The sequence below is a fragment of the Microbacterium sp. NPDC076911 genome, assembly GCF_040687125.1.
Classification (GTDB): domain Bacteria; phylum Actinomycetota; class Actinomycetes; order Actinomycetales; family Microbacteriaceae; genus Microbacterium.
In genome coordinates this window covers 1-57671 of the sequence record NZ_JBFBMP010000001.1, presented here as the reverse complement: position 1 = coordinate 57671, position 57671 = coordinate 1, and the positions used below count along the sequence as shown (strand labels likewise).

General features: G+C 62.1%; 53 protein-coding genes and 1 tRNA gene (1 of these 54 running past the window's edge). 18 read left to right on the top strand and 36 right to left on the bottom strand.

What is annotated here, in order from left to right; all coding sequences use genetic code 11:
- Positions 1-833: the 5' portion of an FGGY-family carbohydrate kinase gene (locus tag AB0O81_RS00270; protein ID WP_363580071.1), read on the bottom strand. Its footprint begins 607 nt before the window's first position; the window shows 833 of its 1440 coding nt (coding positions 1-833); the start codon lies at positions 831-833; the stop codon falls past the left edge of the window.
- A 226-nt stretch (positions 834-1059) separates the two neighbouring features.
- Between AB0O81_RS00270 and gndA the strand changes: the two genes are divergently transcribed.
- The gene (gene gndA / locus AB0O81_RS00265; RefSeq protein WP_363580069.1) at positions 1060-2505 is read left to right on the top strand and encodes an NADP-dependent phosphogluconate dehydrogenase; all 1446 of its coding nucleotides are present in this window, start codon (positions 1060-1062) and stop codon (positions 2503-2505) included.
- 73 nt (positions 2506-2578) lie between these two features.
- On the opposite strand, the gene AB0O81_RS00260 is transcribed toward gndA, so the two are convergent.
- Both AB0O81_RS00260 and AB0O81_RS00255 read right to left on the bottom strand, forming a co-directional pair.
- On the bottom strand, positions 2579-3274 hold the full coding sequence (locus AB0O81_RS00260) for an ABC transporter ATP-binding protein (protein WP_363580842.1): 696 nt from the start codon (positions 3272-3274) through the stop codon (positions 2579-2581).
- A gap of 101 nt (positions 3275-3375) precedes the next feature.
- Entirely contained in the window at positions 3376-4854 is a 1479-nt protein-coding gene (locus tag AB0O81_RS00255; RefSeq protein ID WP_363580067.1) for an ABC transporter permease, read from the bottom strand.
- Positions 4855-5038: 184 nt separating this feature from the next.
- On the opposite strand from AB0O81_RS00255, the gene AB0O81_RS00250 reads away from it, so the two are divergent.
- Both AB0O81_RS00250 and AB0O81_RS00245 read left to right on the top strand, forming a co-directional pair.
- On the top strand, positions 5039-5770 hold the full coding sequence (locus AB0O81_RS00250) for a response regulator transcription factor (protein ID WP_363580065.1): 732 nt from the start codon (positions 5039-5041) through the stop codon (positions 5768-5770).
- On the top strand, positions 5767-7305 hold the full coding sequence (locus AB0O81_RS00245; RefSeq protein WP_363580064.1) for an ATP-binding protein: 1539 nt from the start codon (positions 5767-5769) through the stop codon (positions 7303-7305). The genes AB0O81_RS00250 and AB0O81_RS00245 overlap by 4 nt, the downstream gene beginning before the upstream one ends.
- On the opposite strand, the gene AB0O81_RS00240 is transcribed toward AB0O81_RS00245, so the two are convergent.
- From AB0O81_RS00240 to AB0O81_RS00210, 7 genes are all read right to left on the bottom strand, one after another.
- Entirely contained in the window at positions 7292-8845 is a 1554-nt protein-coding gene (locus AB0O81_RS00240) for a flavodoxin reductase (RefSeq protein WP_363580062.1), read from the bottom strand. The genes AB0O81_RS00245 and AB0O81_RS00240 overlap by 14 nt on opposite strands.
- Positions 8846-8847: 2 nt before the next feature.
- Complete coding sequence (locus tag AB0O81_RS00235; protein WP_363580060.1) at positions 8848-9396, bottom strand: MOSC domain-containing protein; 549 nt, start codon at positions 9394-9396, stop codon at positions 8848-8850.
- 9 nt (positions 9397-9405) lie between these two features.
- Positions 9406-10275, bottom strand: a complete 870-nt coding sequence (locus AB0O81_RS00230; RefSeq protein WP_363580058.1) for an FAD:protein FMN transferase — start codon at positions 10273-10275, stop codon at positions 9406-9408.
- 1 nt (position 10276) lies between these two features.
- The gene (locus AB0O81_RS00225) at positions 10277-10714 is read right to left on the bottom strand and encodes a hypothetical protein (RefSeq protein WP_363580056.1); all 438 of its coding nucleotides are present in this window, start codon (positions 10712-10714) and stop codon (positions 10277-10279) included.
- 86 nt (positions 10715-10800) lie between these two features.
- On the bottom strand, positions 10801-11838 hold the full coding sequence (locus tag AB0O81_RS00220) for a ribose-phosphate diphosphokinase (protein WP_363580054.1): 1038 nt from the start codon (positions 11836-11838) through the stop codon (positions 10801-10803).
- Positions 11810-13273, bottom strand: coding sequence for a bifunctional UDP-N-acetylglucosamine diphosphorylase/glucosamine-1-phosphate N-acetyltransferase GlmU (gene glmU, locus AB0O81_RS00215; RefSeq protein WP_363580052.1), 1464 nt, complete (start codon positions 13271-13273; stop codon positions 11810-11812). Before glmU ends, AB0O81_RS00220 begins: the two co-directional genes overlap by 29 nt.
- 1 nt (position 13274) lies before the next feature.
- Positions 13275-13346: transfer RNA gene (locus AB0O81_RS00210), tRNA-Gln, on the bottom strand.
- Positions 13347-13438: 92 nt separating this feature from the next.
- On the opposite strand from AB0O81_RS00210, the gene AB0O81_RS00205 reads away from it, so the two are divergent.
- The gene (locus tag AB0O81_RS00205) at positions 13439-13936 is read left to right on the top strand and encodes a MarR family transcriptional regulator (protein ID WP_363580050.1); all 498 of its coding nucleotides are present in this window, start codon (positions 13439-13441) and stop codon (positions 13934-13936) included.
- 31 nt (positions 13937-13967) lie between these two features.
- Here the strand turns inward: AB0O81_RS00205 and AB0O81_RS00200 are convergent, their stop codons facing one another.
- The 8 genes from AB0O81_RS00200 to rsmA all read right to left on the bottom strand — a co-directional run bounded on the left by AB0O81_RS00200 (position 13968) and on the right by rsmA (position 22016).
- Complete coding sequence (locus AB0O81_RS00200) at positions 13968-15761, bottom strand: ABC-F family ATP-binding cassette domain-containing protein (protein WP_363580048.1); 1794 nt, start codon at positions 15759-15761, stop codon at positions 13968-13970.
- Between the two features lie 84 nt (positions 15762-15845).
- A complete protein-coding gene (locus tag AB0O81_RS00195; protein ID WP_363580046.1) occupies positions 15846-16781 on the bottom strand; it encodes an ABC transporter substrate-binding protein in 936 nt (311 codons plus the stop codon).
- Positions 16778-17569, bottom strand: coding sequence for an ABC transporter permease (locus AB0O81_RS00190; protein WP_337338364.1), 792 nt, complete (start codon positions 17567-17569; stop codon positions 16778-16780). Before AB0O81_RS00190 ends, AB0O81_RS00195 begins: the two co-directional genes overlap by 4 nt.
- A complete protein-coding gene (locus AB0O81_RS00185) occupies positions 17566-18267 on the bottom strand; it encodes an ABC transporter permease (RefSeq protein WP_337338365.1) in 702 nt (233 codons plus the stop codon). The genes AB0O81_RS00190 and AB0O81_RS00185 overlap by 4 nt, the downstream gene beginning before the upstream one ends.
- The gene (locus tag AB0O81_RS00180) at positions 18264-19085 is read right to left on the bottom strand and encodes an ATP-binding cassette domain-containing protein (protein WP_363580043.1); all 822 of its coding nucleotides are present in this window, start codon (positions 19083-19085) and stop codon (positions 18264-18266) included. Before AB0O81_RS00180 ends, AB0O81_RS00185 begins: the two co-directional genes overlap by 4 nt.
- A gap of 78 nt (positions 19086-19163) precedes the next feature.
- Complete coding sequence (locus AB0O81_RS00175) at positions 19164-20096, bottom strand: 4-(cytidine 5'-diphospho)-2-C-methyl-D-erythritol kinase (protein WP_363580041.1); 933 nt, start codon at positions 20094-20096, stop codon at positions 19164-19166.
- Positions 20093-21160: an aldo/keto reductase gene (locus AB0O81_RS00170; protein ID WP_363580039.1), complete on the bottom strand. Its 1068-nt coding sequence runs from the start codon at positions 21158-21160 to the stop codon at positions 20093-20095. Before AB0O81_RS00170 ends, AB0O81_RS00175 begins: the two co-directional genes overlap by 4 nt.
- A gap of 4 nt (positions 21161-21164) precedes the next feature.
- Positions 21165-22016 carry a 16S rRNA (adenine(1518)-N(6)/adenine(1519)-N(6))-dimethyltransferase RsmA gene (gene rsmA / locus AB0O81_RS00165; protein ID WP_363580037.1) on the bottom strand — a complete coding sequence of 284 codons (852 nt, stop codon included), beginning with the start codon at positions 22014-22016 and terminating at the stop codon, positions 21165-21167.
- Between the two features lie 83 nt (positions 22017-22099).
- Here rsmA and AB0O81_RS00160 point away from each other — a divergent pair, with 83 nt between their 5' ends.
- Positions 22100-23542 (top strand): sugar porter family MFS transporter, encoded by a 1443-nt coding sequence (locus AB0O81_RS00160; protein WP_363580035.1) that lies wholly within the window; start codon positions 22100-22102, stop codon positions 23540-23542.
- Between the two features lie 56 nt (positions 23543-23598).
- Here AB0O81_RS00160 and AB0O81_RS00155 read toward each other — a convergent pair whose 3' ends face one another.
- The 3 genes from AB0O81_RS00155 to rsmI form a co-directional block, all read right to left on the bottom strand.
- On the bottom strand, positions 23599-24483 hold the full coding sequence (locus tag AB0O81_RS00155; RefSeq protein WP_363580033.1) for a TatD family hydrolase: 885 nt from the start codon (positions 24481-24483) through the stop codon (positions 23599-23601).
- Between the two features lie 11 nt (positions 24484-24494).
- Positions 24495-26066, bottom strand: coding sequence for a methionine--tRNA ligase (gene metG / locus AB0O81_RS00150; RefSeq protein ID WP_363580031.1), 1572 nt, complete (start codon positions 26064-26066; stop codon positions 24495-24497).
- A 71-nt stretch (positions 26067-26137) separates the two neighbouring features.
- Entirely contained in the window at positions 26138-26974 is an 837-nt protein-coding gene (gene rsmI / locus AB0O81_RS00145) for a 16S rRNA (cytidine(1402)-2'-O)-methyltransferase (protein WP_363580029.1), read from the bottom strand.
- Positions 26975-26997: 23 nt separating this feature from the next.
- On the opposite strand from rsmI, the gene AB0O81_RS00140 reads away from it, so the two are divergent.
- The gene (locus tag AB0O81_RS00140) at positions 26998-28605 is read left to right on the top strand and encodes a phospholipid carrier-dependent glycosyltransferase (protein ID WP_363580027.1); all 1608 of its coding nucleotides are present in this window, start codon (positions 26998-27000) and stop codon (positions 28603-28605) included.
- On the opposite strand, the gene AB0O81_RS00135 is transcribed toward AB0O81_RS00140, so the two are convergent.
- Entirely contained in the window at positions 28585-29160 is a 576-nt protein-coding gene (locus AB0O81_RS00135; protein WP_363580025.1) for an XRE family transcriptional regulator, read from the bottom strand. The two genes, AB0O81_RS00140 and AB0O81_RS00135, sit on opposite strands and share 21 nt — an antisense overlap.
- Positions 29161-29226: 66 nt before the next feature.
- Here AB0O81_RS00135 and AB0O81_RS00130 point away from each other — a divergent pair, with 66 nt between their 5' ends.
- Complete coding sequence (locus AB0O81_RS00130) at positions 29227-30801, top strand: bifunctional NAD(P)/FAD-dependent oxidoreductase/class I SAM-dependent methyltransferase (RefSeq protein WP_363580023.1); 1575 nt, start codon at positions 29227-29229, stop codon at positions 30799-30801.
- Here AB0O81_RS00130 and AB0O81_RS00125 read toward each other — a convergent pair.
- A complete protein-coding gene (locus tag AB0O81_RS00125) occupies positions 30798-31634 on the bottom strand; it encodes an aldo/keto reductase (RefSeq protein WP_363580021.1) in 837 nt (278 codons plus the stop codon). The two genes, AB0O81_RS00130 and AB0O81_RS00125, sit on opposite strands and share 4 nt — an antisense overlap.
- A 79-nt stretch (positions 31635-31713) precedes the next feature.
- Here AB0O81_RS00125 and hrpA point away from each other — a divergent pair, with 79 nt between their 5' ends.
- The 5 genes from hrpA to AB0O81_RS00100 all read left to right on the top strand — a co-directional run bounded on the left by hrpA (position 31714) and on the right by AB0O81_RS00100 (position 40110).
- Positions 31714-35637 (top strand): ATP-dependent RNA helicase HrpA, encoded by a 3924-nt coding sequence (gene hrpA / locus AB0O81_RS00120; protein ID WP_363580019.1) that lies wholly within the window; start codon positions 31714-31716, stop codon positions 35635-35637.
- A 28-nt stretch (positions 35638-35665) separates the two neighbouring features.
- Positions 35666-36607, top strand: a complete 942-nt coding sequence (locus AB0O81_RS00115; protein WP_363580017.1) for an NADP-dependent oxidoreductase — start codon at positions 35666-35668, stop codon at positions 36605-36607.
- Between the two features lie 93 nt (positions 36608-36700).
- Positions 36701-38017 carry a potassium transporter TrkG gene (locus AB0O81_RS00110; RefSeq protein ID WP_363580840.1) on the top strand — a complete coding sequence of 439 codons (1317 nt, stop codon included), beginning with the start codon at positions 36701-36703 and terminating at the stop codon, positions 38015-38017.
- Positions 38010-38708, top strand: coding sequence for a TrkA family potassium uptake protein (locus tag AB0O81_RS00105; protein WP_363580015.1), 699 nt, complete (start codon positions 38010-38012; stop codon positions 38706-38708). Before AB0O81_RS00110 ends, AB0O81_RS00105 begins: the two co-directional genes overlap by 8 nt.
- Before the next feature lie 64 nt (positions 38709-38772).
- Positions 38773-40110 carry a PLP-dependent transferase gene (locus AB0O81_RS00100; protein ID WP_363580013.1) on the top strand — a complete coding sequence of 446 codons (1338 nt, stop codon included), beginning with the start codon at positions 38773-38775 and terminating at the stop codon, positions 40108-40110.
- Between the two features lie 9 nt (positions 40111-40119).
- Here AB0O81_RS00100 and AB0O81_RS00095 read toward each other — a convergent pair whose 3' ends face one another.
- Positions 40120-41448 (bottom strand): M20/M25/M40 family metallo-hydrolase, encoded by a 1329-nt coding sequence (locus AB0O81_RS00095; protein WP_363580011.1) that lies wholly within the window; start codon positions 41446-41448, stop codon positions 40120-40122.
- Positions 41449-41518: 70 nt separating this feature from the next.
- Here AB0O81_RS00095 and AB0O81_RS00090 point away from each other — a divergent pair, with 70 nt between their 5' ends.
- Together AB0O81_RS00090 and AB0O81_RS00085 are read left to right on the top strand one after the other, a co-directional pair.
- On the top strand, positions 41519-42517 hold the full coding sequence (locus AB0O81_RS00090) for a Gfo/Idh/MocA family oxidoreductase (protein WP_363580009.1): 999 nt from the start codon (positions 41519-41521) through the stop codon (positions 42515-42517).
- On the top strand, positions 42517-43380 hold the full coding sequence (locus AB0O81_RS00085) for an NYN domain-containing protein (RefSeq protein ID WP_363580007.1): 864 nt from the start codon (positions 42517-42519) through the stop codon (positions 43378-43380). Before AB0O81_RS00090 ends, AB0O81_RS00085 begins: the two co-directional genes overlap by 1 nt.
- Here AB0O81_RS00085 and AB0O81_RS00080 read toward each other — a convergent pair.
- From AB0O81_RS00080 to AB0O81_RS00065, 4 genes are read right to left on the bottom strand one after another with little or no spacing between them, the layout of a single operon-like run.
- The gene (locus AB0O81_RS00080) at positions 43377-43775 is read right to left on the bottom strand and encodes a hypothetical protein (protein ID WP_363580838.1); all 399 of its coding nucleotides are present in this window, start codon (positions 43773-43775) and stop codon (positions 43377-43379) included. The two genes, AB0O81_RS00085 and AB0O81_RS00080, sit on opposite strands and share 4 nt — an antisense overlap.
- A 10-nt stretch (positions 43776-43785) precedes the next feature.
- Positions 43786-44619: a GntR family transcriptional regulator gene (locus tag AB0O81_RS00075; protein WP_363580005.1), complete on the bottom strand. Its 834-nt coding sequence runs from the start codon at positions 44617-44619 to the stop codon at positions 43786-43788.
- A 1-nt stretch (position 44620) separates the two neighbouring features.
- The gene (rbsD, locus tag AB0O81_RS00070; RefSeq protein ID WP_363580003.1) at positions 44621-45025 is read right to left on the bottom strand and encodes a D-ribose pyranase; all 405 of its coding nucleotides are present in this window, start codon (positions 45023-45025) and stop codon (positions 44621-44623) included.
- Positions 45022-45987, bottom strand: coding sequence for a ribokinase (locus AB0O81_RS00065; RefSeq protein WP_363580001.1), 966 nt, complete (start codon positions 45985-45987; stop codon positions 45022-45024). Before AB0O81_RS00065 ends, rbsD begins: the two co-directional genes overlap by 4 nt.
- 91 nt (positions 45988-46078) lie before the next feature.
- Here AB0O81_RS00065 and AB0O81_RS00060 point away from each other — a divergent pair, with 91 nt between their 5' ends.
- Complete coding sequence (locus tag AB0O81_RS00060; RefSeq protein ID WP_363579999.1) at positions 46079-46738, top strand: transaldolase family protein; 660 nt, start codon at positions 46079-46081, stop codon at positions 46736-46738.
- 53 nt (positions 46739-46791) lie between these two features.
- Here AB0O81_RS00060 and AB0O81_RS00055 read toward each other — a convergent pair whose 3' ends face one another.
- Positions 46792-47661: a sugar phosphate isomerase/epimerase gene (locus tag AB0O81_RS00055; protein ID WP_363579997.1), complete on the bottom strand. Its 870-nt coding sequence runs from the start codon at positions 47659-47661 to the stop codon at positions 46792-46794.
- A 210-nt stretch (positions 47662-47871) separates the two neighbouring features.
- On the opposite strand from AB0O81_RS00055, the gene AB0O81_RS00050 reads away from it, so the two are divergent.
- From AB0O81_RS00050 to AB0O81_RS00040, 3 genes are all read left to right on the top strand, one after another.
- Entirely contained in the window at positions 47872-49377 is a 1506-nt protein-coding gene (locus AB0O81_RS00050) for a sugar ABC transporter ATP-binding protein (protein ID WP_363579995.1), read from the top strand.
- Complete coding sequence (locus tag AB0O81_RS00045) at positions 49374-50405, top strand: ABC transporter permease (protein ID WP_363579993.1); 1032 nt, start codon at positions 49374-49376, stop codon at positions 50403-50405. Before AB0O81_RS00050 ends, AB0O81_RS00045 begins: the two co-directional genes overlap by 4 nt.
- 147 nt (positions 50406-50552) lie before the next feature.
- The gene (locus tag AB0O81_RS00040) at positions 50553-51545 is read left to right on the top strand and encodes an ABC transporter substrate-binding protein (protein ID WP_363579991.1); all 993 of its coding nucleotides are present in this window, start codon (positions 50553-50555) and stop codon (positions 51543-51545) included.
- Between the two features lie 93 nt (positions 51546-51638).
- On the opposite strand, the gene AB0O81_RS00035 is transcribed toward AB0O81_RS00040, so the two are convergent.
- The 7 genes from AB0O81_RS00035 to AB0O81_RS00005 all read right to left on the bottom strand — a co-directional run.
- On the bottom strand, positions 51639-52589 hold the full coding sequence (locus tag AB0O81_RS00035) for an aryldialkylphosphatase (protein ID WP_363579989.1): 951 nt from the start codon (positions 52587-52589) through the stop codon (positions 51639-51641).
- A gap of 28 nt (positions 52590-52617) precedes the next feature.
- Positions 52618-53547 carry a shikimate dehydrogenase gene (locus tag AB0O81_RS00030; RefSeq protein WP_363579987.1) on the bottom strand — a complete coding sequence of 310 codons (930 nt, stop codon included), beginning with the start codon at positions 53545-53547 and terminating at the stop codon, positions 52618-52620.
- Complete coding sequence (eda, locus tag AB0O81_RS00025; protein WP_363579985.1) at positions 53544-54218, bottom strand: bifunctional 4-hydroxy-2-oxoglutarate aldolase/2-dehydro-3-deoxy-phosphogluconate aldolase; 675 nt, start codon at positions 54216-54218, stop codon at positions 53544-53546. The genes AB0O81_RS00030 and eda overlap by 4 nt, the downstream gene beginning before the upstream one ends.
- 35 nt (positions 54219-54253) lie before the next feature.
- Positions 54254-55210, bottom strand: coding sequence for a phosphoglycerate dehydrogenase (locus AB0O81_RS00020; RefSeq protein WP_363579983.1), 957 nt, complete (start codon positions 55208-55210; stop codon positions 54254-54256).
- The gene (gene xylB, locus AB0O81_RS00015) at positions 55210-56700 is read right to left on the bottom strand and encodes a xylulokinase (protein ID WP_363579981.1); all 1491 of its coding nucleotides are present in this window, start codon (positions 56698-56700) and stop codon (positions 55210-55212) included. Before xylB ends, AB0O81_RS00020 begins: the two co-directional genes overlap by 1 nt.
- Positions 56701-56705: 5 nt before the next feature.
- Positions 56706-57284, bottom strand: coding sequence for a glucose-6-phosphate isomerase family protein (locus AB0O81_RS00010; RefSeq protein ID WP_363579979.1), 579 nt, complete (start codon positions 57282-57284; stop codon positions 56706-56708).
- Between the two features lie 192 nt (positions 57285-57476).
- A partial coding sequence (locus AB0O81_RS00005) for a hypothetical protein (RefSeq protein ID WP_363579977.1) occupies positions 57477-57671 on the bottom strand: 195 nt, incomplete at its 5' end.

The window sequence follows — 57671 nt, the reverse complement described above, 5'->3', positions numbered from 1 at the left end:
ATAGGCGAGCGGTACGACCAGGTACTGAGCGTGGGCGAAAAGGCAGGATGCCGCGAGGCAAGCCGCAACGCGCCGCTCGTGCCCATCGAAAATGTCATATCTCCTGGTTCGGTCGCGAGGTCGCCAACTTGACTGAGCCCACCGTCAGGCCCGGGAACAAGCACTGGCACACCAGCGCGAATGCCGAGCAGAGTGGCCGCCTCTGGCAGGAGGGGGGCCGTCTCGGTAGATGCTCGAAGCTCAGGCAGGAGCACGCGCTCAAGCCCGAAGCGAGCAATAACCTCATCGTCCCAGTCTGCGGTTGTGGCATTGAGCAATCCGGTACCAGAAGCGAGCGACGGACTCGTCCAGCACTCACCCGTCAACCGGGCGAACACGAGACTCGGCTGATCCATGGCGACAGCAGAAGCAAGGTCATGGCCTTGTTGCGCGAGATGCATGAGCTTGAACACGGGGTAGACCGCGTTCACCATGCAGCCCGTGCGCTCGTAGAACCACCAGGTAAGCTCCGCGTCGTCTCGCAACCCCGCGCAGAGATCCTGTGCGCCGGTGTACGGCCACTCCATTACGGGCGTGATGGCGTCGAACGCGGGTGTTTGCAAGGTGAGACCATGCCAGGTGCCGCTCAGCACGATCAGGTCAACGTCATGACCGTGAGCGCTTTCCCGCCCGAGCGCAAACAGCTGTGTGCAGATCGCATCGCCATCGCGAACGGCGGCGTCTGGTCCGTCGGTCTCAAAGCGCCGCGATCTGACAGCGATTTCGCCGCTGTCGGTGTCGAAGAGCATCGTCTTAGCAGACGTCGTGCTGGCTTCCAGCGCAAGGATGATCATGAGTGGCTGTCCATCGTCGGAGGGAGACGGCGACGACAACATCGTCCCGCATAGCCCCAATGATATGATCATTCAGCGGGAATCGTCTATCCCTATCCACGAAACCGACGAAGCACGCGCCGTCACACAACCTGCGAGGCGGAGCGGTCGCGCGCTACGCTGAAACCGCCGGCCCTGCCGCTTGCCACGCAGCGGTGCGAGAGCTCGGCTCTGACTGAGGAGAAAAATGAGCGGAACCGCCAATATCGGCGTTGTTGGACTCGCGGTAATGGGATCGAATCTCGCCCGCAACCTTGCAAGCCGCGAGGGCAACACGGTAGCGATCTATAACCGCAGCCATGAGAAGACCGAAACCCTTCTTGCTGAGCACCCCGAGGCGAAGTTTGTTCCCGCTTACTCGTACGACGAGTTCGCAGCCAGTCTGCAGCAGCCTCGCACTGCCATCATCATGGTCAAGGCTGGCGGCCCAACCGACGCCGTCATCAACGCTCTTGTTGAGGCTTTCGAACCCGGTGACATCATCGTCGACGGCGGCAACGCGCTCTTCACCGACACGATCCGTCGCGAGAAGGCGGTCCGCGAAACGGGAATCAACTTCGTCGGAGCTGGCATCTCGGGTGGTGAAGAAGGCGCTCTGCTGGGGCCGTCGATCATGCCTGGCGGTTCAGACGCATCGTGGGTGACCCTCGGACCGATCCTCAAGTCCATCGCCGCCGTTGCTGAAGGCGAGCCATGCGTTACGCACATCGGCCACGATGGCGCCGGCCACTTCGTCAAAATGGTGCACAACGGCATTGAGTATGCCGATATGCAACTCATCGCGGAAGCCTACGATTTGATCCGCCGTGCCACCGGAAAGTCGCCCGCCGAGATCGCCGATGTGTTCGCGGAATGGAACAAGGGCGAGCTTGAGAGCTACCTGATTGAGATTACGGCCGAGGTGCTGCGTCAGATGGATGCTGACACCGGCAAGCCCCTCGTCGATGTCATTCTCGACCAGGCTGGCGCCAAGGGCACCGGTGCATGGACGGTGCAGACTGCCCTCAACCTGGGAGTTCCGGTCTCAGGGATCGCCGAAGCCGTGTTTGCGCGCTCGCTATCCAGCCACCCCGAGCAGCGTTCGGTCTCGGGCGAACTGCCTGGGCCGAGCGAAGGCCTGTCAGTAGAAGATGCCGACACCTTCATCGAAGAGGTGCGCCTCGCGCTGTACGCCTCGAAGATCGTCGCTTACTCGCAGGGGTTCGACGAGATTCGCGCGGGAGCAGCCGAATACAACTGGACGATCGACCTCGGCGCCGTGTCCAAAATCTGGCGGGGCGGTTGCATCATCCGCGCGCAGTTCCTCAATCGCATCGCCGATGCGTATGCCGAAAGTCCCGAGCTACCAGTGCTCCTGACCGCTCCATACTTCGTCGATGCGCTCGGCCCAGCACAGACAGCGTGGCGGCACATCGTTGCCACGGCGGCTACCGCCGGCATCCCCGCGCCCGCATTCGCGTCCTCGCTGGCCTACTACGATGGCCTGCGCGCAGACCGTCTGCCCGCAGCGCTTGTCCAAGGTCAGCGCGACTTCTTCGGAGCGCACACCTACAAGCGAGTCGATAAAGAAGGCACCTTCCACACACTGTGGTCGGGCGACCGCAGCGAAATCGAGGCAGAAGACACTCACTAGCATCCGCTAGCGCGCCATCTGCAAAACGCGAGCCCCGGTCCATCCGGGGCTCGCGTTTTCGTGTACCAGCAGACTACTTGCGAGTGATGTCGCGCACGGTTCCTCGCTCAAGGCGCAGACGCCGCTTGGCGCGCTTGGCCACGGCAGAGTCGTGCGTGACGACAATGAGCGTCAGGCCCTCAGCGCAAAGCGCCTCAAGCACCACCAGAATCTCGTCTCGCATGCTCTCATCAAGGTTTCCCGTCGGCTCGTCCGCCAGCAGCACCTTTGGCCGCTTGACTATCGCACGGGCGATCGCCACGCGTTGCTGCTGGCCGCCCGACAACTCTCCGGGGAGATGATCAGCACGTTCGGCCAGACCTACGCGCGCAAGCGCTTCTTCGACACGCTGCGCGCGCTCCTGCTTGGGGACACCCAGCGGCTCGAGGGCCATATCGACGTTCTCGGCCGCGGTGAGAGTCGGAATCAGGTTGAATCCCTGAAACACGAACCCGATCTCGTGCGCGCGAACCGTAGTGAGTTGCGCGTTCGACGCTTTGGCTAGATCGGTATCGCCGAGCATCACCGAGCCCGCGCTGGGACGATCAAGCGCACCGAGCAGCTGAAGAAAGGTCGACTTGCCTCCCCCCGTCGGGCCCTGAATGGTGACAAAGTCACCCTGGGCAATCTCGAGGTCGATGCCAGCCAGCGCTTTCACAACGCGGTCTTTCTGACGGTATGTGCGCGTGACTCCAGCGAGCCGATAAAGCGCGGTAGGTGCAGCATCCATGCCCTGCTCTGCGTTGGGAGCGATAAGCGTCATCTCGGTGTCTCCTTCAGAAGGTGTGCCCTCAGGGCGGGTCGGGGCGATGTTGTCGGTATGCATAGTGGCTAGCCGACCGATCGCAGGGCTTCAGCTGGGCTCAAGCGTGCAGCTCGCCAGCCACCGAAGATGCCAGCCAAGCCACCACCCAGTACGGCGATTCCGACTGCCAGTGCGATAACCGTCGGCGAGAACGGCGCGTTGAGCACGATGTCGGTCGAAGTTTCGGCGACCGCTCCGAAGGTTTGGCCGCCCTGTGCTCCTGGACCTTCCGCCCCGCCGGGCAAAGTCGTAGCCGTTTCAGCCACTGAAATCGTCGGGGCAATGAGATTTATCGCGACGATGCCTGCGAGACCGATGACCAGACCTGCTGCTCCGCCGATCAGGCCCTGGACCACGGATTCTCCCGCGACCTGTCCTACGACTCGATTGTTTGACCATCCGATCGCCTTCAGCGTGCCGAACTCACGAGTGCGGCGTGACACGCCCGAGGTTGTAAAGAGCACGGCAAGCGCAAGTGCGACACCCAGAACGATGATCGACAGCCAGGTGCCGAGGTTCGTGATCAGAGTGGATGCTGACGAAAGCGACCCAGACACGGTGGCGGCAAGATCTGACTGCGAGCTCACAGTCGCGTCAGGAAGCTCTGCGGCGATTGACGCCTGCACCGCGTCAATGTCTCCTGCGTTGGTCGCCTGCACGTAGATCGTCGACACGACATCCTCGAGACCCGCGAGCGTCTGCGCGGTGTCAAGGGGAAGATAGACGTTGGCTGCAGTGTCTGCGTCGTTCGACGTCGACACAACGATTCCGACAACGTCAACTGCGTTGCCACCCACGTCGATGGTGTCGCCCAGGGCGATCTCGGCTGTGGTGGCGTACGTCGCGTCCACCAGAGCGACGAGTTGCTCAGAGTCAGCGGCATCGAGCGCGCGCCCTTGAGAGACTTCCATCGCAGAAAGCGGTCCCGCAGTCGTCGCGGTGGGGTCGACGCCGAGCACGGTGAACGAGTCGAGATCGAATGCGCTGCCGCCGGCTCCGTCTGGGCCGCCCTGGGGAGCCTGTCCTCCTGCACCCTCGCCTTCAGCCGCTTGCCCCTGGCTGGGGTCGACTTGCTCGGTCTCGGCGAAGTCGGGAAGCTCGCCCGAGAAGGTTGTGTTGGTCAGCGAAAGGGCACCTGATGCCGCAGCCACGCCATCCACTGCAGCCACCGTGTCGATTGTCGACGCATCGAGCGTGCCGCGAAGAAAGTCTGCCGCCAGCCGAGACTGGCTGAGCGCGGTCGTGCCGTCTGACGTCTCACCCTCCTCTGCACCGAACTCGAAGCGCTCTCCGCGCTCACCGGGCTCGGCACTTGCGCCTGTCACGGTGAGATCGGTGCCCACTCCGTATACCGATTCAAGAGCCTGCGCCTGAGCGTCTTTGACGCCTGCCGCGAGCGAATTCACGATGATGACAAGAGCAATCGCGATAGCGAGTCCTGCCGCAACGATGATCGTCTGTTTCTTTCGTCCGGCAAGTTCTCGCCGTAGGTACGTTCCGTACATCAAGTCTCCTCAAGACGAGTCCGATACCCGCCGATGAAACGACGCTAAAGACGCGGCTGATGTGAATTGCTAGAGAAAGATAAGAGTTCGCTATGACTTCCAAGACGCCTTCTTTGCCTCATTCACAGCTGACACAAATGCTGACGCATAGCAGGCTCATAGGAAACTGAGCACAATAGAACACATGACTACCCCGCAAGCTTCTCTCACCCGTCCAGATGGTTCAGCCCTGCGTGTGCTCGTGGTCGACGATGAGGCCATGCTCACTGACCTGCTGTCGATGGCGCTGCGCATGGAAGGGTGGGAGGTCAAGACCGCCAGCTCAGGTTTCGAAGCACTGCAGGTCGCCCGCGAGTTCGCCCCCGATGCGATGGTGCTCGACATCATGATGCCCGATCTTGATGGCATGGCGGTGTTGCAACGGCTGCGACAGTCGGGCGACGATGTGCCCGTCCTCTTTCTCACCGCGAAGGATGCTGTTGGCGACCGCGTCGCAGGCCTCACTGCCGGCGGCGACGACTATGTCACCAAACCTTTCAGCCTCGAAGAAGTGGTCGCGCGACTGCGCGGACTCATGCGACGTTCTGGAACCGCACACGCGAGCGGTGCTGAACCGATCTTGCGCGTAGCCGACCTCACGCTCAACGAAGACAGCCACGAAGTGACGCGCGGTACCAGCGAGATCGAACTCACCGCTACCGAGTTCGAGCTACTCCGGTTCCTGATGCGCAATCAGCGGCGCGTCGTATCGAAGGCTCAGATCCTTGACCGAGTGTGGGATTACGACTTCGGCGGCCGCTCCAGCGTTGTTGAGCTCTACATCTCTTACCTTCGCAAGAAGATCGACCATGGCCACGACGAGGCCCTGATCCACACCGTGCGCGGCGTCGGCTACATGATCAAGGCACCTCAGTGACAGCCGAGCCGGCCGCCGAGCAGGTACCTCCGGTGCGGTCCGGCCGCACTCCCTGGACGCTCCAACGGCGCCTGATCGTCACCGTCGTGTCGATCGTTTCGCTCATCCTGGTGTTCGTTGCGGTGGCAATGAGCGCAATACTCGGCCAAGTGCTTGAAGGGCGTTTGGACAGCGAGCTCAAAGCGACGACGCAGCGCACAGCTTCGTGGATACAGCCTCAGATACTCTCGGGGCAGACTGCGGAAGAGATTCTTGCCACCCAGCAAGCACAGCCAGGGCTGCTTCTCGCCATCGCGACACCGTTTGGTGGAGCCTCTGCCGCTTTCATGGATGACAACGGCGACGTAATCGCTCTCGACGAGGCTCAGATTGATGAGCTCGACCGAGGACTCCAGGGCGAAGGACCACTCGTGGTCAGCATCGACGGTGCCGATACCTTTCGTGTGACGGGTTTTCCTGTGGGCCAGTCCGCCGTCGTCGTCGGGCTCTCGCGCGCCGATGTGGTCACCACCCTCAGCCAGATGTTCATCACTATCGGCCTGCTGACCGCGGGCGGACTCATCGTTCTTGCCGTCGCCACGGCGTGGACGATTCGCGCCGGCCTTGCACCCTTGCGCGCGGTCGCCGCCACCGCCGAGCGCGTGGCTCAATTGCCTCTCGATCAGGGCGAAGTGCTGCTCGCTGACCGCGTACCCGACGCGGAAGCCGATCCACGCACCGAAGTGGGACGCGTGGGAGCTTCGTTGAACACCTTGCTCGATCACGTCGATGACTCACTCACTGCACGACAGCGCAACGAGGAACGCATGCGCCGCTTCGTCGCGGATGCGAGTCACGAGCTGCGCACACCACTGGCATCCATTCGCGGATACTCCGAGCTGTCGCTTCGCGCACTCAGCCGCAAACCAGCGGAGGATTCCGACCCCAACGACCCGACGACACAGTCACTCGAACGCATTCAAGCGCAGTCGTTGCGCATGACGACGCTCGTCGAGGATCTGCTGCTTTTGGCACGCCTCGACGAAGGACAAGAGCTTGTCTACGGCAGCGTGGATTTGACCAGGCTCGCCCTCGAAGCGGTGGGTGACGCGCGACCGGCTGGCCCTGAGCACACCTGGACGGTCGACGTACCCGACGAACCCGTGATGATTGCGGCTGACGCGGGCAGGCTCCACCAGATCGCGGCCAATTTGCTCGCTAACGCACGCACTCATACTCCTGCGGGGACCGAAGTCAATGTGCAGATTGAACGAAACGCGGATGACGCGATACTGCGCGTGCATGACAACGGACCGGGCATCGATCCCGCGGTCAAGGACGAACTCTTCGAGCGCTTCTCACGGGCCGATCGTTCACGCGCGCGTCAGACGGGTGGCACTGGACTCGGGTTGTCGATTGTTCGCGCCATCGTGGAGGCCCATCACGGCACAATCACGGTCGAGAGCGAACCCGGCGATACGACATTCGAGGTGCGGCTGCCGTTGCAGCCCGAAGTGGGCGAATCCGCCGAAGATTCAGAGATCAGTAGCCGCTGAAGGCATCTGTGGTGATCGAATGCGCACGCTCCAGTGCGGGCATCAGGTCTGCGATGAGCCCTGGGGGACCTGACGCGTAGGCGTGACGCTGTGCGATGTCAGGCACGAAACCGAGCAGACCAGCGGCGTCGAGCCGCTGACCGTGAGCCCAAGTCCAATGTGCAGGCATATCCGCGGGTTCGTCGGGTGTGAAGACGATCAGATGAACACCGGATGCTGTCAGCTCGTCACGGAAGGCGAGTTCGGCAGCCTCCGCGGCGACATAGACCACGACGATGTCGCGCAGTTGCTCCGTCAGTCGAAGGTGATTCAGCTGAGAGATGAACGGGGTCACTCCGATGCCCGCAGCGACAAGAAGAATCGGTTCTTCGCGATGAGAGGGAAGCACGAAGTCACCCCAGACCCCTGTCACTGGCAACGCACCGCCGGGCTCGAGAAGCGCAAGCGCACGCTTATAGGAGCTCTGGGAGCCTTCTTTGAAAGCGACCCTCACACTGGGCAGCTCCTCGGGCGATGACACGATCGAGAATTCGCGCCGGGTGCCGCGCGCATCAGGATGACGGTGCGGAACCTCGAGCTCGATGTACTGCCCCGCGGTGAAGCGAAAGCCGCGCGGAGCACGGAAGGTGAGTTGCTTGACAGTCGGCGTGAGCGCGGCACGAGATTGAAGAGTGAGGCGAACCGCGGTGCGCACGGCGAACGCGAACGCAACCAGGTTGCCGACAAGTAGCGCTCGCTCCTGACCGAGCGAGATGGGGCCCAGATCTATCGGCCAGGCTGCCAGTACGCCGACAACGGTAGCCACCAGATACTGCTGCCAACGTCGTGGCGGCAAGGTGAGCGGTTCAGACAGCATGAAGGCGCCGAGGAACAAGAACGGCGACGACCACAGCACTGCCGCAGCAATCGTCGCGAAGTCCACGCTCTGCCCGAGCGCCTGATACTGCAGGACGGTGCGCGTTGTGCCGACCACAACAGCCACGAGCAAGAAGAGAGCGATCACACGAATCTTCTCGGTGCGCCACAGCATGACAAGGCCGCACAAGATCACCGGCCCGGCCATCGCTGGTGTGCCCACCCACCACGACGAGGCGCCGAGCGCAGGCACCGCGATGCTCGCGAGCGTCAGCACGGTGGCGCCGACCGCGGCGGGATTGAAGATGTGACGACCGCGCCACGCCAGCACATACTTCGACAGCGAAGCAGCCGTCGCAGCCAGAGCGATGCCCACAAGCGCCGCGATGTCGAGAGTCGGGCGCAACACGAACAGCAGAATATGCGCCGTGATCAAAGAGGATTCCAGGCGCCAGGGAAGCGAAAGCATCCGCTGCGCTGCAGCATCGACGATCACACACACGAGCGACAGCACGAGTAGCGTGACAACGAGCTCGAGCGGAGCGGGGCCAACCAGACCGAAGAAAGAGAGCAGCAGGGCCGTGCCCGCCAGCACCGCCAGCAGCACATAGACCAAGCGGTACATTGACACACGACCGAGCACCGCGAAGACGCGGTTCCACAGTGTGCTGAGAGCGGCCATCATCGCTACACCGGCAGGAGGGGCTCGTGCATGTCAGGGACGATGACACGAATGTCATCTCCCGCGCGCACTTCTCCACCGTGGATGACAATCGACATCACACCCACGAGTCGAACAGTATCCCCCTGCTCATTGACATAGATCAGCTCTTTCATCAGGCCCGGTGAGAACCCGTTGATCTGCGCGCAAGGATTGCGCAGACCAGTCAGTTCGACGACAGCTCCGCTCTCGAATTCAAGCCGAGTGCCGCGCCCCATCGCGAGCAGGTCGAGGCCGCGTGTGGTGATGTTCTCGCCAAGGTCCCCCGGGCTCACCGAATGACCGCGCGCTGCTGTGTGTTCGAAGAGTTCCTCGTGAATGAGATGCACCTGGCGAACGTTCTCTCGCTCAGGGTGCCGCGTCATCGGTGCCAGATGCTGCACGGTCGCCCCCGCGTGCGCATCGCCAGCAATGCCGAGCCCAGCCACCAGCGTGACTGAGTCCCTCGTGGGTTTGCTGAAGCGATGAGCATCGTCCGATGCAACAGCCACCACTTGTCCTGAAGATTCGCTCACCGCTCCACGCTATCGCCCACGGAAGAGCTCTGCGTCACATCCGGGCGACCACTGCACCTGGCCGTCGGTGAACATCCTGACCCATTGCACGCCCCAGTCCCGGGCGAGCCTCGGGCCGCCGTCGAAGAACAGCGCGGTTGCCAGCCCGTCGGCAACCATCGCCCGAGAAGCGACTGCCCAGGTGGCCGCGACCTTTTGCACGGGTTCCCCGGTGCGTGCATCGAGCACATGGTGCAGCCCGTTGCCCCAGCTGCGCCGGTTGATCGACGACGCACACAGTGCAGCATCCGATATCTCCCACACTCCGATGGCGCGACGTGGGTCGAAGGGATGCTCGAGTGCCACGCGCTGACGCGAGCCGCGCACCGACAGGTCACCACTCGCATCCACGACAATGCCGCCGCGAACCTCGGCGAGCAGGTCAACGATGAGGTCGACGAGTCGTCCTTTGCCCAGCGCACCGACGTCAAGGGTTGCTGGCGGAACTACGCTGAGGCGACCCCCATGCCAGCTCACGCTGCTTTGCCACTCGGCAAGAGTCGGTTGCGCACCGCGATCGGTGAAACTGTACGAGTCGTCATACCCGCGCGCGGCAAGAGCCTCGCCGATCAGCGGATTGACCGCGGCCGATGTCGCCGCGCTCAGCGCCGCGTAGGCGTCGAGCATCGCCGTGGCGTCGGCCGGGAGAGGCACTGAGTTCGCACCACGCGCGAGATCAGCGACCAGTGAGTCGCTGCGAAACCGCGACCAGGCTTTGTCAAAACCTTCGATGACGGTTGTTACTTGGCGTTGATGATCATCATCAAGCGGCTCGTCGGTCTCTATCTCCCACTGCGTGCCGATGGCTTCGAATCTCCAGCGAGAGCGCTCGCTCGTCATCTCACGCGGCGGCTTCGGCCTTGATCGCTTCGATAGCCTGGTTGAATCCACCACTCGTGAGCGATGAGCCCGCGACCCGACTCACTGAGATGTCGTCAATGTCTTGACCGACGACGACGTCGCTGATCCCGCCGATGAACTCGCTCTGGTACTGCTGCGATTCTCGTGCCTGCGCGTCACCTGCCACCTGCACCTCTGTGATCACATCATCGGAGAGGGTCACAGTAACGGAGATGCTCTCTACCGACTCGGGTGTGGCATACGAGCCATCTGCACTGTAGGTTCCGTCTGTATACGTGCCATCCCCTACTGACGAGCTGCCGGCGTCTGCTTCGGCCGCCTCCGTGCTTGGGCTGCAGCCTGCGAGCGCGACGATTCCGACTGTAGCTACCACGGCGGCGCCGGCACGTGCCGGACGAGAGTCGATGTTGCCTATCAAAGGACTCCTCCAGATTCGACGAGTGTTCTACGCGACAAGACTGACGTCAGTGTGACAACAAAGTCTTTGCAAGCGTTATGTGAAACCTACGCGGCACCGTCGAACATGCTGGTGACCGAGCCGTCTTGGAAGACTTCTTCGATCGCGCGCGCGAGCAGGGGGGCGATCGGCAGCACGGTAAGTGATTCGAACCGTTTCTCGTCGGGGATCGGCACCGTATCGGTCACGACAACCTCGTCGATAGCGACGTTCTGCAGGCGCTCGACGGCAGGATGGCTGAAGATGGCGTGTGTTGCCGCAACGATGACCCGCTTGGCCCCGCTCCGCTTCAGCGCTTCAGCGGCCTTGACGATGGTGCCGCCCGTGTCGATCATGTCGTCAACCAGCAGACACACTCGACCGTCCACGTCACCGACGATCTCGTTCACGGTGATCTGGTTGGCAACATTAGGGTCGCGGCGCTTGTGGATGATCGCGAGCGGTGCACCGAGGCTGTCCGACCAGGTGTCGGCGACGCGCACGCGGCCGGTGTCGGGCGACACGACGGTCAGCAGCTCTCGGTCGTCTTGGGTCAGCGTGCTCTTGAAGTACTCCAACAACACGGGCTTGGCAAAAAGGTGGTCGACGGGACCGTCGAAGAACCCCTGAATCTGAGCCGCGTGCAAGTCAACGCTCATGACGCGGTCGGCCCCGGCCGTCTTGAGCAAGTCCGCTACCAGGCGAGCACTGATCGGCTCACGCCCACGACCCTTTTTGTCTTGTCGCGAATAGGGATAATACGGCGCAACGACCGTGATGCGCTTCGCCGAGGCGCGCTTTGCGGCGTCGAGCATGATGAGAGTCTCCATGAGCCACTCATTAACGGGCGGCCCGAAGCTCTGAATGAGAAAAAGGTCGCAACCGCGAATCGACACTTCGAACCGGGTGAGGATCTCGCCCGAGGCGAAGGTGCGGTACTCGGTGGGAACAAGCTCAGTACCGAGAGCACCAGCGACATCGAATGCCAGTTCAGGGTGAGAGCTGCCACGTGCGACGACAAGTCGCTTCTTCGTCTTGGCTACAAGGCCAGGCGCGATGTCCTTGTCACGGTCAAGATCAACGGTCTTCTTCTTCGTTCGCGCCATCGTCCGCTTTCTGTGCCGCTCGGGCCTTGGCTACGGCTTCTGCCGCGCCCGTTCCCGGTCTGTTTTGCTCGACCCACCCCTCAACATTTCGCTGAGGAGCCACGCTGAGGGCCAGTGCACCGGGGGGAACATCTTTGCGGATGACCGCCCCCGCGCCAGTCTTTGCGCCTGCGCCAATCCTAACGGGCGCGACGAAGACGTTGTGCGACCCCGAGTGCACCTCGTCACCGATTTCGGTGCGGTGCTTGGCGAGATCGTCGTAGTTGGCCGTGATGGCGCCCGCGCCGAGGTTCACGCCAGCACCGATCGTGGTGTCACCAATGTAGGAAAGATGGGGCACCTTGCTTCGTTCGCCAATTGTCGAGTTCTTCGTCTCAACAAACGTGCCGATCTTGCCCTTGTCTCCCAGGACAGTGCCGGGGCGCAGATACGCGAACGGCCCAACGGTGGCGCCAGCTCCGATTACTGCGAGAGTGGCATCCGTGCGTGTGAGAGTCGCGTTCTCGCCCACTTCGCAGTCGACCAAGCTCGTGTCCGGGCCGATAGTCGCGCCCGTGGCAACGGTGGTCGCCCGCAGAATGTGGCAACCGGGCAGCACTGTCACATCAGGTGCGAGTGATGCCGTGGCATCGATCCATGTGGTCGCGGGGTCGAGAATCGTGGCACCTTCGAGCTGCCAGTGACGCACGATGCGCGCGTTCAGAACGCGAGCTGCCTCAGAGAGCTGAACCCGGTCATTCACTCCCAGCGCGGTTGCCGCGTCAGGAGCAATATGCGCACCGACAGCCAACTTAGCCTGGCGCATGAGTGCAACCACGTCGGTGAGGTACATCTCGCCCTGCGCGTTGGCGGTGGTGATGCGCGCGAGGTGAGTGCGCAGAGCTGCTGCGTTGAAAGCGTAGACACCGGCGTTGATCTCGGTGACGGATGCTTCGGCCGCCGTGGCGTCTTTCTGCTCCACAATTTGGGCAACACCGCCATCGGCGTCACGAATAATGCGGCCGTAGCCAGTGGCATCGTCAAGGGTGGCACTCAGCAGTGTTGCGGACGCTTGCGCCTCACGATGATGTGCGAGCAGTGCGCCGAGGGCCTCGGATTCCAGCAGGGGAACGTCGCCACTGAGTACCAGAATGTCACCGTCGAAGTCGCTCAGCGCGTCCAGCGCGACCTGCACCGCACGACCAGTGCCAGCAATCTCGTCTTGGTCGACAACAACTGCCGCGGGCACTGCCTCTCGCACGGCGGTTGCCACCAGTTCGCGCTCATGGCGCACAACAACGCACACCGTGTCGGGCTCAAGCACGAGCGCAGTATCGAGCACGTGCCCGACCAGGGTGCGCCCGCCGATGCGGTGCAACATCTTCGGCAGCGAAGACTTCATGCGGGTGCCCTGGCCTGCGGCCAGAACGATCACTGCGAGCGAATTGCCAGACATGCTCCGCCGCCAGGACTCGAACCTAGACCTAACAGCTCCAAAGGCTGTCGTGCTGCCATTACACCACGGCGGAACGGCCACCCAGAGGCGACCGTCTACCAGTCTGCCAGAGGTTGGCGGTGAGTCCCCACCGCGACGGCTCATGTCACAGTCGATAATGAGGGAATGCCCCCTGAAGCCGACGAAGTTGACCGCATCGTTGAAGCCTGGGTCGCGCAACGTCCCGACCTCGACTTTTCCCCTCTCGGCGTGCTCTCGCGGGTCGATCGACTCTCACGACACCTCGACCGTGCGCGCCGTGACGCCTTTCGCCGCAGCGATCTGGAGCCGTGGGAATGGGATGTGCTTTCTGCGCTGCGCCGGGCCGGTGAGCCGTTCCAGCTCAGCCCCAAGCAGCTGCTTCAGCAGACGCTCGTCTCGAGCGGCACCATGACCAACCGCATTGATCGCCTCGTGGGTCGCCGACTCGTGAAGCGAGAATCAGATCCAGGCGACGGCCGCAGCGTGCTGGTGACCATCACCGAAGAGGGCCGAACACGGGTGGATGCTGCGATCACGCGCCTCGTCGACGCCGAAGCGCTGCTGCTGAGCGCGCTGTCGCGGCCCGATCGCGAACGCCTAGCTGCGCTGCTTCGAAAGCTCAGCATCGGTTTTGACGGCTGAGCTGTCTCAGGAGCGAGCTGGGTGGGTTGGGTCAGTCGAGCACGTCACTCAGCTCGAACCAGCGCCCCTCAGCCACGTCGCGCTCTGATTCGAGAGCGCTGATTCGAGACATCTCGGCACCAAGGCCTGCAAAATCAGCCTGATCGTGGTCGGCCATGGCGGTGCGCGCCGAAGCGATCTGGGTTTCCAGCTTGCCCATTCGCCGTTCGAGAGCAGCAAGCTCCTTCTGGGCGTTGCGCAGCTCCGCTCCCGCGAGTTTGGGCTTCGCGCTGGTGGCATCCGACGCAGCAGACTTCTCGGGGCCGTTGCGCTCCCGCTCGCGCAGCCGAAGGTACTCGTCGACTCCGCCGGGCAGGTGACGCAGGTGCCCGCTCAGGATCGCGTACTGCTGGTCGGTGACACGCTCAAGGAAGTAGCGATCGTGCGAGACGACCAGCAGAGTGCCGGGCCAGGTGTCGAGCAGATCTTCCATTGCCGCGAGCATGTCGGTGTCGAGGTCATTGGTCGGCTCATCGAGAATCAGCACGTTGGGTTGCTCAAGCAGAATCATCAACAACTGCAGCCGTCGCTTCTGCCCACCCGAGAGGTCTTTCACCGGGGTCGAAAGCTGCGCGCTGGCAAATCCCATGCGCTCAAGCAGCTGGCCGGGTGTGAGCTCAGCCGACTTGCTGCCGCTGCCGAAGGTGTACGTCGTGCGCAGGCCCGCAATGACCACCCGCACGGGCTTGTCCAGGTGCGCTTCGAGCTCATCGAGGCGCTGCGTGAGAGTCGCTACCTGCACTGTCTTTCCGCGCTTGACGCGACCGGTTGTCGGTTCAACTTCGCCCGACACCAAACCGAGCAGCGTCGACTTTCCGACGCCGTTGACGCCAAGAATTCCGGTGCGCTCACCCGGAGCAATTCGCCACTCGAAAGGATGAAGCACTTCGCGGTCACCGTACGTGACGCCGGCATCAAGCAAATCGACAACGTCTTTGCCCAGACGCGTGACAGCCAGTGACTGCAACGCCACGGGGTCGCGAATTTCGGGGACGTCTGCGATCAGCTCGTTTGCGGCATCGATGCGAAATTTAGGTTTCGTTGAACGAGCGGGTGCTCCGCGGCGCAGCCACGCGAGCTCCTTTCGCGCAAGGTTCTGGCGCCGTTGCTCGATGACAGCGCTCTGGCGGTCACGCTCAACCCGCTGCAGAATGTATGCGGCATAGCCACCCTCAAAAGGCTCGACGATACGGTCGTGCACCTCCCAGGTCTTGGTGCAGATTTCGTCGAGAAACCATCTATCGTGTGTGACGACCAACAAGCCGCCGCTGCTGGGTGACCAGCGTCGCTTGAGGTGATGGGCAAGCCAGGCAATGGCTTCGACGTCGAGGTGGTTTGTCGGCTCGTCGAGAAAGAGCACATCGTCGTCGCCGGTCAGGAGAGCCGCGAGCGCGACACGTCGACGTTGCCCGCCCGAAAGGCCTTCGATGGGGCCGTCCCAGTCGAGTCCAGAAAGCAGGCCAGCGATCACGTCTCGCACGTTCGCATCGCCGGCCCACTCGTATTCGGGCATATCGCCGACGACTGCCTGCGCGATAGTCATCGTGCCGTCAAGAGTGTCCGCTTGGTCGAGCACACCGACGCGAACTCCCCCGCGAACCGTGACGCGCCCAGAATCGGGTTGCAGACGACCGGCGAGCATCGCCATGAGAGACGACTTGCCGTCGCCGTTTCGACCGACGATTCCGATGCGATCGCCCTCGTCGATGCCGAGAGAAACGCCGTCGAAAACGACTTTGGTGGGAAATTCTAGGTGGAGGCCTTCAGCCCCGAGCAGATGTGCCATGTCTCCTCAAGGCTATGCGACAAAGCGGTGACGAACTGCGAGCAAGCGCTCGCGGCCCGTCACCGCCTTGCAGAGCCGATGGGATCAGAGAAGACCGTTCTCAGTCAACCAGTCCGTGGCGGCGGTGGCAGCCGATGCCTGCTCGTCTCCTTCAACGCGATCGCGAAGCGCGATCAGATCGTCGGTAGTGAGCGCGGCAGAGATCTCGTTGAGCACTGCCGCGAGCTCTTCCGAGTCAATCGCAGTGCTGGCCAGCGGAATGATGTTCTGCGCGGCAATGAGGTTCTCTGGATCCTCAAGCACGACAAGGTTCTCAGCGACGAGAGCGGGTGAAGTCGTGTAGATGTCGGCCACCTGCACCGTGTCGTCGACGAGCTGCTTCACAGTGTCAGGCCCGCCGAAGTCTTCAATCGGCACGAATTCGACGTCTGTGACGCCGTAGACCGATGCCAGGCCCGGAATGCCGTAGCCGAGCTCGCCGAACTGCGGGTTCGCGCCGAGCACGAACGGCTGCACTCCGGCAAGGTCACCTATCTCGGTGAGATCGTTCGCCTCGGCAAACTCGCTCGTCACGACGTACGCATCCTTGTCTTCGGCCGCGGCGGAGTCGTAGACCACGAGATCGTCGGCCGCGACTGCGTCGACCAGCGCGGCGTCGACATCCTCAGTGGTGCGCTCTTCAAACTCGGTGTCGTAGTACGCAAGCAGGTTGCCGTTGTACTCGGGTATCAGATTGATCGACCCATCTTGCAGGGCAGGGATCGTCTGCTGACGCGGTCCGATGTTGAACTGAGTGTCGACATCGAATCCCGCTGCTTCAAGCGCCTGGGCGTAGATCTCACCCAAAATTTCGCTCTCAGGAAACGCGAAAGATCCTACGACGATCGTGTCTGACATCGCATTTGTATCGCCGTCGGTCTCGGGAGCTGTGGGGTCGGACTGCGTGCACCCTGCCAGAGCTACGACAGCTCCGACCGCGATGAGGCTTGCGGCCACCCGGCCTTTCTTTGAAAATCTCATGCTGTGACATTCCCTTCTCGGATTGGTGTTTCCACCGCCGCCGACGAGCGGGTCGCTCGTCGGCGAAGCTTTGTTTCCTTGGCGCGTACGGCATGATTGCCAGCGCCCGGCACTCGAGTGAGTCGTTGGACAATGGCAAACGCACCGTCGATGACTAGCGCAACAACGGTTACGAGAATCGCGCCGCCAAGTATTCGGTCGTAGTCGTTGAGGCCGATCCCGCTCGAGATGACACGGCCTATGCCGCCGAGTCCTGCGTAGGACGCGATCACCGCTGTCGCGATGACTTGAAGGACTCCGGAACGCAGTCCGCCGATGATCAGCGGCAACGCGAGTGGAATCTCTACCCGTGTCAGAATCTGCATCTCAGTCATGCCGTTTGCCCGCGCTGCATCGATCGTCTGTCGAGACACCGATTCCAGTCCGGCGTACGCACCCGCAAGAATCGACGGGATAGCCAGAATCACAAGAGCGATCATGGTTCCCCAAAACACCCCGGCGGTGCCCCTCACCATCGATCCCAAGACCATGGTGAGAAAGAACAGCACCCCAAGTGTCGGCAACGCACGCATGGCACCGGTGAAGCTGATCACAAACTGCCTGCCTCGACCAGTGTGGCCAATGTAGAAGCCCGCGGGCAACGCGATCAGCGCCGCGATGGCGACCGCCAGGAACGTGTATAGCAAGTGCTCAGCAATTCGGTCTTGCAAGGGCAACGGCGACTGGGAGCCCGGCTGCCAATTGGCCGGATCGAACAACCAGGCGAACGCATCAATGAAGAGATTCATGCGGGCTCACTCGCCTTGATCGGCGCGGCCATGCTGGCAATGTCCGCGCGGCGAGCGGACGCTTTGTCGTTCCGATTCCATGGCAATAGCAGGCGTCCTGCCGCGACCAGAATCATGTCAAAAATGAGGGCGATCAACAGACTCGCGACGATGCCGACCACGACTTCTTCGAGATTGTTTCGTGCTTTGCCGTTGACAAACAGGTATCCGAGGTTCTGCGAGCCGATGAGCACGCCCACCGAGACCAACGCGATCGTTGACACCGAGACGATCCGCAAGCCGGCAAGCAGCACGGGCCCCGCGAGCGGGAACTCAACCCTCCAGAATCTGCTCCAGCGCGAGAAACCCATCGCTGTAGCTGACTGTTTGGTATCGACCGAGACAGACGCAAAGGCGTCTGCAGATGACCGAACCATGATCGCAACGGCATAGATGGTGAGCGCCACGATGAGGTTGATATCGCTCAGCACACGGGTGCCGAGTATCGCGGGCAAGATCACGAACAGTGGGAGTGACGGAATCGTGTAAAGCAGGCTTGTGATCGTGACGATCGTCCCGCGCGCAGCGCGGCCAGCCAGAGTCGCGCGGCCAAGCGGCACTGCAATGACAAAGCCGAGCACGATCGGAATGATGCTCAACCGGATGTGGTTGAGACTCAGCTCCCAAACGAGCTCGAAGTTGGCGAACAGCCAGCTCACGAGCTACTTTCGACGATCGCGCCTTGTGTGCGACCTGCGCTATCGACCACAACAGTGCCATGAGGTGTCTTTTTGAGCCGGAGCGCGCGCTTACCTCGATCGGCGCCGATAAAGTCTGCGACGAAGTCAGATGCCGGCTGCTCGATGATCTCGCTCGGCGCGCCCACTTGCGCGATCTGGGCACCTTTTTGCAGGATCACGACCTGGTCTCCGAGGAGGAATGCTTCGTCAATGTCGTGTGTGACGAAAACCACGGTCTTACCCAGCCCCTGCTGAAGTCGGAGCAGTTCTTGTTGAAGATCGGCCCGCACAATCGGGTCCACGGCGCCGAACGGCTCGTCCATGAGCAGTATGTTCGGATTTGCGGCAAGTCCTCTTGCAACCCCGACCCGCTGTTGTTGCCCGCCAGATAGCTGGCGTGGGTAGCGCTTGGCGAGCGCCCGGTCAAGGCCGACCGTGTCGAGTAACTCCATTGCCTGCGCACGCGCTTGTTTGCGAGCGACGCCCCGAAGCACGGGAACAGTGGCGATGTTGTCGATCACCGTGAAGTGCGGCATCAAGCCCGAGTTCTGCATGACGTAGCCGATGCTGCGGCGAAGTTTCACGGGCTCACGGGTGGCGATGTCATCGCCATCGATCGAGATGGTGCCGCTGGTGGCATCCACCATGCGATTGATCATTCGCAGCAGCGTGGTCTTGCCGCACCCTGACGAGCCAACCAGAACGGTTGTCTTGTGCGGTGGCATGAGGAGACTGAAGTCGTCTACTGCGGTGGTGCCGTCTGGGAACTGCTTGGTGACGTTTTCGAACTCGATCATGGCGATAACCCCCAGTGGGTGGAGTTTCGAGCGTATCGGACGCCTCACCCCCTAGGGCGGAGAGCAGAAGAATTGCTCTCAGGCGTATAATATCCTCGCGCCCGCCACCGGACCATGAACGTGAAGTGCGTGATACCCCGCGGCTGCCAGGCTGATCTGCAGATCAAGCGCGGATTCCCTGTCGCTCGCAAGGAACGCCGTCGTGGGCCCAGAACCTGACACGACGCTCGCCAGCGCGCCGGCTCGATCGCCGACTTCTAGCGTGTCGCGAAGCTCCGGTCTGATCGCAAGAGCTGCGGCCTGCATGTCGTTTCTCACCTGCTCGGCGAGCGCTGCGGGATCTCCCGCGCGCAGCGCGTGGAGCACCCCTGGCGCGACATCACGCACCTGGGAGCGGCCGAACTCAATCGCTCCGCCCTCACGCAACTCGTCCAACTTGCCGTAGACCTCGGGGGTCGACAACCCTGCCTCACTGATGACCAGCACCCAATCGAAGCGGCCCTTCGCGAGCGCCGGGCTGAGTTCGTCACCACGGCCGGTACCGATCGCCGTGCCTCCCATCAGCGCGAACGGCACGTCGGCTCCCAGTCGCGCTCCGAGGCGTTGCAGTTCGGCATGGCCCAGGTCACTGCCCCACAGCGCATCGCAAGCGACAAGAGCTGCCGCGGCATCAGCCGAACCGCCGCCCATCCCACCGGCAACAGGAACATGCTTCACAACGTCGAGGTGCACTCCTCCGCTGTGACCGATGGTCTTGGCGAGCAACCTCGCTGCTCGCACCGCGAGGTTGCGGTCATCGGCGGGCACACCCGAAACATCGACGGTGCCCGAAATCGAGATGGTGAAGTCGTCTGCGTCTTCTGCCCAGAGGTCTTCGTAGAGCGAGACTGCTTGATATGCAGACGCAACGTCGTGAAAGCCATCCTCTTTCAGCGGGCCAACCTCGAAGAACACGTTGAGCTTGCCGGGCGCACGCACGTGCACCCCGGGCGCCGTCATCGCCTGGCTCATTCTTGCTCCGACTCGACCCACATGCCTGTGCCCATGTCTTGCGACAGCGCGTCGATCTGCTCGATCTCTTCGGTCGTGAAGGCGGGGCCATCCAGAGCCGCCAGATTCTCATCAATCTGCGCGGGCCGCGAGGCTCCGATGAGCGCTGACGCGACAACAGAGTCGCGCAGAACCCACTGCAACGCCAGCTGGGCCAGCGACTGCCCGCGTTCGCGCGCGATCGTGTCGAGCCCGCGCAGGCGCGCCAGCCCTCTCTCGCTCACCTGCTTGCCCGGCATCGAAGATCGCTGTTGCGCGCGATCAGCGGGCCCCCCAGCGAGGTACTTGTCGGTGAGGAGTCCCTGCGCAAGCGGGGTGAAGACAATCGCCCCCATGTTCTCTTGCTTGAGCGCCGCGGTCAGTCCATCTTCGATCCATCTGTTCGCGATCGAATACGACGGCTGGTGAATGACCAGAGGTGTGCCCATAGAACGGGCAATTGCGGCCGCTTGCACCGACTGCTGCGCTGAGTACGACGAGATGCCCACGTAGAGCGCCTTTCCGTGACGCACAAGCGTGTCGAGCGCTCCGATGGTCTCCTCCATCGGAACGTCGGCATCAAAGCGATGAGAGTAGAAGATGTCGACGTAGTCGACGCTCATGCTCTTAAGCGAACGCTCGGCGCTAGCGAGAACGTACTTGCGCGCGCCGCCATTTCCGTACGGTCCCGGCCACATGTCGTAGCCAGCCTTCGACGAAATGATGAGCTCATCACGATAGGGCGCGAAGTCCTCGCGCATCATGCGCCCAAAGTTGATCTCAGCACTTCCGTACGGGGGGCCGTAGTTGTTGGCGAGATCGAAGTGCGTGATGCCGCTGTCGAACGCATGGCGCAAGAGTGCACGCTGGTTGTCGAACGGAATATTGTCGCCAAAGTTCCACCACAGGCCAAGAGAAATTGCGGGAAGGGTAAGCCCTGAACTGCCGACCGGGCGAAAATCAGGCGCGTCATAGCGCTCGGGGGCAGCCACATATGGACGGTTCAGGTCGCCGCCACGGGAAAGGTATCGCGATTCTTCAGTCACACGCTCAGGCTATCGGCGCGGCACGGGCAATTCGCACGAAGTCGTCGATCGAAAGTTGCTCGCCGCGAGCGGTCGGCGCCACTCCAGCACTTTCCAAAATGGTGGATGCCTCGGCAGCTGAGCCCCCAAGAACGCTCGAAAGCGCCTGTCGCAGCATTTTTCGACGCTGCCCAAAGGCAGCGTCCACGATCTCGAAGGTTCGTTTGCGCTCAGCCTCGCTCCCGCGCATGTCGGAGTCTCGGTCGAACGCCACCAAGACGCTGTCCACGTTCGGCACCGGCCAGAACACCTGCCGCGATACCGTGCCGGCAAGACGCCAGTCGCCGTACCAGGCGGCCTTCACGCTGGGTGAGCCGTACACCTTCGATCCGGGTGGTGCGGCGAGACGCTCCCCCACCTCGGACTGCACCATCACCACGCCGCGCTCGATGAAGTCGAAGTGCTCAAGAAAGTGCAACAGCACCGGCACCGACACGTTGTACGGCAGATTGGCCACGAGCACGGTCGGTCGTCCGTCGAGCTCAGTGATCCGCAACGCATCAGCATCCACCACTGTCAGGGCGCCTGGTTCTACCCCGTGAGAAGCTGCCGTTGAGGGCAGCTTCTCGGCGAGCCGATGATCGATCTCGACGGCCGTGACACGCGCACCCGTTTCGAGGATCGCAAGCGTGAGCGAGCCGAGGCCAGGACCCACCTCGACAACGCGCTCGTGCGGTTGAACCTTCGCCACGTGAACGATTTTTCTCACCGAATTCGCATCGACCACGAAGTTCTGACCGAGCTTCTTGGTGGGAGTGACATCAAGGTCAGCGGCAAGTGCGCGAATCTCCGCGGCACCCAGAAGTGTTACGGGCATGCGTTTACTGTAACGAGTAGCGCATCGTAACGCGGCGCACCACCCGCCCACGCAATGACCTTTTGCGCGCTACGGTGACGTTTATGAATTCCAGCGCCGCCATTCCTGCGGATACATTCTCGATCCGCAGCCCCTATGGAAAACGGGCGATCGGCCTTGCTGTCGCCGCCGCGGTCGGGGGGTTTCTCTTTGGCTTTGATTCGTCGGTCGTCAACGGCGCCGTCGAATCGATCCAGAGCGACTTCGCGCTCAATGACTTCGTTACGGGGCTCGTCGTCGCCGTCGCACTTCTCGGCTGCGCGGCGGGCGCGATGCTGGCGGGAAGTCTCGCCGACCGGTGGGGTCGACTCAAAGTCATGTGGCTGGGGGCGATTCTCTTCTTCGTCAACTCGGTGGGTGCCGCTCTGGCTTTCAGCGTCTGGGACTTGGCGCTGTGGCGCGTGGTCGGCGGCCTCGGCATCGGCATTGCCTCAGTCATCGCACCGGCCTACATCGCAGAGGTCGCACCGCGCCAAATTCGTGGTGGTCTCGCCTCACTGCAGCAACTCGCCATCACTCTCGGTATCTTCACCGCGTTACTGAGCGACTACTGGCTCGAAGACATCGCCGGGGGCGCCGACAATGTGCTGTGGTTTGGCCTTGAAGCGTGGCGGTGGATGTTCCTCGTCGGGGTGGTCCCTGCCGCCGTGTATGGCGTGCTCTCGTTTACATTGCCCGAGTCGCCTCGCTATCTGATCGCCAAGGGACGAAGCGACGAAGCACGCAAGATCTATTCGCGCCTCGTGCCAGAGGTCGACCTCGACAAGACGATGAACGAGCTGATCGCGGCGATCAAGACCGATCAGAAGAACGCGAACGTCTCGTTGCGTGGCAAAGCGCTCGGTCTGCAGCCTGTCGTCTGGATCGGCATCATTCTGTCGGTGTTCCAGCAGTTCGTCGGCATCAACGTCATCTTCTACTATTCGACCAGCCTGTGGAACTCGGTCGGCCTGACCAATGCACCGCTGATCAGTGTGGTGACCAGCGTCACCAACGTGCTGGTGACGCTGGTGGCGATCTTCCTCGTCGACCGCGTCGGGCGAAAGCCAATTCTTCTCACCGGTTCAGTGATCATGGCGATCTCACTGGGGGCCATGGCTGTGTCCTTTACGTTCGCCGAGGGCTCGGGTGACGATCTGAGCCTGCCGGGCGTGTGGGCGCCCGTCGCCATCGTGGCTGCCAATTTGTTCGTCGTTGGTTTTGGCGCTTCGTGGGGACCGCTGGTCTGGGTGCTTCTGGGCGAGATCTTCCCCAACCGCATTCGTGCCAAGGCACTCGGCGTCGCTGCGGGCGCTCAGTGGATCGCCAACTTCACGATCACCATGACCTTCCCCGCGATGTCGACATGGTCACTGCCGCTCACTTACGGGATGTACGCCCTGTTCGCGGCGCTGTCGTTCTTCTTCGTGCTGTTGCGCATTCCCGAAACCAAGGGGATGGAGCTAGAGCAGTCTGAGACCCTATTCGCGCGCAAACGCAAAGAGTGACGCGCGCAGTACCGCTAGCCAGCTGCGTGGTCGCCAATGAGTGACGCTCAGCCGCGCTAATCCGAAAATGTGCCGTAGACGTTGATCGTGTTGGCAGCGATCTGTGCGCAAAGTTCGTCGACGTCGACACTCAGCTCCGCGGCCATGAAGCGAACGGTCACCGGGATCAGATAGGGCGCGTTGGGCCGTCCCCGATGCGGGGTCGGAGTGAGAAATGGCGCATCAGTCTCGACGAGAATGCGCTCCAGCGGGGTCACTGCGAGAGCATCACGCAAATTCTGTGCATTCTTGAACGTGACGTTTCCCGCGAAGGAAAGAAAGTAGCCGCGGTCGGCCGAGTATCGCGCCATCTCGGCATCACCCGAGAAACAGTGAAAGACGGTGCGTTCGGGCGCACCCACCCGTTCAAGAGTTTCGAGAACCGCCTCGTGCGCGTCACGATCATGAATCTGCATGGCGATGTCGTGCTTCTTGGCCAGCGCGATATGTGCTTCGAAGCTGTCGAACTGGGCCGGAAGCCGTTCGGACTCCGTGCGAAAGAAGTCGAGCCCGGTTTCACCGATCGCACGCACACGCGGCTGCGCAGCCAGCAGGTCAATTGCGTCAAGTGCTTCACTGAGTCGTCCTGCTTCGGCGTACTCCGGCGCTTCGTTCGGGTGGATCGCCACCGCCGCGAGCACCCGTGAATCCGACTCGGCCGCCCATGCCGACCACTGGCTCGATTCAATATCGCCGCCGGCCTGGACGACTCCGATCACACCGACCTCGGCCGCGCGATCAAGTTGCTCGCGGAGTGTGCGAGGTTCATCGCCATCCGCGATCTCAAGATGACAGTGATTGTCGTACACGGCGACATCGAGCGGCGAAGGAGCCGCGGGCCAGCGAACATCTCTCGAACCGTCTTTGTGACGCTCGCGAACGTAGTTGCTCGGGTCGCTCATCAGTGTCAGACCTATTGCTCCACTCGGGGGAACAACGGCACCAAAGAAGTCACTCTCGTGCCCGGCTGCAGGATGCCCCACGAACCGGCCTCACGAACCGGCTGGTTTTGCAGAGCTCCGAGGGAACTGTCTGCACCGAGGGCCGTCCAGAGCTTCGCTGTTGCAACGGGCATCACCGGCGAGAGCAGCACCGCGAGCGCACGCAGACCCTCTGCCGCGGTATACAGCACCGTGCCCAGTCGATCACGCTGCGCGTCGTCTTTCGACAGTGCCCACGGTTCGTTCTCGGTGATGTACAGGTTCAGCGCGTCAACGATCGTCCAAATCGACGAGATCGCTTCATCGATGCGAAAGCGATCAATGGCCGCATCCGCGGCGGTGGCAGCATCCGAAACCGTCTTTTGAATGCCCAGGTCGCCTTCGGTGTACTCCGCCGCTTCAGGAAGCACACCGTCAAAGTAACGTTCGATCATCGCAATCGTGCGCGAGGCCAGGTTGCCGAAGCCGTTCGCAAGCTCGGCCTGGTAGCGGGCGGAGAGGTCTTCCCACGAGAACGAGCCGTCTTGGCCAAACGCGATCGCCGAAAGAAAGTAAAAGCGGTAGGCATCTGAGCCGAACACATCGGTGATCTCGCTCGGCGCGATGCCGGTGAGCTTTGACTTCGACATCTTCTCGCCGCCGACGAGCAGCCACCCGTGGGCGAAGACTCCTCGAGGAACTTCGAGGCCCGCGGCCATCAGCATCGCCGGCCAGATGACGGCGTGGAAGCGAAGAATGTCTTTTCCGACGACGTGGTACGCGGGCCAGCGACGCGCGAACTCTTCGGGCTCCGCGCCGTAGCCAACGGCTGTGGCGTAGTTGAGCAGTGCATCAACCCACACGTAGATGACGTGACTCTCGTCCCACGGAACCTGGATGCCCCAGTCAAAGGTCGAGCGTGAGATCGACAGGTCTTTGAGGCCCTGCTTGACGAACGAGGCGACCTCGTTTCGCGCCGACTCCGGGCGAATGAAGTCGGGAACGCTCGAATACAGCTCGAGCAGTTTGTCTTGAAACTCGCTGAGCTTGAAGAAGTAGTTCTTCTCTTGCAACAGCTCCAGCGGCTTTGAATGAATCGCACAGACCTTCAGCCCTTCAAAGGGCCCGGAGCCGTCGACGATCTCAGACTCTGTCTTGAATTCCTCGCACCCCACGCAGTACAGCGCTTCGAACTCGCCCGCGTAGATGTAGCCGCGGTCATAGATCGCCTGCACGAAAGCCTTGACGCGCTCTTCGTGTCGTGGCTGCGTGGTTCGAATGAAATCATCGTTGGCGACGTCAAGCGTCTTCAGCAGCGGAAACCATTCCTGGGTCACAAGGCGATCGACCCACTCCTGCGGAGTGGCCCCGTTCGCCGACGCAGCACGCATCATCTTCTGACCGTGCTCATCGGTGCCCGTGAGCATCCACGTGTCGTCGCCTGCCTGGCGATGCCAGCGCGCGAGTGTATCGACAGCCACGGTCGTGTACCCGTGACCGATGTGCGGAACATCGCTCGGGTAGTAGATCGGCGTCGTGATGTAGAAAGAACTGCCGGAAGTCACTTGAAGATTCTAGTTCGAGTGGATGCTGCGCTTCACCGTGTGACAAGAACAGTTGACCCTGCCGACAAGCGCTAGCCCTTCAGTGAGCTCTTTGCGCGCGCCGCGAGCGACGCCTGATAGAGCTCCCGAGACGAATGCCCGGTGTGTTGCGACACCTCTGAGGAGGCATCTTTGAGGCGCGTGCCCGACGCCACGAGCGACAGCACTTGGGCAACCGCGTCGTCGAAATTGACTTCCTGAGGCTCGGCTCCGGCCACGACGATGACGAGTTCACCGCGAATGCCCGCCTCAGCCCAGGTGATGAGTTCTGCCAGTGTGCCCCGCGCCGTCTCTTCGTAGAACTTCGTCAGCTCTCGGCACACCGCTGCACGTCGGCCCTCGCCGAAGACCTCAGCCATGTCGCTCAACGTGGCAGCGACGCGTGTCGGCGCGTCAAAGAAGACCATGGTTCGCGCTTCGGCACCGAGCGCGTGAAAAGCAGACACCCGCTCACCGTGCTTGCGCGCAACGAAGCCTTCGAAGGTGAATCGATCGGTGGGCAGACCCGATACGGCGAGCGCTGTCAGCACCGCACTCGGGCCAGGTATCGCCGTGACTCCCACTCCCGCGGCAGCCGCCGCGGCCACAAGCCCATAGCCGGGGTCGCTCACCGTTGGCATCCCCGCATCGCTCAACACCAGCACATCGCGTTCGCGCGCAAGTTCGACGATCTCAGGCGAACGCTCTTTCTCGTTGTGGTCGTGCAGAGCAATCAGTCGGGGCCGGTTGGTCACGCCAAGCGCGGCGAGCAGACGTTGGGTGGTGCGCGTATCTTCGGCAGCGATCACCGTGACCTCTTCAAGCGTTTCGATAAGACGGCGAGACGCATCGCCCAGGTTTCCGATGGGCGTCGCAGCAAGGATGATCACGGGCCCAGCCTAGACTTGGGCGGGTGACCGATGCCTCCACGCCTGCCGCCGGGTTGCTCCCCGACGCTCGCCCGAGCATCTACGACCGCTTCGTCGGTCGCATGCAACACGACGAACGCTCTCGGCGTCTGTACTCCTGGCTCGGCCCGCTGCTGGTCACCGTGCTCGCGGGTATTCTCCGATTCTGGAATCTCGCGCATCCACACGATCTGATGAATCAGTTCGACGAGACCTACTACGTCAAGGATGGGTGGACGCTTACCCAGCTGGGTTACGAGGCGGCATGGCCTGAAGGAGCCAATGAGAGCTTTCTCGCGGGCAACACCGGCATCTTTTTGACAGATCCGTCATTTGTTATCCATCCGCCCCTGGGCAAATGGATCATCGGCGTCGGCATGTTGTTGTTCGGCTCCGATAACGGCTGGGGCTGGCGTTTCACTACCGCCTTGCTGGGCACGGCCGCGGTGCTGCTGCTCATGTTGCTCGCCAAGCGAATGACCGGCTCAACGACGTTCGCCGTCGTTGCGGGCTTTCTGATGGCGATCGACGGCCTCGCAATCTCGATGAGTCGCGTCGCCCTGCTCGATATGACGCTGACGTTCTTCGTGTTGCTCGCGTTTCTGTTCGTGGTCATCGACCGACAACGAACGATGGAACGCATAGCACTGACCGTCTCGGCACGCTTCGACGGCGACGAGCCGCCCGCGTGGGGCCCTATGCTGTGGAATCGCCCCTGGATCATCGCGGCTGGAGCTGCGCTCGGGGCCGCCAGCGCCGTCAAGTGGTCGGGTGCGTGGGTACTTGCTGGCATCGGCATCTATCTGGTCGTCACCGATGCCCTTGCTCGCCGCCGCGCGGGTGTGCTGTTCTGGCCCACAGACGCTGTGCGGCAGGGGCTTGCCACCTTTGTGCTGCTCGTACCGATAGCTTTCGTCACTTACGTCGCATCATGGTCGGGCTGGCTGCTGACCGACGGCGGCTACGATCGCCACGCCGCAGACGCGAACCCCGCGACGGGTTTGTTCTCGTGGGTGCCGTTGCCTTTTCAAAGTCTCTGGCTCGACCACGTGGCGATGTACAACTCCGCCGCGGGCATTTCTTCAGCGCATTCCTATGCGAGCCCAGCATGGCAATGGCCGCTACTTCTTCGGCCCACCTCGATGTATTACCACCAAGATGCGCTCGGTGACGCGGGCTGCACGAGTGCAAGCGGTTGCTCCCAAGCCATCCTGAGCAACCCGAATCCGCTGGTCTGGTACGCAGGGGTGGCCGCCGTCATCTATCTCGTCTATCGCTTCGTGATGCGTCGCGAATGGCAAGACGCCTTGGTTCTCGCCGCGCTCGTGATGACCTACGTGCCGTGGCTCTTTTATCCAGAGCGAACGGTTTTTCAGTTCTACACGGTGCTGATGTTGCCGTTCATGTTGATCGCTCTCACGACTGCGCTGCGCGACATTCGAGGGCCTGGGGATGCCGATAGGTATCGCCGCCTGACGGGGCAACGCCTGGTGTGGGTGTTCCTGTGGGTCGTCGTGGCACTGGCGGTCTTCTGGTACCCCCTCGCGACCGCTATGTCGGTCCCCTACGACTTCTGGCGGTTGCACACCGACTCACTGTTCAGCTGGGTCTAGAGCGGCGTCACTGAGATGGGTGTGAATGCGGGCCCCCTCAGTGTTGAAGATGCTGATGATCTGGGCAGGTTTGGCACCGTCTGCTGACAGCGAATGCGGAACCCGCGTGTCGAACTCCGCTGCCTCCCCCCGAGTCAGCACCAAGTCTTGATCGCCTAGCCTCAAGCGCAGTCTTCCCGAGAGTACGTAAAGCCACTCGAAACCATCGTGTGTGCGAAGCTCCGGCAGTGAGGCGCCGCCGGGGTAGGTGACTTTGAAGGTCTGCACTGGGGAGTCCTCGAGCGTCAGGGGGGCGACGATGTGGCCATGCTCACGAATCTCGGGGCGACGAACCCGCGGATCGCGAGCCTCGTCGGGCAACAGATCGTCGACGCGAATGCCCAATTGTCTGGTGAGCGGAAGAAGCAGTTCCAGGCTTGCCTGCCGTTTGCCCGATTCCAGGCGCGAAAGAGTGCTGGGTGAGACCCGCGCGCGTTCAGCCAAGTCGTCGAGCGTCCACCCTCGAGCTTTGCGGACCGCTCTTAGCCGAGGGCCTACCTGATCAAGTTCGCTCACACCACTCTCCTTGCTATTTCTGCAAGCTAGCTTGCCATAGTCGCTAGAGCGGGGAAAGCTCGAATCATGAAGACATCGACGTGGGACACGATTGTTATCGGCGGCGGTCCAGCGGGGCTGAGCGCCGCTCTGATGCTGGGCCGTTCGAGAAGACGAGTACTCGTGCTTGACACGGCCGAGCCCCGCAATCGCTTCGCCGATCACATGCACGGAGTGCTCGGCCACGAGGGCGCAACGCCCGCCGATCTCGCCGTACGCGGACGCGGTGAGGTGGAACAGTACGGCGTGATCGTTCACGGCGACAGCGCCGAGCTCGTGCGCTCGACTGAGAGGGGAATCGAGGTCAGTCTTCGCGCCGGCGAGCCACAGCATGCCCGCTCTCTCGTTGTCGCGTCTGGAGCCACCGACGAATTGCCGCAGATTCGCGGAATTGCCCAGCACTGGGGCTCTTCCGTCTTGCACTGCCCGTACTGCCACGGTTGGGAAGTGAAAGATCGTCGGCTCGGCTTGCTGATGGTCTCACCCGCCGGATGGCATCACGCGCAGCTCGTCAGGCAACTCAGCGAGGCGGTCACCGTCTTTTTGAGCGCGGGCGTCGAACTAGACGCTGATTTGCAGAGCCAGCTCAAAGCCCGCGGTGTCACCGTCGTCACCAGCGAGGTCACAGAGGTGCTCGGCACGGCGCCCGAGCTGACCGGAGTAAAGACCGCTGACGGAGCGACTGTCGAGCTCGACGCACTTTTTGTCGCTACGCCGGCGCACCCGAACGATGCGTTCCTGCGCGGCCTCGAACTGCGCGTCTCCGAAGGACCGATGGGCACACTCATCGAAGCTGACAGCGTGGGCCAAACGAGTGACGCGCGCATCTGGGCCGTCGGCAACGTTGTCACACCCTATGCAAATGTGCCGCTGTCCATGGGGATGGGCTCGATGACTGGAGCCGCCGTGAACGCGTTCCTCACCGGCGCAGATTTCGATCGCGCTGCGGCTGAAGCCTCAGCATCTGAACCTCAGCGCGAGGTCGAACCGGTCATGTTCTGGAACAATCGCTATAGCGAGAACGGCCGAGTCTGGTCAGGCAACCCGAACCGAACGCTCGTCACCGCATTAGACGAGCTCCATCCCGGAACTGCGATCGACCTCGGTTGCGGCGAGGGAGCTGACGCACTTTGGCTGGCAGGTCAGGGCTGGACAGTGACAGGTGTAGACATCTCACTCGTCGCGGTGGAGCGCGCACGCGAAGCCGCCCGGGAGATCGGCATATCTCCGAGGCGAATCGCATTCACGGTCGCTGACCTCGCGAAGTGGAACCCGCCCACCGCAGTCGATTTGGTGACCGCAAGCTTCTTGCACGCTCCCGTAGAACTGCCACGGATCGACATCTTGCGGCGAGCCGCGAGTTGGGTCTCACCCGGCGGCCATCTACTGATCCTCGGTCACGCGGCGGCTCCCCCGTGGGCGCGCGCTTTTGATCCTCACCGCCACCGCTTTTTCACCGCAGCAGAAGACCTCGAGAAGCTCGAGCTCGACCTAAGCGAGTGGACGGTGCTCATCGCCGAGGAGCGCTCACGCGAAGCGACAAGCCCTTCGGGTGCGCAGGCACTCCTCGACGACAGCGTGTTGCTGCTGCGACGCCGCTAGTTGAGCTCGGTCGGGTGGAGACCGACTCGACCCGAGCCGTCGCCCGGATCCATGGCATCGATCGCGGCCATCTCGGCAGCACTGAGCTCGAAGTCGACGACGTTGAGGTTCTCTGCGAGGCGCTCACGACGCACGGATTTGGGGAAGACGATGAAGCCGCGCTGCAGGTGCCAGCGGATAATGGCCTGCGCGGGAGTTTTGCCATGTGCCGCCGCTGCCGCGACAACAGGCTCAGCACCGAAGAGGTCGTATTTCCCCTGGCCGAGAGGGCCCCAAGACTCGATGCGCACATCGTGCTCGTCGGCCCAGGCTGTGATGTCGCGCTGCTGGTAGGCGGGGTGCAGTTCAATCTGGTTTACCGCTGGAACGACGCCGGTCGCAGACACTATCTCGTCGAGGTGCGACACGAGGTGGTTTGAGACACCGATGCTGGTTGCCAACCCTGCCTCGCGGATCTCAATCATCTTCTGCCACGCGTGCACATACTTGTTGTTGGCGGGAGCAGGCCAGTGCACCAAATAGAGGTCGACACGATCGAGACCCAGCTTTTCGAGACTCTCCGCAATCGCTGCGTGCGGTTGCTCACCGTCATGGCGGTCGTTCCACAGCTTGGTGGTGATGAACAGCTCGTCGCGAGGAATTCCTGACGCGGCAATAGCGGCGCCAACACCGGCTTCGTTGCCGTAGATTGCCGCGGTGTCGATGTGGCGGTAGCCCAATTCGAGCGCTTCGCTCACCGCCCGTGCGGTGTCGTCTTCGGGAACCAAGAACACACCGTAGCCAAGCTGGGGAATCGAGTTGCCGTCATTGAGCATCACGTGAGGAATTGTCATGATCCAACCCTAGCGCGCGACAGTACATGTGCATACAGGGCGACCGTGAATGCCATTTCTCGCGATACGATCGAAGGCTATGTCTGCCATCGAGCCTGTGATCGTCTACCCGCCGGAGCTGCCTGTCAGCGCGGCGCGCGACGACATTGCACGCGCGATCGCTGAGAATCAGGTCGTGATCGTGGCAGGCGCCACCGGCTCTGGCAAGACCACCCAACTCCCAAAGATCTGCCTCGAACTGGGTCGCACCGCGATCGCCCATACCCAGCCTCGACGAATAGCCGCTCGCACCATCGCTGAGCGAATTGCCGAAGAGCTACAAGTTCCGCTCGGCACCACCGTCGGCTACAAGGTGCGCTTCACCGACAAGGTCACCGCGGACACCAAGGTCGCCCTCGTCACCGACGGGATTCTGCTGAACGAGATCCACCGCGATCGGCTGTTACGCCGATACGACACGATCATCGTCGATGAGGCACACGAACGCTCTCTGAACGTCGATTTTCTGCTGGGCTATCTCGCCCGTATTCTGCCGAAGCGTCCCGACCTCAAAGTCATCATCACCAGCGCGACGATTGATCCCGAAAGCTTCGCCAAGCATTTTGGGTCGGATGCTGCCCCCGCCCCCATCATCGAGGTTTCTGGGCGCACCTACCCGGTTGAGGTGCGCTACCGACCGCACGACGAGAACGCTGAAGACGACGTCGACGGAATCACCGCGGCGTTGCGTGAGCTCGATCGCGAAGCTGGTGGTGACGTGCTCGTCTTCTTGCCCGGCGAAGCAGAGATCCGTGATGCCATGGATTCCATTCGCGGCATGTATGCGAAAGACGCGTCACCGACCGAGGTGCTGCCGCTGTATGGGCGCTTGTCCTCGGCCGAGCAACATCGCGTTTTCGAGCGCTCGGGCACAGCTGGCGTGCGACGCCGCATAATCCTCGCGACGAACGTCGCCGAAACCAGCCTGACCGTTCCCGGCATCCGCTACGTGATCGACACCGGCACGGCACGAATCTCTCGTTATAGCAATCGCAGCAAAATTCAGCGCCTCCCCATCGAGCCGATCTCGCAGGCCTCTGCACAGCAACGCTCGGGTCGCGCCGGCCGCACCAGCCCTGGCATAGCGATCCGGCTCTACTCCGAAGCAGACTTCACCAGTCGCGATGAGTTCACCGAGCCCGAGATTCTGCGCACATCGCTGGCATCAGTCATTCTGCAGATGCTGTCGTTGGGTTTTGGCGACGTCACCGCATTCCCGTTTCTTACGTCGCCCGACTCGCGCGGCGTCAAGGCTGCTTTCGATCTCCTGCTTGAACTGCGTGCGGTCAAGCCCGCGGCAGCACAGGGAACGCACGCAACGCTTACAGATCTCGGCCGCGAAATCTCACGGCTTCCGATCGATCCGCGCTTCGCACGCATGCTCGTCGAGGCGGGCCGCACTGGAGTGCAGCAGGAAGTGCTCGCCATTGTTGCGGGGATGTCGATTCAAGACGTCCGCGAGCGGCCAGAAGAACGCCGCGAAGAAGCCGACCGAATGCATGCGCGGTTCGCCGACCCCACCAGCGACTTTCTCACGCTGCTTGCGCTATGGAACTACCTGCAAGACAAGCAGGCAGAACTCGGCTCGAGTGCCTTCCGGCGTCTGTGCCGTTCGGAGCATTTGAACTACGTGCGCGTGCGGGAGTGGTCAGACGTGCACCGGCAGTTGAGCACCCTGGTGCGGGCGAAGCGGCGCGACGGCTCGCGCCGGGCAGTTTCGGATGCGCCCAGCGCCAGCGATCAAGACGCGATCCACAAGGCGATTATGTCGGGGCTGCTCTCGCATCTGGGCATCATCGACGACCGCGCGCCAGCGAAAGCGCAGGGTGGTCGAGCACCCTCGGCGCGCGTTGAGGCGCGCCGAGGTGCTGAATACATCGGAGCCAGAAACGCACGTTTCGCAATTTTTCCCGGTTCCGGCCTGAAGAAGAAGCGCCCGACTGCGGTCATGGCAGCAGAGCTTGTCGAGACATCGAGGCTTTTCGCGCGCACTGTCGCGGCGATTGACCCCGAATGGGCGGAAGCGCTCGCGGGGGACCTCACAAGACGACAGTTGAGCGAGCCGCACTGGTCGAAAGCGTCGGGCGCAGCATCCGTTTATGAAAAGGTCACTCTCTTCGGCGTCGAGATCATCCCTCGACGCCGCGTTCAGCTCGCGAGGTTTGATCAGCCCCTGGCGCGCGAGATGTTCGTGCGCAATGCTCTCGTGGACGGCGACTGGGACTCTTCACACCTCGACAAGAGGTTCACGGCGTTCGAACGGCGAAATCTTGAGCTGCGCCGCAAGCTCGAGAAGATCGAGGAGCGCGAGCGTCGTCGTGACATTCTTGTGGGCGATGAAGCCGTGTATCGCTTCTATGAGGCGCGGCTGCCTCGCGAAGTCTTCGATACGCGTTCGTTCGAGAAATGGTGGCGCGACGCCTCTGCTCGCACGCCGCGCTTGCTCGACATGGCGCAGAGCGATCTTGTCGAAGACACCTCGCGCGGCGACGAGGGCGACTTTCCTGCGCGATGGCATCAGGGCGATCAAGTGCTTTCGCTGGCCTATCGATTCGAACCGGGTGCTGCCGACGACGGAGTGACCGCGGTCGTGCCGCTCGCTCTGCTCGCGCAGCTCAAGCCTGCGGGCTTTGACTGGCAGGTGCCGGGCATGCGCGACGAGCTCATCACCGCTCTGTTGCGGTCGCTACCCAAATCTCTCCGGAGGCACGTGGTGCCGGCTGCGGACTGGGCAACGAAGTTCTCAGCCGAACTCAAGGGACAGGGGCCGGAAGATCACGGTGGATTTCCGCCGCAGTCTTTGCGTGACGCTCTCGCGGCACGAATTCAGCGATTGGCGAGCCAACAGCTCGATGGATCCGCGTTCGAGATGGAAAGAGTGCCTGGGCATCTTCAGGTATCGTTCCGCGCCGTCGACGAACGTGGTCGCGCAGTCGGCTCTGACCGTGACTTGGCCGCCCTGCAGGCCAGACTCTCAGGTCGCGCACGCACATCAGTGGCGAAGTCGCTCAACCCGCCGCAGTCCCGCAGCGCGCGCGGTCCGGCCGCAGTTGCGGGGCCAAGCGCAGGCTCCCCCGCATCGAGCAGTTCGAACTTCGCAGAGCGGTCCGGGGTCACCGAGTGGAACTTCGGCGAGGTGCCAGCGGTCGTCGACACACGTGTTGCGGGCGGAATCGTGCGCGGCTATCCGGCGATCATCGACGACGGCGCCGCTGTGTCGCTACGCATCGAAGCCACGCCTGAAGCTGCCGCCAAAGCCACACGCGCGGGGGTGCGCAGACTGCTGCTGTTGTCGGTACCGTCTCCTACGTCGTACGTACTCGAACACCTCACTGCGCCCGAGAAACTGGCGCTCGCGGCATCCCCCTACCCGTCGGCGAAAGCGCTCATCGAAGACTGCCGCGCGGCAGTAGCCGACGCCGTGATCGAGAGGGTGTCAGCGGATAGCCCCATTCGCACTGCTGCGGCATTCGCCACGGCGCGCGATGCACTGTCATCGGTTGTCGTGGATGAACTGTTTCGAACTACCTCGCTGACCGCAAAAATTCTGACTGCGTCACGCGATGTCGAACGTGCGGTGCGTGAACAGAATTCGCTGACGCTGCTCGGGGCGCTGGGCGACGTCAAGGGGCAACTCGCTGGCCTGATCTATCCCGGCTTCGTGTCGCGGACCGGCCTCGCCCAGTTGAACCACTTGCCACGCTATCTTCGAGGCGCACGAGAGCGAGTGCGTGCGCTTGCAGAAAACCCTGGGCGGGACCGCCAGCGTATGAGTGAGATTGAGCGCGCCGTTGCCATCTTCACGGATGCGGGTGGCGCAATTCCTCCCCCGCCGCACACCGCGCCCGCGCTCGAACACACGCGCTGGTTGCTGGAAGAGTTTCGAATCAGTCTCTTCGCACAACAGCTAGGCACTGCCGAGCCCGCATCGCTACAACGCATTCAGAAGGCGCTGAAGGAATAACCGCACTTTCGAACGGATTGGATCTCACATGGCCGAAGCGATTGTCTACAGAGAGTTCGGTGGGCCCGAAGTTCTCGAGCTAGCCCACGTTCCCGAAGCGCAAGCGGCGCCGGGCGAGCTCGTGATCCGGGTAGAAGCGGTTGGCGTCAACCCGATCGATTGGAAACTTCGTTCGGCGCTGCGTCCCTCGCCGCCAATCACCGAGCCACGCCGCATCGGTGGTGACGGAGCTGGAGTGATCACGGCCGTAGGAGAAGGCGTCATCGGCTTTCGGGTCGGTGATCCGGTGGCGTTCTTCGGGGCGACCGGGGCGTATGCGTCGTCGGTGAACATTCCAGCTTCGCAGGTGCACCCTCGCCCCGCGGGCGTGAGCGCGGCCCAGGGTGCCGCGCTTGGGATTCCTGCGGGCACCGCCTATCAAGCGCTCCGCTCGCTTGCCGTCGGTGAGTCAGACACCCTGCTCGTACACGGGGGTTCGGGCGCGGTTGGTCAGGCGATCATCCAGTTCGCAACGCTCGCTTGCGCTCGCGTGATCGCGACCTCCTCTTCTCGGCGCTTTGATCGCGTGCGGGCGCTGGGTGCGGTTGCCGTCGAGTACGGCGATGGCCTGGCAGAACGTGTTCGCGCGGTCGCGCCTGATGGCGTCACCGCCGCCATCGACGCCGCCGGTACCGATGAAGCGATTGCTGTTTCGCTCGAGCTCGTGAGCGAGCGCAACCGCATTGCGACGATCGTCAGAGGTCGGGATGCTGCCGGATTCGGCATCCGCGCATTTCAAGGCGGTGCGCCCGATCCGTTGTCTGCGGCGGAACTCCGCTGGCGCGAAGAGGCCTTCCCCGTAGCGCTCGCACTGATGGCGGCGGGCCGATTCTCGGTGGAACTTGGGCCCTCGTTCGCGCTCGCCGACGCCGCCGAAGCCCATCGCGTACTCGAGTCCGGTGTGCAGGGAAAGATCGTGCTCCTTCCCTAGCAGCCGCGGGAGTATGCTTCATCGGTGATTAACCGTCGTCCGCCGACGGTTGCGTCGAACCGACGCCTCGCCAGGCGGTTGTTGCACTACAAGATGCATCCCGCGCAGGCCGTCGTCGTAGGCTTCGCTGGGGCGATTGCTGTCGGAACAGCGTTGTTGCTGTTGCCGTTCGCGAAAGACGGACCTGGTAGCGCTGGGTTCGTCGAGGCGCTGTTCACCGCCACCAGCGCGGTTTGTGTAACGGGCCTTACCGTCGTGGACACACCTGTGTACTGGACGGTATTCGGCCAGGTCGTGATCATGCTGCTCATCCAGCTCGGCGGTCTGGGAATCATGATCTTCGCGTCGCTCATCGGCGCCATTCTCGCCAGGAAGATGACCGTGCGCTCACGGCTGAACACGGCCGCAGAGGCTAAATCCCTCGGACTCGACGATGTGCGCGGGCTCGTACGACGAATCGTAACCATCTCGCTTGCAATTGAAGCGGTCACCTTTGTCTTTCTGTTTGCTCGGCTGCTACTGGGTTACGGGTACGACGTCGGCCTTGCTGCTTGGTTCGCACTCTTCCATTCGGTGTCGGCATTCAACAACGCAGGTTTCGCTCTCTATAGCGACAACTTGATGAATTTCGTCGCTGACCCGTTCATCTGCTTGCCCATTTGCGCCGCAATCATTCTGGGAGGCCTAGGTTTTCCGGTTCTCATGCAGCTGCGCAGGCAGTTTGGCAACCGCCTTCACTGGTCGATGAACACCAACCTCGTGCTGTCAGCGACCTTGGTGTTGCTCGCTGCGGGCACCGTCTACATCACCGCTATTGAATGGAACAACCCGAGCACGTTGGGAGGCCTCGACCCGTGGGCTCGAGTTCTGGCCGGATTCTTTCACTCTGTGCAAACCCGAACAGCGGGGTTCAACTCGGTCGATATCGGCGCGATGCATGACGAAACGTGGCTGGGGATGGATGTGCTGATGTTTATCGGCGGCGGTCCTGCCGGGACCGCCGGCGGCATCAAGGTGACGACTTTCGCCGTGCTCTTCTTCATCATGGTGACCGAGCTTCGCGGCGAGGCGGCCGTGAACATCTTCGGCAAGAGACTCTCCCGCGCCGTGCACCGACAGGCCATCACCGTGGTACTGATCGCTGTCGCTGCCGTGGTCAGCGGTACCACGCTGATCATGCTCCTGACGGGTGAAAGCCTCGACCATTCTCTGTTCGAAACGGTGTCTGCTTTTGGCACGGTCGGCCTCTCCACAGGGATCACTGCTTCACTGTCCCCTCCGGGCCAACTGGTACTCGTCGCTCTCATGTTCCTGGGGCGACTAGGACCGCTGACTCTCGGTTCAGCGATCGCCCTGCGAGACCGCCGCATCCTCTACGAACTCCCCAAGGAAAGGCCCGCAATTGGCTAGGTTTCCACTATTCGGCTCGCCGGAACGATCACGGCGCATTGCCGAGGCCGATTCAGTCGCCGTCATCGGGCTGGGTCGGTTCGGCCACGCACTTGCGGTCGAATTGATGAACTCAGGCACCGAGGTACTCGGCATCGATATTGACAGCGACCATGTGCAATCCCTCAACGGCGAGCTCACGCAAGTCGTACGTGCTGACTCAACAAAGCGCGAGGTGCTCCACCAACTGGCGATCGACGAGTTCGACCGGGTAGTCGTGTGCATTGGCGACAATGTCTCAGCATCCATCTTGACCTGCTCGGTGTTACTGAGCATGAACATCCCGATCATTTGGGCAAAAGCCGTTGATGACGATCACGGCCTGATTCTTGAGCAACTCGGGGTACACAAAGTGATCTACCCCGAAAAGGACATGGGGCGAAGGGTCGCGCACCTCGTGCGTGGCGCAGCACTCGACTTCATAGAGATTGCCCCGGGCTACGCGATGGTCAAGGCACCCGTCCCTTCATCGATCCAGCAGGTACCGCTGGGCGAGACAGGTCTGCGCAAAATGTATGGCGTGACCATCGCGGCTTTCCAACACGATGAGGTGTGGAGCAACGCCGACAACCAAACGCTGCTGCACGCTGGCGACACCATTTTGGTGGTTGGCAAGACTCGGGATGCAGAAAGCTTCGCCCAGCTGCTTTGATGCGCGCCGCAATAGTTCGACACACATCGGGCACGATTGACGGCCTCGCCGACACAATGGAGACATGTCCGAGACTACGCGCGGCTTCGCCACGACTCAGGTGCAGGCCGGGTACGTCCCCAGCGCGGCTGAGAACACTGCGATTGTGCCGATTCACCAATCGAACGCGTTCGAGTTCTCCTCGCTGAGCCAAGCGCGGGACTTGTTCGCGCTCAAGCGCGACGGAAACATCTACAGTCGCACCGCTAACCCCACGGTTCAGGTGTTCGAACGTCGCGTGGCAGAACTCGAAGATGGCATCGCCGCAGCGGGCGTCGCTTCGGGCCAGGCTGCTGTTGCCGTTGCATTGCTCGCTCTCGCCAAGAGCGGCGAGCACATCGTGGCCGCTCGCCAGCTCTACGGCGGCACCGTCGATCTGCTGCAAGACACCTTCGCCGACTGGGGAGTCTCAGTCACCTTCGTCGACCAAGATGAGCCCGAGGAGTGGCGGGCAGCTGTTCGCCCGGAGACACGAGCGTTCTTTGCCGAGTCGATCACGAATCCGATCGCACAGGTGCTCGATGTTCGCGCGGTGTCCGACATCGCGCATGGCGCAGGTGTGCCACTGGTGATTGACAACACCGTGGCCACGCCGTATCTGCAACGGGCGAAAGATGTGGGCGCCGACATCGTCGTTCACTCGGCAACGAAATTCCTTGGCGGGCACGGCACATCGCTCGGCGGCATCGTCGTTGACCTCGGCACGTACGACTTCAGCACAAACCCGGCGCGCTGGCCGCAGCTCAACGAGCCCTACGCACGAGTGCATGGCGCCAGCCTGGTGGAACGTTTCGGCGCGACCGGCTCACCGTACATCACGCTCGTGAAGACGAAGTACGTGCACGATCTCGGCCCGTCGCTCTCGGCCTTCAACGCGTTCCAGTTGCTGCAGGGCATTGAAACACTCGATCTGCGGATGGCCCGGCACACGACAAGTGCGCTCGAAGTGGCTCGATACCTTGATGCACACCCCTCGGTTGCGCGCGTGCACCATCCGGGTCTGGAAAGCAGCCCCTGGCACCACAACGCGATCCAGTACCTGCCACGCGGAACCGGAGCGGTATTCTCGTTTGACCTGCACACGACCGGCGATATCGAAGCAGACTTCGCCCTCGTCGAAGCCTTCATTGCTCAGCTACACGTCGTTCATCTGGTTGCCAACATCGGCGACGCCCGCAGCCTCACCGCTCACCCTGCATCGATGACGCACAGCCATCTCTCCGCAGAGCAGTTGCGCGAAGCGCGCATCTGCTGGACCACGGTGCGACTATCGATCGGGCTCGAAGATCCGTCAGACATTGTCGACGACCTCGCGCAGGCGCTGGCGTCGCTGCCGATTCACGAAGGCGCAACAGCCAGGTAGGACAGCGTTCTAGCTCGCCTCGATGAGCGAGCGGTAGAACCCGATCCCCCGCAGCCATACGTCCACCCGGATGCGCTCATTGTGGGAGTGCAACGCGTCGCGCTCGGCGCGCGTGAGGTGGAACGGCGTGAAGCGGTAGACATGGTCGCTAATGGCAGTAAACCATCGGCTGTCGCTCGCACCCAACTGCAGGTACGGGGTGGTGACAATCTCGTCTCCGAGCGATGCTGCGACTGCCGTAGAGATGCGCCGCCACGCCTCACCGCGCCATGGCGAGACCGGCGAAGGGTCGGAGCCATGACGAACCACTACATCCACCTTCGGATCGTTGATGACACGACGAACCCGCTCCGTTGCGCTGGCCACGCTGTCGCCCGTGAGCAACCGAATATTCACCGAGGCCCGTGCTGATGTAGCCAGAACATTCTCACCTGGCGCGCCGCTGAGTTCGGTCGCCACTGCCGTGGTGCGTACGATCGCGTTCATCTCAGGACCGAACCGCGAGAATGCCGCAGCCACGAGCGGTCCGGTGACACCGAGGCTGCCGAACAAACCCCGCAGCGGCTGCGGAGCGTGAGGGGCCAGAGTTGTGAGCATCGCTCGTACGGGGCTGGCAAGCCTGGTAGGAAAAGGACGACGGCGCAGTCGGTCAATCGCCCGAGCCAGGCGCGCTGTTGCGGGCATTGCTGGTGGCGTAGAAGCATGACCACCACCCTCGCTGGCGGTCAACAGCACGGTCATCACGCCACGCTCAGCGACGCCCACCATCGCGGTCGGCACCGTCACCCCAGGCACGACATCTTGGACGACAGCTCCGCCTTCATCCAGAACCAGCGCGGGGCGAACCCCGCGGTCACGCAATTCGGCAACGAGCGCCTGCGCGCCGCTTCCCGCGATCTCCTCGTTATGCCCGAAAGCCAAATAGATATCGCGCTGCGGCACATAGCCTTCTGCGCAGAGCTGTTCGACAGCCTCGAAGATCGCGACGAGAGAGCCCTTGTCGTCGATCGTGCCGCGGCCGTGAATCTCAGCCTGGGCACCCTCTCCGATGATCTCGGCTCCGAATGGCGCATGAGTCCATTCGGATTCGACGACCGGCACGACGTCGATGTGAGCCATGAGCACGAGCGGGTCGACGCTCGTGGCGCCGGGCCATCGGTAGAGAAGAGAGTGGGAGTCGACCACCTCACGCGTGAGATTCTCGTGAGTTGCCGGATAGAGGCGCTCAAGCGCGGCCTCGAACTCGCTGAATCGCGCCCAATCCGTCAGATTCTCGTCTGCGTGCGAGACGGTCGGAATACGAAGAAGTTCACGAAATCGATCAACAGAAGTAGCCACCAGACGAGCCTATCGGCGCAGTCTGAGCGTTTTCTCGCGCCACCGCCGCCGTGCTCGCTACGCTCAGAGCATGACTCAACTTGCTGCATCCGAACTCCGCTGGGGCATTCTCGCTACCGGCGGTATCGCTCACCTCTTCACAAGCGATCTGCGCACCGCGGGTCGCACGGTCACCGCGGTCGGCTCACGGCGCTCAGAAGCAGCACACGAGTTCGCCCAGAAGTACGACATCCCGCACGCACACGCTTCCTACGAAGCACTCGTTGCCGACCCTGATGTGGACATCATCTACGTGGCCACCCCGCATCCCATGCACAAAGAGGTCGCCATCATGGCGCTTCGCGCCGGGAAGCACGTGCTCGTCGAAAAGCCGTTCATGCTGAACGCGGCAGAGGCTGAAGAGGTGCGCGACGTGGCCGCCGAGCAGGGTCTGCTCGCGATGGAAGCCATGTGGACGCGATACCTGCCGCATATGGTCCGCATCCGCGAGATCATCGCGGCGGGCACGCTGGGAGAGATCCGCGCGGTGACGGCAGACCACACCCAGAAGATTTCGTCAGACCCGGACCACCGCTTGAACTCACTCGAACTTGGGGGTGGAGCATTGCTTGATCTCGGCATCTACCCCATCTCATTCGCATGGGACGTACTTGGTGAGCCGGTAGGGATTGTCGCTGCTGCTCGGATCGGAGAAACGGGCGCAGACGTAGAGGTCGCGACGATCATGACGCATGCGAACGGTGCAATATCCACGTCAATCTCGGCGTCGCAGTCAGCTGGGCCGAACACCGCTCACGTCATTGGCACCGAAGCGCGTATCGAGATCGACCGTGTCTGGTACAACGCCGTGTCGTTCCGCGTCATTGCACCAGACGGCGTGATCCTCGAGGAGTACAGTTCCGATATTGAAGGGCGGGGAATGCAGTATCAGGCCCTGGCAGCCGAGCGCATCATCGCCGCCGGCAAAACCGACAGCGATGTACTGTCGATCGACGAAACGGTCGCGATCATGGAGACGCTTGACGAGGTTCGCGAACTCATCGGCGTGCGGTACCCCGGAGAACACTGATGCCCGTCGCCCAAGATCCTCGTGTCGCGGTCTACCTCGACTTCGACAACATCGTCATGAGCTGGTATGACCGCGTTCACGGTCGGAATGCATACTCCCGCGACCGCCAGAAGATCGCGGCAAACCCTGAAGATCCCGAAATCTCAGAGCGCCTCACCTCTGCGATGATCGACGTCGGCGCGGTCATCGACTATGCCGCATCGTTCGGCACGCTCGTACTCACCCGTGCCTACGCCGATTGGTCTTCTCCGGTGAACGCGATCTACCGCTCGCAACTGGTAGCCCGTGCCGTCGATCTGGTGCAGCTGTTTCCCGCAGCGGCCTATGCGAAAAACGGCGCAGACATTCGGCTGGCAGTCGACACCGTTGAAGATATGTTCCGGCTGCCCGACCTGACACACGTGGTGATTGTCGCTGGTGACTCTGATTATGTTCCGCTCGCACAGCGTTGCAAACGACTGGGCAGATTCGTTGTCGGCGTCGGCGTCGCAGGCTCTACAGCGAAGTCGCTCGCCGCTGCGTGCGACCAGTTCGACTCGTACGATGCGTTGCCCGGTGTCGCTCAGCCCGACGAAGGCAAGAAGGATGCTGCGCCGACGCGCTCGCGCCGCAAAAAAGCTGCTGCTGACCCCTCAGCAGACTTGCTGCAGCGTGCATTACGGCTGGAAAGCGACAAAGAGGGCGCCGAATGGCAGCACGCTTCGGCAGTGAAGAGCCTCATCAAACGGCTCGACCCAGCGTTCAGTGAGAAGGCTCTGGGCCACAAGAGCTTCACCGACTTCGTGAAAGCACACCCTAAGATCGCCGAAATGGATGAGTCAGGCAACATCGTGTTGATCCGGCTCATCTCTGAAACCAATTAGCGAGCGCCCTCGCCGCTCCGAGTGCTCCACAGCGCCCATACGATCAGCGGCGCCTGCAGAAGAAGTCGAATGAAGCGCGAGCGGTCGGTACGCATGAGGGGTGCTGATCGACCGGTGCGCCACTGGTGCACGTTGCCCGGCAACACCGCTACGAAGAACGCCGCCACAATCACGCCGACCCGGGTGCGATCCGCAGGCAGAACCATCAGCGCCGTGCCGAGCATGATCTCGGCTGCTCCGGACGAGACGACAATCATGTCTTTGTCGGTGCGCAATGCCGTCACCGCCCAATCCGGAACGGTGATACGGTAGCCGCGCCGGCCCCAGGTCAGATGCGAAAGTCCCGCCGCGACGAGCAACGCCGCCAGCAACCAACGAGCACCAGTTTTCACCACGTCAGGCACGTCACGTTGCTGCGCGCGAGGTACCGGCTCGAGATGCTGAGCCCTCGCTGGTGATATGAAGCAACGAAGCACGCGATTCATCGGCACGCAGCTCGAACTCGAAACGTGACCGATCACCGCGGTGGTAGGCGACAAAGAACTCGATCGGTTGGTTCTCACCGTCCCAACTGGTGCTGCGAAGCCGCAATAGCGCGGATCCCGCCGACACACCCAAGAGATTCGCTTGATCGTGTGACGCGACCGTAGCTTCGGCAGATCGCGTTCCGTGCGTAGCTACCACACCGTGCTCTCTCAACTCGCGATAGAGCGAGCCATGAGACATGTCGACCCCCAGGGTGAGCTCGCCTACCCTCTTTGGCATCCACGTCGTAGACAGTGACCAGGGCTCTTCCTCGACGAAACGCAACCGCTCCAGGACCACAGCTTCATCACCGACATCGATGTCGAGCGCCTCCGCAACTTCCGCGTCGGCCGCCTCGACTTCATGGCGCAGAACTTCGCTGTACACGTGGCCGCCACGGCGCTCGACATCGTCGTAGAGCCCGACGAGAGTGTGCACGAGAGCCTCGCTCGTCTTGGGACGAGCGATGAACGTCCCTTTGCCCTTCACTCGTTCCAGCACGCCCTCGTGTTCGAGTTGCGCCAGCGCTTGTCTAACGACGGTGCGCGAGATTCCATACTGCTCGCACAGGTGGTGCTCGCCTGGAAGCTGATCACCGGGTAGCAACTCTTCGCGACCGATGCCCTCGATGATCAGATGACGCAGCTGGTCGTACATTGGCGCTGCCGACTGCCGGTCAATGCTTGCAGCGGCGAGGTAATCAGCGGTTGCCATGTCAGTAGGCCACACCGGCGTGGAGGATGACGTTCGCGAACGGCGTGAACTCCCCCGAGCGCACGAAGGCACGTGCGGAATGAGTGCGCTTCTTGAATTCCTCGTGGGGGATCAACTCGATTTCAAAATCGGCAGCCGCGAAACGTTCACGCAGAGCCACAAGCACCTCGGGGCTGCGTTCGGCCACCTCCGCTGAAACTGTGGCACCCTCAACGACCAGCTCGGCGAGAACTGTATCGAGCACATCGAAGAAGGGTGGGGATCCCGGACGATAGGCCAGATCGATTCGCTCTGCACCCGCGGGAATCGGCAGACCAGCGTCGGTGACGACGATCAGATCGGTGTGGCCAGTTTCGCTGATCACGCGGGAGAGCGCGGGGTTGATCGTGGTGTGGGTGCTTCTCATGATGCGGCAGCCTCCGTGTCGATGCGCTCCGCGAGAAAGTCATCGACCTGCTGCTTGCTGGGCAAGCTCGGCGATGCACCGCGCACTGTCACGGCGAGCGCGCCCGCTGCGCTTGCGCGCTGAATCGCTGTGGAAACGGACGAGCCCTGTGCCAATGCTGCTCCCAGATAGCCCGCGAATGCGTCCCCCGCCGCGGTGGTGTCAACGGGGGTCACCAAGAAAGGCGTAAAGGTCTGGGTGCCGTCAGCGTCGACTAAAACGGCCCCGGCGCCCGCAAGAGTGATGAGGGCTGCTTTCGCTCCTCGCTCAAGAAACCAGCGCCCGGCGGTTTCGGCTGATTCGAGATCAGTCACCTGCTGCCCGGTAAGAATCGACGCCTCCGTCTCGTTCGGCGTGACGAGATCGATCAGGCTCCAGATATCGTCAGGGAGCTCCACCGCGGGAGCGGGGTCAAGAACCACAGTCATATCTTTGGCTCGCGCCGTGCGGATCGCGTGCATCGCCAACGGCACCGGAATCTCGAGCTGGGTCAGCAGCACATTCGCCGTGGGTGCGAGATCGTCCAGCGCTGCATCCACTTGTTCGACACTGAGCGCCGAATTGGCCAGCGGCACCATGACAATGTCGTTCTGAGCAGAAGAATCCACCCTGATATGTGCAATCCCGGTCGGCCCGGGCACAGCGCGCACGTGGGTGATATCGACGCCCGCGGCCGTCAGCCCATCGATAATCATGTCGTGAAAGAGGTCACTCCCCACGCAGGCCACGAAACTGGCATGCGCACCAGCAAGCCCAGCGGCAAGCACCTGGTTCGCCCCTTTGCCGCCAAGAACCAGCGTGAAATCCTCGCCGTGGATCGTCTCGCCCCGCGCAGGAAGTCGCTGTGAGAATGTGGTCAGGTCCGCGGTGACGCTTCCGACGACTACAACGCCGTTGCGATTTGCGGTTTGCGTGGTGACCATGTGACCTCCGGGTCTTTGACTTCTCTGTCTACCTGTCATTACATTAGCCGAGCCCGACCTGTAACGACGGGTCCAAAGAAAGGTGGCCGCAATGATTGCCGCTCCCCGCCTATACGTAGACAGCGCCGATCTCGATCAGGTGCGCGATCTTCTCGCAGATTCGCTCGTGCACGGTGTGACCACAAATCCGACGATCCTGGAGCGATGCGGCCGTACTGTAGCCGAGATTCCCGACCTTTATGCACGCTGGGTCGAACAGGGCGCGCAAGAGGTGTTCTTTCAAACTTGGGGTGAGGATGCCGCCGCGATGCTGCGCAACGCGGACAAGATTGTCGGCCTCGGCGACAAGGTCGCGGTGAAAGTTCCCGCGACGCGCGCCGGGTTCACCGCATCACGGGAACTGGTGGCGAGTGGCGCGACTGTCTTGGTCACTGCGGTCTATTCCGTCGCGCAGGCTCTTGCCGCCAGCGCCTATGGCGCGCGCTACATTGCGCCGTACTTGGGCAGGCTGCGTGATAGCGGCCGCGACGGCTCTGCGCTGATCGCTGAAATGCAGGCGGTGTGCGCGGGTTCGCACACCGACGTGCTGGCAGCGAGTCTGCGCTCTCCCGCTGACCTCGTTGAGCTCCGCCACCATGGCGTCTCTTACTTCACTGCGGCGCCGGAGGTCATCGAAGCAATGCTCTCCGACGAGATCAGCAGCTCTTCAGCAGCTGAGTTCGAAGCGGCCATCGCACGCATCTCTTCCTAGGGGGCGTGCAAGGTACCGCGTGCACTCACGGCCCACGCGGTACCCAGTACGCATCAGTGGAGTGCGACCGTGCTGACTGCGTGCAGTCCGTCACGGATAAAGCGGTTTGCGTGTGCGGCCAGGTCATCGGAGTCCTGCCACAGGTTTCGCCAAATGCCGAGCGTATTGCTTAGTTCGGCGCTCACAACCGCCGACGAAAATGACTCGAACACGACAGGCCCGTCATAGCCAACACGATCGAGAGCACGAAAGAACGATGGAAAATCGACGCTTCCGGTGCCAAGGTACCCGCGGTGGCTCTCGCCGATGTGAACGTATCCGAGCCGATCACCGGCATCCAGCACCGGTTGCCACAGATCCGACTCTTCGATGTTCATGTGGTAGGTATCGAGGTGCAGCGAGACGTTCTCGGAGCCAACCCCATCCAGGTAGCGGAGCCCCCCGCGGCCGGTGTTGAAGACGTTCGACTCATAGCGATTCACGACCTCAAGCGACAGTCGGATCCCGCGATCCTGAGCCTTCGCGGCCAGGCGGGCAATAGCTTCCTGACTGTTTGCCACGCCCTTCGCGCTGGCGGGTGCCATGAACTTGCGCATGGCCGAATAGATGACACCACACAGCACCTCGCCGCCCATCGCGGCCACGTGGTCGAGGCAAACCTCCAGCATCTCCTCGCCCGCTGCCACGGCAGCCGGGTCTTCACTGGACAGGTCTGTGGCGTCGGTCAACCCGAGCGAAGCGGTAACCGCCAGATCGTTGTCACGCAACATCTGCCCAGCGAGTACAGAATCGAACTGGTTAGGATCCATCAACGGAATCTCGATCAGATCGAATCCCGCGGACTTCGTTCCCTCAATGGAAGTTCGCAAACCGACCTCGTCGAAACTGCCGGAAAAAACAAGTGCGTGCGCGCCGATGAGCATAATTCTCCTTGTTGAGCACGACCTTCGTGCGCCATCTGTAACCAAGATGTTATTACAGCTCTTCCATCTGGCGCCGAGGTTAGATACATTTAGGTACAACTTGCGCAGCGTTGCTGAATGCGAAACCATTGGTAGGATGTCTAAGGCCGTTACCCGCCCTAGGGAAATGGCACCCGTCTTCTACAAGACCTTCAACGAAGAGGTGACCGAGTGACCGACCCCATCCTCAAAGTGCACGGGATCAGCAAAGGCTTCCCCGGCGTGCAAGCGCTGAAGGACGTTGACCTTGAAGTGCACTCAGGCGAAGTGCTCGTGCTTGTGGGCGAGAATGGCGCCGGCAAGTCGACGCTGATGAAGATCCTCTCGGGGATCTACACAAAAGACGAAGGCACCATCACCTTCGAGGGCTCTGAAGTTGAGCTCACCAGCCCCCTGCAGGCGCAGCACCTCGGCATCACGATCATTCATCAAGAAATGAACATGATGCCCGACCTCACGGTCGCGCAGAACATCTACGTCGGCCGCGAGCCGACGGTTGGCCCGTTCCTGTCGGAGAAGAAGCTCAACAAGAAAGCTGCTGAGCTTCTGACAGCACTGGACATCGGTCTTGATCCTCGGCAGCTCGTGAGTGAGCTCACCGTGGCAAAACAGCAGATGGTCGAGATCGCCAAGGCGCTATCGTTCGACGCCAAGGTGCTCATCATGGACGAGCCCACCTCCGCTCTGACCGACAGCGAAACCGAGACACTGTTCGAGCTCATTGAGCAGCTCAAGGCACGTGGCACCGGCATCGTCTACATCTCCCACCGAATGGACGAGTTGCGGCGGCTCGCCGACCGCGTGTCGGTGCTTCGAGATGGCGCATACATCGGATCTCTCGAAAAGAGTGAGATTTCCGTTCCCAAGATCATCGAAATGATGGTCGGCCGCAAAATCGACGAAGGCGCACGACCGACCGCACGCGAGCACGCCGACGACCCCATCGTGCTCGATGTCGACGGACTCAGCACCAAAAGCCTGCTCAAAGACGTCAGCTTCCAGTTGCACCGCGGTGAGATTCTCGGCTTCGCTGGGCTTATGGGAGCCGGGCGCACTGAGACCGCACGAGCGATTATCGGCGCCGACCCGCGCGAGGGCGGAACGATCTCGGTGGCCGGCAAGGCAGTGCGCATCAAGCAGCCTGCCGACGCAGTGAAGCTTGGAATCGGCTACCTCAGCGAAGATCGCAAGCTACTGGGCCTGATGCTCGAGCAAGACGTCACGTTCAACACCGTTCTCGCTTCACTTGGCACGTATGCCAACAGCATCGGCTGGATGCAAGACGGCAAAGCGAAGTCGCAAGCCAAGGAATACGTGCGTACATTGCGCGTAAAGACGCCGTCCGTCAACCAGGTCGTCAAGTTGCTGTCCGGAGGCAACCAGCAGAAGGTTGTCATCGCGAAGTGGCTACTGCGCGACTGCGATGTTCTCATCTTCGATGAGCCCACACGTGGCATCGACATCGGTGCCAAAGAAGAGATCTACCGCCTGATGCGAGAGCTCGCGGCGGCAGGAAAGTCCATCATCGTCATTTCATCGGAGCTCCCCGAAATCCTCCGCGTCGCCAATCGCATTGTCGTGATGGCGAACGGTCAGATCACTGGGGTGCTGCGCAACGAAGAAGCCAGCCAGGAGAAGATCATGCAGTATGCAGCACACGCGGAGGTAGACGAATGACCACCCCCACAACGCCCGGCCCCACGACGACGACCGTCATCCAAACCGCGGTAGAAGAAAAGGGCAGCGGCGGCTTTGGCGCCTTTCTAAAGCGCCAAGCGCAGCAATCGCTCGCCTTCGGGACGCTCATCGTTCTCGTCGTGTTCTTCTCGGTGTTCGGAAACAACTTCTTCACCTGGAGCAACATCTCGGGCATCCTGCTCGCAACCGCCGTTATCGGCATCCTTGCGCTGGGAACGACCTTCGTGATCATCACAGGCGGGATTGACCTGTCCATCGGAACCGGTATGACGCTTGCCGCGGTCATGACGGGTGTGTTCATCGCGAACATGGGACTGCCGGTGTGGATCGGCGTGCTCGGTGGCATCGGCACCGGTGTGCTGATGGGACTCGTCAACGGCGTGAACGTGACGTTCCTGCGACTGCCGCCGTTCATCGCAACGCTCGCGATGATGATGATCGCCCAGGGCCTCGCCCTTGTGATCTCGGGCGTTCGCCCGATCTACTTCTCGAGCGCTGCGCCGAACTTCAAAGAAATCGCGCTCGGCACCTTGATCCCGGGCCTGCCCAATGCGGTGCTCATCACAATCGTGCTGGCCGTCATCGCCTACTTGGTCTTGAACAAGACTCTCCTCGGTCGATACACCTTCGCGATCGGTTCGAACGAAGAAGCCACGCGACTTTCCGGTGTCAACACGCGACGGTGGAAGATCTTGATCTACATGTTCGCTGGTGCTTTCACAGGTGTCGCCGGCGTGGTCCTCGCCGCACGTTTGGACTCGGCTCAGCCGCAGCTCGGCGTCGGATACGAACTGCAGGCAATCGCCGCGGTGATCATCGGCGGCACCTCGCTGCTCGGCGGTCGCGGCTCGATTCTCGGCACCGTCATCGGTGCCTTGATCATGAGCGTTCTCATCAACGGCCTGCGCATCATGTCGATTCAGACGGAATGGCAGAACGTCGTCGTCGGCGTCGTGATTCTGATCGCCGTGTTCTTTGACTCGTTGCGCAACCGCTCTTCGACATAACCCAAGACTTGGTCGGTGGTGCCCGTGCCCGCTACCGACCAATCGACCTCCGGGTCGAGCTCGCGGATCACATCCGCTAGGCACAACACCGAAAATGTCCGCACCACTCCGGCCACAAGGCTGGACCATACAAACAATGGAGTTTCCATGAAGTACGGCAGAAAAGCTGGGATTGTGGCAACCGCCGCCGTCGCGGCACTCGTTTTCGCTGGCTGCTCAAGCGACACCAGCGACACAGCAACCGATAGCAGCGGCACCACCGACGAAGAGATGTACATCGCTCTCGTCTCAAAGGGCTTCCAGCACCAGTTCTGGCAAGCCGTGAAGCAGGGTGCAGAAGAGAAGGCTGACGAGCTCGGCATCACGATCACCTTCGAAGGCCCCGCCTCTGAGACCGAGGTCGACGCGCAGCTGCAGATGTTGCAGACGGCGATCGACAAGGACCCGGCAGCCATTGGCTACGCCGCGCTCGACCCCGAGGCATGCGTTCCTCTCTACGAGAACGCGGAAGCCGCTGGCATCCCGATCGCACAGTTCGACGCCCCCTGCAACAGCGACTACGGCTCGAGCCTGTCAGCCACCGACAGCATGGTCGCCGGCGCCCTGGCCGCAGACCACATGGCGGAACTGATCGGCGGTTCGGGCGAGGTCGCGATTGTCGGTCACTCACAGATCAACTCGACCGGAATCGAGCGTCGCGATGGCTTCGTCGAGCGCATCGAATCGGAGTACCCCGACATCGAGATCGTCGACATCCAGTACGGTGAAGGCGACCACCTGAAGTCAGCTGACATCGCGAAGGCTATGATCGCCGCCAACCCCAACCTGGCTGGTCTCTACGGCACCAACGAAGGTTCGGCCATCGGCATCGTGAACGCTGCCAACGAGCTGGGCCTCGAGCCCGGCGAGCTGACCATCATTGGATTCGACTCGGGTGCAGCCCAGATCAACGCGATCAAGGATGGCACGATGGCAGGCGCGATCACGCAGGACCCGATCGGAATTGGCAAGTCGGTTGTTGAGGCCGCCTACAACCTCGCCAACGGCGAGGCCGTCGAGGACTTCTACGACACTGGCTCGTACTGGTACGACGCCAACAACATCGACGACCCTGAGATCGCTGCAGTTCTCTACGACTGATCTCTAGCCAGTTGAAAAGGGCGCCATCCACTTTGTGGGTGGCGCCCTTCACGTTGGGTGCAGGCGTGGAGAAAACCTTCTCAGCGAACGCTCTCAGCGCTGGATATCGAGAAGTCGCGCCGTGTTTTCCACCAGCATCCGTTCCACCAGCGCACTGCCGATCAGACTTCGCAGACGCGGCAGGTACCGCTCCCCCAAGTAGCCGAGACCTGGCATTCCGCCGTAAGAGACGTAGCGGCTGCGGCGCGCCACGTCTCCGCCGAGAACGATGCGATCACCGGCGCCAGCGTCAACGACGGCCGCCGTGAGGTCAAGCAGTTCGGCGTCACCACGGGTGCGTGGGCGAGCGAACCCGTCATAACCCAAATACGCGCCACGTGCCGCCAAGTCAACGTGCAAGCCAGGATCGGGATCCCGATCCGCGTGTGCCAGCACCACACGGTGCGCGGGGGTCCCCGCACGCTCGAGGATGTCGAGCACCTCGTGCGCTGCCGTGCAGAACTCTAGGTGCACCATGACAGCGACACCGGTGCGCGCGGATGCGCCCGCAACTGCCTCAAGCGTCTGTCGTTCGAATGTCGAGATGCTCCAGTAGTCGACGCCTGCTTTGAGCATGCCGGCGCGCACCGGGGCCGCCTCGGGCATCGGTGCGGAGCTGCTGTTCTGCTGCCCATCAACGACCGGCATCGATTGTTCGATGTCGTCCACGAACCTCGCTAGTAGCGCGCCGTCATCCCACGTCCGCACCCAGTGACCAGGAGCATAGTGAGCCTCACGGTGGCGCCCAGTAGTTGCCACGACATGGATGCCCGTGTGCTGACTGATGCGCGCTATCGCCGCGGGGCGCCGCCCCAGACCAATCGGTGTGGCGTCGACCATCGCATCGAATCCGCTTGCCCGCAACAACGCGGCTTCCGCTTGTGATGCGCCTTCGTCGTCGAGTTCGTCCCCGGGCAACAGCGGAGAAACCTGAAAGAGGTGCTCGTGGTAGTTCGTCGCCCCAAGGCCATCGGCGGGTATGTCGCCCAGCACTGTGCGGATCATGGTGTCCCCTTCGTCACGCCCTGCGAGCCTACTGTCGCGCGAACTCCGCGGCGTCCGCCAACTGCTCGACGATCGCCGCAGTCAGCTCAAGATCGAATACGTCGGCCACCACCTGCGACCAACCGTGAATGAAGTAGCGCCACCCGTCAACCACGTGCAGACCGCGCTCATCGGCCTGAGCGCGAGCTTGGTGCAAGAACTCCAGAGTGCCGCGATAGTTGAACTCCCAGACGTACGCGTCCAGAGGAAACACGGCGTCATCGGGCAACGGCGAGCCCGGGCGGTCTTTACCGAGTCCTGTCGCGTTGACGACGAGCGAGCCCTGCGGCATGTCCGCCAGCACCGCTGCCGTGGCTTGAGCTGAATCCACCAGCACATACTCGATCAGATCGTCGGGGGTGCGATGCTGACGATGCACCTGTCGAAGGTGATCAAGGCTCTCTTGGTTTGGAGCGGTCACTACGACACGAGACGGGCGGTCCGCTCGCTCGGCGAGTGCCCAGCTCAGCGCCGTGCCCGAACCACCAGCCCCGAGGATGAGAACCTCGGCGTGAGAACGAGAGAAGTAATCTTCGGGAAGGAAGTCATCAAGCGCGAGAGCGACGGTAATCGGATCTTTGGCCCGGCCGATGAGCGCATCACCTCGTTTTGACACGCTCGAGATTTCGGCGCACGACACTGCGAACGGGTCAAGCTCGTCAAAGAGGTCGGATGCAGCGGCAAACATATTCATCTTGTGCGTCGTGATCAGCGCGCCACGGTGGTGCGGGTCGTCGCGGATCTGCTCAAGAAGAGCGATGTAGCTGTCAGGGGTCGCGTCCATCGGCAGATCGTGGCCTACGAGCGTGCGGGTGGGCAGGCCCAATACATCCGCCCAGCGCGGAAACACCTGCATGATCGATGACGAACCGGTACTGACTCCTACGAAGCCCATGTAGCCAAAAGATGTCTCAGTCACGATGCACTCCCCTCTGCCTTCGCGGCCTGAAGAGCCGTGGCGAAGAGCCGCGCGCGACGCTCGATCTCAGCGAAATCGCCGGTGGCGAGCGCTTTACCGGGCACCAAGTCGCCCCCGGCTCCGACGGCCACTGCGCCCGCTGCAAACCATGCCCCAAGATTTTCGGGGGTGACTCCGCCGGTGGGCATCAGATTCGCCGTGGGAAACGGCCCTCGCAGTGCGCCAAGATATGCCGGACCGCCAAGCGAAGCTGGAAAGATTTTGACGACGTCGACACCCAGCTGCTGCGCCGTCATCACTTCGCTCGGGGTCAGTGCGCCGGTCATCGTGACAACCCCGGTCGCACGCATCTCTCCCGCCAACTCCGCCAGCGTGCCCGGGCTGACCAAAAAGGCAGCTCCTGCATCCGCTGCTTCGCGGGCTTGCGCGCCGGTCGTCACGGTGCCCGCGCCAACGTACGCGGACTCACCGTGCCTGTCTTTTGCAGCCGCAATCACCGCCGCCGCGTCAGGCGTCGAGTAGGTCACCTCGATTCCCGTGATTCCACCGCGGACTAATGCGTCGATCGCATCGAGCGCAGCTTCGGAACTCGGCGCCCGTAGCACCGCGAGGACTCCAGCGCTACGCGCTGCAGAAAGGCGGTCGCCCGTCTGGTCGGAGAGAGAAGTCATTGGTTTGTCCTTTTCGTCGAGCGCGGTACGTGCCATCAGCGCACTGCGTTGACAGGGTGCGAAGGCACCTCGCCCGCCAGTACTGCAAAGGCGTTGTCGAGGGCCATCGAACCCATGTTGTCTACCGCTTGAGTTGTCTGCGCTGCGAGGTGCGGTGTCACGACCACACTGCCGGAGATGTCTGCTGCCAGCAGCGGGCTGTCGCCACCCGCGGTATCGCCATTCAGCACATCAGCCGCGTAGCCCGCGAGTGCCCCCTCGCGCAGCGCATGTGCCACGGCGGCTTCATCAACGAGATCAGCACGGGCGGTGTTCACGATGAGCGCGCCAGGGCGCAACCACGCGAGCCGATCGGCCGTGACAAGCACTTGTCCACCGGGAGCGTGCAGCGTGATGACGTCTGCACCTTGAAAGAGCTCTTCCACAGAGGCTGGCGTCGCACCGAGCTCGGCAATCCGTGCTTCCGGCATGTACGGGTCAAATGCCAACACGGTAGAACCGAAGCCACCAAGTCGACGGGCAACGCCTTGCCCGATCCTGCCGAATCCGAGAATGCCAACTCTCAGTGCACCGAGCTCACGCCCGCGACGCACCGACCAGTCACCTTGACGCACACGTCGGTCGCCGTCCACGATGCCGCGCAGCGAGGCAAGCATCAAACCGATCGCGTGGTCTGCGACCGCCTCGCTATTCGCACCCGGAGTGTTCGTCACTGCGATACCTCGACGCGTCGCGGCATCCACATCCACCGCTTCGGTGCCTACGCCATAGCGCGCGATCACTTTCAGCCGTGGCGACACATCAAGGTGCCGTGCTGTTACAGGGCCCGTTCCCGCTACCCAGGCGTCTGCCGTCTCAAGAAGCGGCGCGAGCGCAGCGAGATCGTGGTGAGAGGGCCCGCGCACAATCTCATGACCCGCCTCGGCGCTGCGCCTCATAAGGTCGACATCGCCGTCGCTGAATGAGCGGCTAGTCACCAGAATCGTGGCCATCAGGATTCTCCTTTCGCGAACCATGGCGCAAGCGCCGTGTACGCACTGTCGAATCGCGCCGCGCGCGAAGAATAGATGGAATGTCGCTCTGGGACGGGTGCGAACTCAGCGGTCACCTCGCTGAGCGAACGCGCGGCCGAGAAGTCAGTGAGCCCCAGTCCGACTGCGGCGGTCACGGCAGCCCCCAAGCTGTTCGCCTCTTCACCGACCGTGCGGCGTCGCACGGGCACACCCCACACGTCGGCGAGAATCTGCAGCCAAACGTCACTCTGTGCGCCTCCTCCGACCGCGTCAACGCGGTCTATCGACGCGCCCGCGTCGCGAAACGCGTCCATACACAGCCGCAGGTTGAAGGCAACGCCTTCGAGCACTGCGCGCATGAGGTGTGAGCGCGTGTGGTGGCGCCCGATGCCTACGAACGCGCCGCGCGCGTCAGGATCCCAGTGCGGGGAGCGTTCGCCGAGAAGATAGGGAAGAAAGTAGAGTCCTTCGGTGTCGAGATCATCGCCGGCTTCTGCTGTAAGTCGCCCAGTTTCGGGACGTGAAGGATCGGGCGAGAGCGCCTCCGCGATCCACTGCACCGACGCACCGCCTGCCTGCATGGTGGCCGTGGGAACGTAGCTTCCTGGCACCACATTGTCGAAGGTGAAAGTGCGCATTTTCGGGTCACGCAGCGGAGCTTCACTCACGAATGAGATCCACGATGAAGTTCCCAGGCATACGTAAGCACCATCCGAAGGAGCGACGATGCCGGAGCCTACGGCGGCCATCGGACCATCTCCTCCCCCCATCACGACACGTACCTCGCGTGCAAGTCCAAGTGCGTTCGCTGCGTCGCCCGTGAGCGATCCGACGATCGTCACCGAGTCAACGATCTCGGGAAAGAGATTGGCGTCAAGTCGTGCTGCCGCGAGCACCTCGGAGGACCACGTACCTGCTAGCTGGTCGTATGCGTTGGTGCCTGATGCATCCGAGCGGTCGGTCGCGAGCCTGCCCGTCAGCCGCATCACGATGTAATCCTTCGCCACGCAGAATTTGCGCACGCGAGACCACACCTCCGGCTCGTGATCACGCACCCACATGATCTTCTCGATCGAGTAGGTCTCGTTGAGTCTGTGACCGAGCAGGTCGTAGGCGTGAGCCTCCCCCACGGCTGCAGCCAACTCACGAACTTGAGCCCCCGAACGGGTGTCAGCCCAGATGATCGCCGGGCGCACAGGGGCTCCCGCACCGTCAAGCAGCACGGTGCCCATCATCTGCCCACCGACCACCAGCCCGGTGACCGATTGCGCATCGACGGCGGCCTTAACCAGCAGCTGTCTGGTCGCCGAAACTACCGCCTGCCACCAGTCCTCAGGGTTCTGCTCGGCAATGCCACCAGCGGCAAAATGCGCAGGATAGCCGACGGTCACCGACGCCACCAGGCGCCCGTCATCCCGGTGCAGCGAGGCTTTGTTGCCTGTGGTGCCCAGATCGTGTGCGATCAGCATGGAGCTCAGCCCGCGTACGGACGCAGATCAACGCTTCCACTCGCATCGCGGTACGCGCGTGAGCCCATCCCGTAAGTGAGCACCCAGCCATAATCGTGGCCCGCGCCGCCAGGGTAGACAGCGAGGAATGCGTAGGGCTCATCTCCAGTATTGACCGAGCGGTGAGCCCAGCCCGGCGGAATGTAGCCGATCGTTCCGGGTTCCATGTCGAGCCATTCGACGCGTTCACCGTCGAACATGAGAAGTCCACCGCGGCCCTTTAGGGCGAGGTAGATCTCACCCTGATGGTCAGGATGCTGATGTCCCTTGGTCATCCAGAGCTCGCCCGAGGTCGCCCCGGGAAAGATCGTCGTGATCGACTGCGGCAGCTCGCGGTTGATCTCTGGTACAGGTGAACTGGTCACCGTGTACACAACGGGATTCTCGCCAGCTGCAGACTCCGCCCACGCACTCTGGTCGAGGAACAATCCCTCGAGATCAGACATGCGGCGAGTCAGCGTGGGGCCTTCGGGCGATAGCGTCAAGCGCTCTGCATCAAAAGCAATCGCGAAAGGCGAAACTGGGGGTGTCAGATATTCGGGCACAATTCTCCTCGACGACGTCGTCTCGCTGGTTAAGCCTGTAATTACACACAATCATACATGTAATTACAAGTGAGATCTAGGCGCTGGAGTATTGCTGGTGTCGTGCAGCGGTCAGGAAACGACAAACATTGCGATGGCGTGCGACCAAGTCAGAGAAATCAGAGTGGTCAAGACCGCTCAGGCGCCAGAGCGTCAGTCTTCTTGCTCGTCGACGACAGAAGTTGTAGGCACTTCGTCTTCGAGATCATCAGCGTCGATGATGTCGAGGGCGCTCGTGGCAATACTCACCAGTTCGATGGTTTCGTGGTGGTGGGTGTTGTGGTGTTGGTTGAGTGCGTGTTGGGCTTGTTGGGCGTGGTGGGCCCATTTTTGGGTGTGGGTGGTTTG

What these genes read in the sequence shown, in the direction of transcription:
- gndA (WP_363580069.1), top strand. Translation starts at nt 1,060, where the DNA reads ATGAGCGGAACCGCCAATATCGGCGTTGTTGGACTCGCGGTAATGGGA.
- AB0O81_RS00260 (WP_363580842.1), bottom strand. Translation starts at nt 3,274, where the DNA reads ATGGATGCTGCACCTACCGCGCTTTATCGGCTCGCTGGAGTCACGCGC.
- AB0O81_RS00255 (WP_363580067.1), bottom strand. Translation starts at nt 4,854, where the DNA reads ATGTACGGAACGTACCTACGGCGAGAACTTGCCGGACGAAAGAAACAG.
- AB0O81_RS00250 (WP_363580065.1), top strand. Translation starts at nt 5,039, where the DNA reads ATGACTACCCCGCAAGCTTCTCTCACCCGTCCAGATGGTTCAGCCCTG.
- AB0O81_RS00240 (WP_363580062.1), bottom strand. Translation starts at nt 8,845, where the DNA reads ATGATGGCCGCTCTCAGCACACTGTGGAACCGCGTCTTCGCGGTGCTC.
- AB0O81_RS00230 (WP_363580058.1), bottom strand. Translation starts at nt 10,275, where the DNA reads ATGACGAGCGAGCGCTCTCGCTGGAGATTCGAAGCCATCGGCACGCAG.
- AB0O81_RS00220 (WP_363580054.1), bottom strand. Translation starts at nt 11,838, where the DNA reads ATGGCGCGAACGAAGAAGAAGACCGTTGATCTTGACCGTGACAAGGAC.
- glmU (WP_363580052.1), bottom strand. Translation starts at nt 13,273, where the DNA reads ATGTCTGGCAATTCGCTCGCAGTGATCGTTCTGGCCGCAGGCCAGGGC.
- AB0O81_RS00205 (WP_363580050.1), top strand. Translation starts at nt 13,439, where the DNA reads ATGCCCCCTGAAGCCGACGAAGTTGACCGCATCGTTGAAGCCTGGGTC.
- AB0O81_RS00200 (WP_363580048.1), bottom strand. Translation starts at nt 15,761, where the DNA reads ATGGCACATCTGCTCGGGGCTGAAGGCCTCCACCTAGAATTTCCCACC.
- AB0O81_RS00195 (WP_363580046.1), bottom strand. Translation starts at nt 16,781, where the DNA reads ATGAGATTTTCAAAGAAAGGCCGGGTGGCCGCAAGCCTCATCGCGGTC.
- AB0O81_RS00190 (WP_337338364.1), bottom strand. Translation starts at nt 17,569, where the DNA reads ATGAATCTCTTCATTGATGCGTTCGCCTGGTTGTTCGATCCGGCCAAT.
- AB0O81_RS00180 (WP_363580043.1), bottom strand. Translation starts at nt 19,085, where the DNA reads ATGATCGAGTTCGAAAACGTCACCAAGCAGTTCCCAGACGGCACCACC.
- AB0O81_RS00175 (WP_363580041.1), bottom strand. Translation starts at nt 20,096, where the DNA reads ATGAGCCAGGCGATGACGGCGCCCGGGGTGCACGTGCGTGCGCCCGGC.
- rsmA (WP_363580037.1), bottom strand. Translation starts at nt 22,016, where the DNA reads ATGCCCGTAACACTTCTGGGTGCCGCGGAGATTCGCGCACTTGCCGCT.
- AB0O81_RS00160 (WP_363580035.1), top strand. Translation starts at nt 22,100, where the DNA reads ATGAATTCCAGCGCCGCCATTCCTGCGGATACATTCTCGATCCGCAGC.
- AB0O81_RS00155 (WP_363580033.1), bottom strand. Translation starts at nt 24,483, where the DNA reads ATGAGCGACCCGAGCAACTACGTTCGCGAGCGTCACAAAGACGGTTCG.
- AB0O81_RS00130 (WP_363580023.1), top strand. Translation starts at nt 29,227, where the DNA reads ATGAAGACATCGACGTGGGACACGATTGTTATCGGCGGCGGTCCAGCG.
- AB0O81_RS00125 (WP_363580021.1), bottom strand. Translation starts at nt 31,634, where the DNA reads ATGACAATTCCTCACGTGATGCTCAATGACGGCAACTCGATTCCCCAG.
- hrpA (WP_363580019.1), top strand. Translation starts at nt 31,714, where the DNA reads ATGTCTGCCATCGAGCCTGTGATCGTCTACCCGCCGGAGCTGCCTGTC.
- AB0O81_RS00115 (WP_363580017.1), top strand. Translation starts at nt 35,666, where the DNA reads ATGGCCGAAGCGATTGTCTACAGAGAGTTCGGTGGGCCCGAAGTTCTC.
- AB0O81_RS00110 (WP_363580840.1), top strand. Translation starts at nt 36,701, where the DNA reads ATGCATCCCGCGCAGGCCGTCGTCGTAGGCTTCGCTGGGGCGATTGCT.
- AB0O81_RS00100 (WP_363580013.1), top strand. Translation starts at nt 38,773, where the DNA reads ATGTCCGAGACTACGCGCGGCTTCGCCACGACTCAGGTGCAGGCCGGG.
- AB0O81_RS00090 (WP_363580009.1), top strand. Translation starts at nt 41,519, where the DNA reads ATGACTCAACTTGCTGCATCCGAACTCCGCTGGGGCATTCTCGCTACC.
- AB0O81_RS00085 (WP_363580007.1), top strand. Translation starts at nt 42,517, where the DNA reads ATGCCCGTCGCCCAAGATCCTCGTGTCGCGGTCTACCTCGACTTCGAC.
- AB0O81_RS00075 (WP_363580005.1), bottom strand. Translation starts at nt 44,619, where the DNA reads ATGGCAACCGCTGATTACCTCGCCGCTGCAAGCATTGACCGGCAGTCG.
- rbsD (WP_363580003.1), bottom strand. Translation starts at nt 45,025, where the DNA reads ATGAGAAGCACCCACACCACGATCAACCCCGCGCTCTCCCGCGTGATC.
- AB0O81_RS00065 (WP_363580001.1), bottom strand. Translation starts at nt 45,987, where the DNA reads ATGGTCACCACGCAAACCGCAAATCGCAACGGCGTTGTAGTCGTCGGA.
- AB0O81_RS00060 (WP_363579999.1), top strand. Translation starts at nt 46,079, where the DNA reads ATGATTGCCGCTCCCCGCCTATACGTAGACAGCGCCGATCTCGATCAG.
- AB0O81_RS00055 (WP_363579997.1), bottom strand. Translation starts at nt 47,661, where the DNA reads ATGCTCATCGGCGCGCACGCACTTGTTTTTTCCGGCAGTTTCGACGAG.
- AB0O81_RS00045 (WP_363579993.1), top strand. Translation starts at nt 49,374, where the DNA reads ATGACCACCCCCACAACGCCCGGCCCCACGACGACGACCGTCATCCAA.
- AB0O81_RS00040 (WP_363579991.1), top strand. Translation starts at nt 50,553, where the DNA reads ATGAAGTACGGCAGAAAAGCTGGGATTGTGGCAACCGCCGCCGTCGCG.
- AB0O81_RS00035 (WP_363579989.1), bottom strand. Translation starts at nt 52,589, where the DNA reads ATGATCCGCACAGTGCTGGGCGACATACCCGCCGATGGCCTTGGGGCG.
- eda (WP_363579985.1), bottom strand. Translation starts at nt 54,218, where the DNA reads ATGACTTCTCTCTCCGACCAGACGGGCGACCGCCTTTCTGCAGCGCGT.
- AB0O81_RS00020 (WP_363579983.1), bottom strand. Translation starts at nt 55,210, where the DNA reads ATGGCCACGATTCTGGTGACTAGCCGCTCATTCAGCGACGGCGATGTC.
- xylB (WP_363579981.1), bottom strand. Translation starts at nt 56,700, where the DNA reads ATGCTGATCGCACACGATCTGGGCACCACAGGCAACAAAGCCTCGCTG.